Below are 55,631 nucleotides of genomic sequence, written 5' to 3' on the forward strand. Positions count from 1 at the left end.
GGTGGTGAACACATGAGGAAAATCGACAGCGTGGCGGCAGCGTTCGCCGAGCTGAACCACAAAATCGTCACCGATATTCTCGCGCGGGGCTATTCGCCCAGCGACGCGGAAACCCTGGCCACGGTCCGCGAGAACCTCAAAGTCCTAAAGGATTTTGCCATTGACGAGCCGGCAGCTCCGGCCGCTGCCTCAGCGAAAACCAAGGCTGGTGGCTAATCATGGCTACGGCTCTCTCGCTTGAAGACGTGAAGCTCTACCTTCGGGTCGACAGCGACGACGAAGACGCACTGCTCCAGGACCTTATGGACGGTGCAATCGGTTATATGCAGCGCATGACCGGCAAGGTCTACGACCCGGCGGACGGCGTGTGGAAGATGGCGGTCAAGTACCTCTGTTCGCATTGGTATGAAAACCGGGACAGCGCGGCTGCCGGCCGCGACGCCAGGGTGGACCACACCATCGACGCACTCATTAGCCATATTTCCCTTTGCAAGGATTACGCGGACCTTCCGCCGGTGTCGCCATGATCGCCGGCCGGATGAGCTGGCGGATCACCCTACTGCGGCCGGTTAAAACCCCCGACGGCATGGGCGGCGCAAAGTCCAGCTATCAGGCCGCCGGCAAGGTCTGGGCGGAATTCCGGAATCCGAACGCAAAGGAACTGACGGCCGCCGGCACGGTGATCAGCGACCTGGTCCGGCTGGTATCCATCCGGCGCCGCAGAGATATCCGTCGCGGCTGGCGGGTGCAGCACGACGGCCGGAGCTTCGACGTGCTGCACACCTACGACATCGACCGCGAAACAACAATGCTCGTATGCCGGGAGGTGGTGACTTAGATGGCTTCTTTCACGGTGAATCTGGGCATCAACGATCTCCAGCGCACCCTCGGCGCCTTCAAATCCTACGACGCCAAAACCCAGGAAAGGCTGCGGGCAACGGTTCAATCGTCGACCTCGGCCATCATGCTGGGGGCAAAACGGCGGGCGCGGGTCAGGTCCGGTGGGCTGGTCAAAAACATTTCCATGACCTACGACGGTACCAGAAACATCGGTACCGTCCGGGCGAAGTCGCCGCACGCCCACCTAATGGAGTACGGTGCGCGGGCCGCGAAAGTGCGTCCGGACCGGAAGAAAGCCCTCCATAGCAGCGCCCTGACCGGCAGCGGCTTTGCGGCCTCGGCCAACATCCCGGCCCGTAAGGCCTACCCCTTCATGCGGCCGGCGTTCGAGGACGAAAAGCCGAACCTGGTCAGGTCGGCCGCGGCGGTGGTCAAGCCATGATCATAATGCGGCGCATACCCATGACAGCCCTGCAGACAGGGCTGTTTAATTTATTGTCTGCCGGCCAGACGACGCCGGTTTATGACGATGTCCCGGAAGACGCCGTTTTCCCCTATATAACGATCGGCGCCTTTACCTGCAAGCGGGTCGCCGACAAAACGTCGGATATCTGGGACGCATCTATCCAGATCCATATCTGGTCGGAGTATAACGGCAAGGCGGAGATCAACGCAGTTGCCAACGACATCGCCACGGTGGTTTCGTCGGCCGCGATCGAGGCGCCCGGCTTTTTTGTCATCAGCCAAGACGTGGACTTTTTCGAGGCGTTTGCCGAGGACGAGTTCGGGTATCACGGCGTTCTCACCCTCGTCGTCACCATTCAAAACACAGGAGGCTGATAAGTATGGCCGTTAATCTTCCCAGCAATCCGTCGCCGGCCCAGGCCACGGTCGGCAAAGATTATTTGCTCTACATCAACACCGGGACCGCTGCTGTTCCGGTCTGGACATTAATCGGCGGCCAGCGGGCGGGCACCCTGACCCGCAAGGGCGACACCATCGACGCCAGCGACAAAACCACCGGCGGCTGGAAGGCTTCGCTGGTCGGGCTGCTCAGTTGGGCGATCTCCCTGGACGGGCTGGTGCTTCTCCAGGACGCGGGCCTCACCGCCCTGGAAACCGCGTTCAACGCCGGCCAGCAGGTCAACATCCAGTTCGTCTATCCGGACGGCAAATTCCGCACCGGCTGGGGTTCCATTTCCGAATTGACCATCGACAACCAATACAACCAGGCCGCCACGCTGAAAGGCACCATCGACGGCGTCGGCCCGCTCTCCGATCTCACCGATCCCGAAGCCTAAGACTGAATAAAAAAGGGTCGGGCGGGTCCGCTTTACGCGGGCCTGCCGGCCTAAAGTCAAGGAGGAAATTATGAAAAAGACGATACCCTTTGAACTCTTTGGGGCCGGGCAGACCATTTACTTCGACATCCTTCGTCTTGCCGAGCTGGAAAAGGTGCTGGGCGATTCAATCATAAACGTGGTGCGGCGTCAGGACGCCGGTATTAATTTCTGCATCGCGGGCCTCTTGGTCGGCCTGAAGCACCACTACAACCGGCCGACGGCGGCTCTCATGGCCGAGAAGATCGAGGAATACCTCGACAAGGGCGGCAACCTGGACGAATTGGCGCTGCCGATTGTGCAGGCGATTCTCGAAACCGGCATATTCGGCAAGGTGGACCCGGAAAGAAAAAACCCGACGCCGGCGGCAGAGTAACCTTTGGGTCTTTTGCAGAGTGGGCGGATTGGGCGGAGCCTCTGGCCTACGGCCAGCTGGCGCTTAAGCCTTGGGAGTTTGGGCGGCTGCAGCCGCACGAATTCATCCTGCTTCTGCAGGGTTACTCCTGGCGCCAGACACAACAGGAGAACATGCTCGCGTATTTCGTCTGCCAGTTGATGAACATCGAGGGCAAGTGCCTGACGCAGCCAATCTGCGCCCAGGACCTGCTGGAGCCGATTCGCGGCGAGCGCAGGCAAAAACGGGACGACGATGAGGAATATCTGCGGGACCAGTTTAAGGACATCCTCGGAAAGGCGGGTGTGTAGGCTTGGCAACGATCGCTGAACTACTGATCAAAATCGGGGCTGATAATTCCGGGCTGAAGAAAACCCTCAGCGACAGTCAGTCCAGCGTACAGGCCGCCTTTTCCATGGTGCCCATAACGAGCTTCACCGGCGCGATCAGCGGAGCGACGGCCGGCCTCGGCAGCATGATCGGCAAGCTGTCCGGACTCGCGGCGCTGGCCGCCGGCGGTTTTGGCCTCGGCGCCATCGTCGAGGGTGCTGTAAACTCCGGCGAAGCGGTCCATGAACTTAGCGAACGGCTCGGTATCAGTACGACGGAGGCGGCGCGGCTATCCAAGGTGCTGAAGCTGACCGGCGGTGACGCTGAATCCTTCGCCGGCGCCATGATGCGCCTGGATAAAAACCTTTTTGCGTCAGGGGATGCGGGCGAGAAAGTCCGCGCCACCCTGGCGCTTTTTGGTGTTTCCCTTACCGACAGCACCGGAAAACTTCTGCCGCTGAACGAGCAGCTGGCGAATTTGAGTCGGGGATATAAACAGGCTCAGGCCGGCGGGCTGCAGCAAGAGTTCATCATGCAGACTTTGGGCGTTCGCGGCATGGCCCTGGTAAAAACACTCGAAGACTACCATGAGGCGTCCGAAAAAGCGGCCCTGGTGAAAGGGGTCGGGCTTGACCCCGAGCGGCTGCACGAACTGAAACTGGACATGGAAGTCGTGACCATGCAGGCGGGCCAGATCGGAATGGCGTTTACGTCGGCGCTCGCGCCGGTGGCGCAGCAGCTCTTTCCGCCGATCATGTCGGGCCTGCAAACGACAGCCGCCTTTCTGAGTGAAAACAGGACACAGGTTGTAGAGCTGACCAAGGACGCCCTCGGGCTGCTGGTGGCGTATAAAGGCATCCAGCTGCTGGCCAGCGCCGGCGGTGCCATCGGCTCCTTCTGGCAGGCCGCTGCGGCTGAGGCTGCCGCGTCCGCCGCCGTCCAAGCCGGGGCGGCCGTGGGGCTTTCCACAGCTCAGGAGCGGGCCATCGCCCGGGCGGTCGCCGCAAGCGACAAGATGTACGCGAAGATGCAGGCCGACGCGGTACGAACCGCGCAGGCGGCCGGGTTAAGCGCGGAGCAAACCGCTATCGTAATCGCGGAAAAGTGCGTCGAGATTGCCAACGCGAGCACGGCCGCAGCTGGGAGAATCCGGGCGGAAATGACGGCTGCCTTCCTGGCTCAGGCCGAGGCGGCCACGGTGGCTGCCGGCAAGACGGTCGCCGCCAACGAAATGGCAGCGGCTTCGGCAAGAGTGGCCGCGACGGCCGGGATGGAAATGGCTGCTGCGACGGCGGCCCAGGGAACGGCGGCCGTGGTCGCTGCCGAGAAGACGGTCGGCGCCATGGCGACGGCCAGGGTGGCGGCCGGGAACTTCCTGTCGGGCCTGTGGGCCTTGGCCGGCGGCTGGCTCGGCGTGGCGGTGGCCACCGGGTTCGCCATAAAGGCCCTAGTCGAGTATTTGGACGGGCTTCACAAAGTCCAGAGCTACGATCCCAAGGCTGAGGTCTGGGATGATCCCAGCCGGCCCGGCAAGCATCTGGTCGGCCGTACCGTCGCTGCCCAATGGGTGGAGGCGCCGGGCACCGAAATGGGCGGCTACTTTATGCCCGAACATACCGCGCGGGTCGCCATGACCGATGCGGAAGAAGAAGAGCATGCCGCCTGGAAGGCTTGGTCCGATAAACAAAAAAACCAGAAACCCTGGCTCCAGAATGGCGACGGCCTTGACCCTGATCTGGCCGCAAAGATGGCCGGAATCATGGCGGATAACGGCAAGGACTCCAAGGTCCACGACCGCATAGCTCGAATTCAGCGGGCTAACGCGCAGGCGGACCAGCTCATTGCCGATCTCAATAAAAGGATTGCTGCCAGCACCAGCATCGCCTACGAGGCTGGGATGGCCAACATCACGGACGAAGTCCAGCGGATGAACAACCAAGTTGCTGAAATCACCAAAAACGGCGGCGACGTTTCGGGCCTCGCGGATAAAATCGCGGAATACCAGAAGGTGGCGGCGGTCAAGGTTAAGGACGTTTGGCGCCAGGCGTGGCAGGATGTCAAAGACCAAGCGGCGCTCGTCAACGCGCAGCTGCTGCACGATAAAATGGCCGAAGCTGACGCCGAGTATCAAATTGCGCTCACCCGGATCGAGAAGGAACGCAAAGCGGAAATCGAGGCTATCGCCAAAAACGGCAACGACCGAGAAGCGATCAACCAGGCGAATGCGGACGCCGAGGCCAAGAAGAAGCTCGCGGCCCGAAAGCGCGATTACGCCAAGGGCGACGAGCTGCTTCAGCAAAATCAGCGTGCCCTGGAAAGCGCCTCCCTGCAAGTCGCCATCGCCAGCAAAACGCAGGCCGAGGTTGATGCCATAAGGGAAAAGGGCCTCAAAAAATATATCGAAGATCTGAACACCCAATACGCTGCTGCGGCTGGCGACGCCGAACGGCAGCTGGCGATCCAGCGCCAACTCGCCGACGCCGTCGCGCAGCAGAACCAGATCGCCGCCACGCAGGTGGAGACAGCGTGGGGCGTCGCCTTTAAGGAAATCCGGGATGAACAGACCAATTACGCCGACATTATCGTGGGCGCCTGGCACAACATCAGGAGTTCCGTCGAGGACACCTTCGACAAAATGGTGGACCAGGGCCTGTCGGCCACCGACGCCCTGCGGAATATCTTTCAATCCGTCGTGGCGGACATCGAGAAGATGTTCCTCAAAATGTGGGCGAACCAGTACATTATCGGTCCGCTGCAGCAATTGCTCGGCGGCCTGATCGGCGGCGCTGCCGGCGCCAGTACAACCGGCTCCGGCGCCAAGACAGCGGGCTTGACTTCTATCCCGAGCGCGGCCGAGGCCAACCCACTCCAGCATTTCGCCGCCGGCGGCACAGCCTCCGGCTGGTCCATCGTCGGCGAGGAAGGTCCGGAGCTGGCCTACTTCGGCAACACGGCCCACATCTACACGGCCGGCCAGTCGGCGGCCCTGCTGGGTTCGACCCGGAGCGCGCCGGCAAGTCCGAGCGTGAATGTGAATGTCGTTAACCGCAGCGGGCAGCAGCTCTCCGTTTCGCAACAGGCCCAATACGATCCTGCGACGCACACCATGCTGATGCAGATGTTCGTTGACGGCGTATCCAAAAACCTGGCCGGGTCACGCGACCTGCTGTTCGGGAGGGGGTAAACCATGAGCTATCCGGCGTTTCCGGCTATCGCGCCTCCGTCGCTGTCGCCTTCGGGACCGCAGGAGGATGTTTTCCAGGATAACAGAATCAGCTCACCTGTCGACGGCGGCTACACGGTTAGCCGCCCTCGCTATACCCGGAACAAGATGGGCAAGAACTACACCTGGACGGCCATGTCAAATGCGGACTATGCCCTGTTTAAGTCCTTCGTGTTGGCGAATTACGCCAACATTTTTGTTTGGGCCGACCAGGATACCGGCGAACCGGTGAATGTGCAGTTCGTTTCGCCGCCCAAGGCAGTAAAAACCCTGCTGGGCTATTGGCACGTGGAAATTTCGATCGTGGAGGCGTAGCCTATGCCCTTATCGTTTTCGAGCGCCGGCCTGATTGAGAAAAACAAACTGGCGAGCGACCACCCCTGGATCGTGCTGTTCGAGGTACAGTTGCCCGATGGGACAAGTGCCCACCTGGCGAAAAACAACGAGGTCGTCACCTGGCGGAACATTGCCTGGGAGCCGATCCCGGTGGTGCTGTCGGACAATACCCAGGACATGAAGTCGATGTCCACGTTCACCGTTCAAATCTCCAATGTTTCCGGTGTCATTCAGTCTTATCTGGAAGAGTACAACGGCCTGGTGGATTGCGCTATCATCATCCGGCTGGTCCACGCGGCGCATCTGGACAACACGACTCCGGAGATCGAGGAATCGTTCAACGTGCAAAGCGCGGCCTACGATGAGGAATGGGTGACGTTCACACTGGGTTCGGACTTCTGGATGTACTACCGGGCGCTCGCCGACCGCTATCTGCCGGATTTTTGCTGCTGGAAGTATGGCCAGATCAAGTGTGGCGTGTCCGCCTTGACGTTGGCCCAGTACCCCTCCTGCGGCCACACGCTGGCGGATTGCCGGAAGCGGAATAACACGCTGCGGTTTGGGGGCGCGCCGGGAATGGGGGGATTTTATGCGTCGAGTAGTTGACCTGGTTGGCAAGCCTTTCCAGGAGGGAGGGAAAGGCCCTGACGGCTATGATTGCTGGGGCTTGGCCGTCGAGGTTTTCCGCCGGCACGGCATCCTGGTGCCGGATTACCGGCTGACCTGCGAAACCGTCACCAGCGGGGTTACGAGCAAGAGCGACCAATGGGCGCGGTGCGTCGGCGAAGTGCCGGCGCCGGCGCTCATTGTGTTTACGACGGTGGGGATCGCCGACCATGTCGGCGTCTATCTGGGCGCCGGCAAATTCATCCACGCCCACAGATCGGCGGGCGTGGCAATAACCGGGGTCGACCACATCTTCTGGAAACGGCGCATTGAGGGCTATTACGCGCCGGGCTGGCTAACATGAAACTGATTTTTGTCCGGAATCCGGTTACCCCAGACCAGCGGGAAATACGACACGTGGACGCCGGGCCGACCGTCGCCGAACATATCGAGCCGATCACCCGGCTCTGGCCCGGCACAGAGTTTTCGGTCAGCATCAACGGCCACCAGCTGCTGAAGGAAGAATGGGACACCCTGGTCCCGGGCGACTACGACAGCGTCGTTGTGCATCCGGTGCTGGCCAGAGGCGTATCGAACTTCTTCCGGGCTGTGTTCAGTATCGCTGCCATATCGTTCATGGGCGGCCTGTTCGCTCCGCTGGGCGGGGCAAGTTCCTTTATGAAGACTGTATGGACGGCGGTCGGCAGCTATGTCGGCGGCCGGATCGCCAACGCTATCCTGCCGCCGCCGAAGCAAGAATACAACCCCCAGCAGCAATCCAACACCTACGGCTGGAACGGCCCGCAGCCGACCGCCGAGCCGGGCACGCCGGTGGCGAAAACCTACGGCACCGTCCGGATTGCGCCGGTGCTGCTGGCCCGGTTCGTCACCTCCGATGGAAGCAAGCAATACTTGAATCTCCTGTATTCCGGCGGTGAAGGCCCGGTCGATTCCATCGACAACATCCTCATCGACGGAAACCCGATAGGGAACTACGGCGCCAATGTCCAGGTCGATATCCGGTACGGCACCAATGACCAGGCGCCGATCGCCAATTTCAACGACACCGTCACTGATCGCCAACTGGGCTACGAACTGGACACCGCCGGCAATTGGTCGACCCATACCACCGTAGGAACGGCCGACCAGGGGCTGCAGATCACCCTGGAGTTTCCTTACGGTCTCGCCCACGTCAACGGCGACGGCAGTCTGGGCAACGCCTCGGTAACGATTGAAGCCCAGTATCAGCCTGTAGGCAACGGGTTCTGGTCCTCCTGGTATCTGCCGAACAGCGGAGTGGTGACCGGCGCGCAGAATTCGGCGCTGTGGAAGACCTTCCGGCTGGACCACCTGCCGCCCGGCCAGTATAACGTCCGCGTGCGATGCGCGAGTAAGTCCGGCACTACCGTGGCGGACTTGACCCGGGTGTACTGGGCCACGCTTTCTGAGATCATTTACGACGATTTCGCCTATCCGAACCGGGTCCTGGTCGGCATCAAAGCCCTGGCCACCAACCAGTTGAGTAGTTCTGATCCGAGCGTAACCTGGGAACAGACGCGCTCGAAGGTCTATGTCTGGAACCCGAACACCAATGAGTACGAGGAAAAGCGGGCCTCGAACCCCTACTGGGCCTGCTACGATCTGATCCATCAGGCAAAGTATTTAAAAAATATCAACACCGGCCAGTACGAGTATTGGGTGGACGGCAATCCGGCACACCGGATCGACTACAACGCCTTCGCCGCCGCTGCGGCCTATTCCGATGAGCAGTTGAACGGCGACAACCGCTTCAATCTAAACATTTACCTTTCGGAAAACCTGAGCTTCTGGGATGCGCTGGCCCGATTCGCTCTGGTCGGGCGCGGCACGGTCATTCCCAAGGGTACCCAGTACAGCTGTATCTGCGATCGGCCGGGCGAGCCGGTCCAGCTGTTCACGGTCGGCAATATCGCCGCGAAGTCCTTCAAAGGCGAGTTTCAAAGCACCAAGGACCGGGCCTCCAGCGTCGAGGTCACTTTCTACAACAAGGCCAAAGATTATGCCTCCGACCAGGCGGTTTATTACAGCCCGGGCTTCGAGTCCTCGGCCGTGGTCGCCAATCCGGTGCAGACCACCTATTACGGGATCACCGATTACCGGCACGCCTACGCCGAGGCCGCCTACCTGGCGCGCTGCAACCAATACCTTGTTCGCACCGAGAACTGGGAGGCCGACATTGACGCCATCGCCTGCACGCTGGGCGACGTCGTTTCCGTGCAGCACGACATTCCGAAGTGGGGTCTGGCCGGCGGCCGGATTGTTGCCGCGACGGAAACCACGGTCACGCTGGACAAAGAGGTCACGCTGCTCGCCAACCAGCCTTATGCGCTCAAAATCCGGCTATACACGGACGAGATTATCGCGGCGCCGGTCGTTATCTACGGCGGGGACCGGACCACAGACACACTTTCGGTGGTCACACCGTTCGAGACAGTCCCGCAGCAGTATGATATCTACGCTTTCGGTCCGGTCGGCAAAGAAACAAAACCGTTTAAAATTACTTCGATCGCCAAAAGCGGCGACCAGAAAGTCAAAATCACCGGCGTGGAGTACGTCGAGGCAGTATATGACGAAGCCCAGGCGCCGGTTGTTAACTACAGCCTGCTCGACAATGCCGTGGTCGAAGTCTCCGGGCTGAACGTCGGCCAGGAAACCTACCGGCAAAAGGATGGCACGATCATCTCCGCGCTAAACATCTCCTGGGCCGTGCCTAAGAGCCTGGTGGCCGGCTACAACGTCTGGTACAGTAGCGATGACGGCCAGACCTGGCTGCTGTGGGTGGCAGGCACCCAGACGGCCAATGCGACGGTAACCGGCGTCAAGGCCCTGGCGACCTACCTTGTAAAGGTTTGCACCGTCAGCGGCGCGGGAGTTGCGTCCACCGGCGTAATTTCTGCGCCTGTTCTTGTCACCGGCAAGATTTTACCGCCCGACCAGGTCCAGGGGCTGTCATGCCAGGAAGTAACCGGCGGGTTCTTGCTCAAATGGCAGGCGAATAACGAGCCGGATATTGTGGGCTATAACGTCTACCAGGGCGCCAACAACGCCTCCCTGGTTTCCAGCGTGCTGATCGCCCAGACGATTATGACCACCAGCCTGTTAGTCCCTGAACAACAGGCCGGGGCGTATGCCTTCCATGTCGTCGCGGTGGACACCAGCGGCAACTTGTCGCCGGTGCCGGCCACCATCCTGGCCACGTTCACCGTACCGGCCGATGTTACCGGGTTCGACGTGGTCCGAGATGGCGACAACCTGTCATTTATGTGGCAGCCAGTCCCGGGCGCGGTGGTCTACGAGATTCGCCGCGGGAGCTGGACCGGCGGCCAGCGCATCGGCCGGACAACCAGCCCGCATTACAGCTGCCTGTTCGCGGCGCCGGGCGGCCATGATTTTTATATCAAGGCTATCGACGCCTACGGCAACTACAGCGTAAATGCCCAGAAAGCCAGCGTGGTTATCGTCGATGCCGGCGGCCGAAACGCGGTAATCTCCGTCGACCAAGTCGCTAATTGTTGGCCCGGGACGTCGCTGAACGCCTACGTGAATAGCGGCGGCCTGCAACTGGCCGACGGAGCGACGCGTGGGCTGCATATCGTGAATGTCGATCTCGGAAAGTCGTTTACCGCCCGGAATACGATCCTGGCGAACATGATAGGCGTGAGTGATTCCGGAATTACCTGGGGTGATGCGGACTTCACCTGGGCGGACATCGAGGCCCAGGCCCCTTGGCAGCCGGACGGCGACATTACCGGGATTACGCTGAATAACCAGATTTCAGTCTTTACCGGCATTCCGGCTGATGTGATCGAATCCATGCCGCTGGCCGGCACGGTTGACGGAGAGAAGGGCACCCCGGCCGGGGAGGCGGTCGGAGTGACGTACAGAAACGGTCGCTTTATGGAGGGGGCGTTCGTCCATGATCTGACGCGGCTATCGTGGGACGTGAGCGTCCCGGCTATATTTAACACCGTTTTTAATGTGACCGTAACCCAGCCGGTCGTCGACAATCTTGTTTTCTTAACGCTGACAGGCGACGTCGGCTATCTCATGGCGGGGTATGACGCCAATGCGGGCGCGTTTTATCTACAGGACCACCTCGGCAACAAGAACCTGGTGACGGTCGAATTCAAAAATACAGATTGGTTGTCGCTGGGTATCGCACAGAACGCGACTACGCGGAAGTTATTCGTTTTCTCTTTCAGCACCGGAGCGGCTCAAAGCTCCGAGAAGGCTTTCGGGCCTATCGGAAGTTTCACAGCCGCTTTTCTTTATCCAAAATTATTTTAATTCAAGGAGGCAAAACCATGGAACTTCGAGATCTGCATCTGAAAGGCACCCTCACGCTCACTCTCCGGAAGGACGACGGCTCTGTTGAGGTCCGAAAAAAAGACAACATAATCGTTAATTCAGGCTTTGATTTCATCTGCGCCCAGGTTGCCGGCACGCCCGGCCCAGTCATGCAGGCAATCGCCCTCGGCACCGGCTCCACTACGCCGGTGGCCACCCAGACGGCGCTGACGGCCGAGCTGGCCCGCCAGGCTGCCACCTACGCCCATTCGGCCGGAACGCAAACCTTTACCCTCAGTTCCACTTTTAATCCCGGCGTAGCCACCGGCGCCATCACCGAGGCCGGCGTCTTCAACAACATCGCCGCCAGCAGCGGCGTCATGCTCGACCGCGTCACCTTTTCGGTCATTAACAAAGGCGTGAACGACACCCTGACGGCACAATTCCAGTTCACTTTGAGCTAATAGGCCCAGAAGGGGGGAGTAATCCATGGAGTTTCCGACTACCGTCACCATAACCCCCACCAATGGGAGCTACTATACTTGGGGCAGCGCGGATTTTCCGTGGGCTGCCCCAGATGCTACCCGGACATGGGACACAGCCTATCCGATTTCCTACGCGCTGAACGTGGAGGAGGGCTGGTCCGCCAGCGAGGATGTCGGCCAGCAGTACACCTTGACGCCACATGAAGGGTGGCGCACGGCGGAGCTGTGGTCCCAGGTCTTCGCGCAGATCATTAGCGAGTCCTGGATGACAAACGAATGCTGGACGGACATCTGGCAGCCAATGCTCCGGGTGTACGATAGCTGGATTATGTCCGATGGCCTGGCAAACTCGGCCACGATCCCCCAGGCCGCGGGCTGGCGCACAGAAGAATCTTCTTCGCGGGCACCGGTGGTTAACCCGCAGGAGGGTTGGCAAACCGCCGAGGATTGGCGGCAGCAGTACCAGCTCTCTCCGCAGGAGGGGTGGGTCATGGTCGAGCTGGCCGCTCGTGAGTTTAGCCGAACCCTCGAAGAATCGCTGAATGTCACCGATAGGCAGCCGGTATGGAACGCGATCCTGGCCGTGTGCGAGGCGTGGAACAACGGCGAAACCATGAACCACGTTTGGCTGGATTTTCTAAACTTTGTGGAGAGTTGGACGACCAGTGAAACGCCGCAGAACGAGGTAACAAAGCCGCTTTTCGATTCTTTGCGTACAGCTGACCGGATAACCAAGGCGACGCAGAAGGTAATCCTGGAGGCGTGCCATATCGCTGAAACGCTGAAAACCGAGAACACTTTTCAGCGGGCGTTCGCGGAGGCCCTGCGATTGGTTGAATCGCTTTCCCATGTACAGATTAAGGCTGTCCGGGAGGTTCTGAACTTGGACGATGCCTATCTCCGAAATGCCAACGCGGTAATAAGCGACCTTGCTTTTGCCTCCGGCGATCTTACGCTGGATAAGTTCGTGAGCGCGATCTCCGCCCCGGTCGGATATGGAGCTTTTACCGATTTCATACCCGGCGAACTGGAATACCAGAAGGCGTTGGTTGCCCTTGTTCTGGCAGGCCCGTTGACCACCGGCCGGCCGCAAGTTACCGAGTGGAAGCTCACGGTTGATGTACCGGACCGGACGGACAGCGGAACACGGAGCATCCCGGCCAGCACCACCTTCATTCTGTTTAAGGTTCGCTTTTTTGCTCCGCCGGAGGTTATCGTCCAGCTCCGGGGCGGAAGTACCGGCACGCCCGATATAACCGGCATCACAGATGCCGGTTTTTATCTGCAAATCTTGGGGGCGAACGGGCAGCCGGTCGCCGGCGACGTTGTCTGGTCCGCCGTTGGATATTGATTGACGGGAGGTAGATGACTTGCAAAATTTCGTTGATATACCGAGTACCCGAACCCTAACGAACAGCCGCGAGGAGCTGTTAAACAATGACAAGACGATCCTATCGTGCAGCTCGGGCACTTCTTTTCCGACCACAAATTTAGAGCAGGGGATGCTCTGCCTCAGAACGGACTTAAACCAACTGTTTCAGCTGATGGACATGACCCCTACCTGGAAGATGATTTTTGATCTTTCAAAAACGGCGGTCAGCAAGGAGTACGTCGACCAGCAGGACGCTACAAAAGTAAATGCCTCCAGCGTGGTTACTGTGGCGACGGCCAATAAAATTTTGCAGCTCGATACAAACGGAAATCTGCCGGCCAACATCACCGGCAACGCGGCCACTGCATCAGCCGTCGCATGGTCCAACGTGACGGGTAAACCCGCAAATTTAACCCCGCCTGTCGCGACATCTTCGATCCTTGGCGGCGTTATGATCGGCTCCGGCGTTTCGGTAGATGCAAATGGCGTAATATCCGTTGTTTCAAAAGACGTGGGCGTGCTGGCCGGAGTTATCTCCCATGGTGGGACTATTCCGCTTCCGACGGGCTTTACTCAGGCTCAATGCTGCTGGATAGTCTCGATGAACACCGACCATACCGACAGCTGGGACGTATATGAGGGCGGCCCCGCCTACATCCACTATCGCAGCGTGTGCGCCGCCGATGCCAACCGGGTGGTAACCGCCCAGACCTATATTTACGAACTGGGCGGCTGGCGGAACGGAACGGCCAACTATTTGATCATCGGGGTGAAATAATGAGATACTTCTTCGGCACTGACGGACGCTGCAAACACATTATCACGGAAAACCCGAGGAACTATGATATTTCCGAAGCCTCCGTAGGGTTGAACTACAAAAACGATGGCAACGTAGGGCGAGACCCCAATAACGCATTTCGGGATTCTCTGGGGATATTGAGGGGGCGAAACTCGGTATCGATTACGGCGCAATCCACTCCCGGCCCGAATACGATTCGATTTAGCGTATCTGCTACCTGGTATCCGGTTTACCTTTATCTGACCGGCTACAATTCCAGCTACAACCAGGTCACGAAGGCGCTGATATTCAGCGCGGCAGGAACCTATTCCGACGGCGGTTGGTATCAAAACGTCAACATAAGTGTCTACCCTAACTCAACCTGGGGTGACGGCAATACTGCGTCATGCTTCTCCTGCGAATGTAACTGCGCTTGCGATTGCTGATTTTATGGAGGTTTAAATGGATAGATTTAAGTGGCAATTTGGCAAGAATGGTGTCGTAATTGAAAACCGGTCTTTTATGAAATATGAAATTCTCCTTACCGATAACTGCAATTTAAGCTGTTCCTACTGTTATCAGCGATACAAGAACAATGGCAAGGTAATGAGCAGGGAAACTCTGCTAAAGACCCTGGACCGGCTGTTCCTCGATGCTATCCCAAACCAGAACAGGCAGGACGTCAAGCTGATCTTCTGCGGGGGCGAGGCATTGACACAGCCCGGCCTTATAGACCTGGCTATGACGTACATCGGGGAAAAGTATCTGCCCGCCCTGGATAGAAAAATCCGCATATCGGTGTTGACCAATGGCACGCTTCTAGGTTCACCCGAAGTCCAGAAGGTGCTCTTGAAGCACCCGAAACTGGACGTGTCGGTGTCTTTTGATGGTATTGAGGAAGCCCAGAATGCCTCGCGCGGGGAATTTGATCTTGTCTCTAAAAACATCAAGGAGATCACGCGTGTGCGCGGCAAAAAGCCCATGGTGCTCATGACTGTCGCGCCGGATGCGGCGAAGCACCTTGTGGAAAGTGTTAAGTATATCGTCAATGAGCTGGGGATTGAAGAAATCTGGATGAACGCGGTAGTCGACGATCTGCGGTGGATTGAGGACGATGAATACGCCAATAACCTCTATCAAGGGTTATGCGGCATTGCCGACTTTATGACCCTGCCGGGGAATGAGGAAGTTTGGTGCAACGCCTTTGACCCGACCCACTTCGTCCCGGTATCAGCGAATGCTCCGATTTGTGGCGCTCTTGGTGGGCAAATGATTTTTACCCCCGAAGGAGAGCTGTTCCCCTGCTACACCTGCCGCAACCCCCAGGTGATCGGGAAGGTTAATTACCGCATAGGCGACATTCGCAACTGGATAGACGTCGAAAAGTACGCCGAAGTCAGGACTTGCACCCTGGGGACGACAAAAGGACTGGAGGATTGTGTAAACTGTGACATTGGTTCAGGTTGCAGACGTTGCTTCTCCTGGTTTGCCGGCCTATACGGAAATATGCGCGAGGGCAATACGGCTTTTTGCAAAGTACATCATGCCAAGTATTGGGCCTTTCAATATCTCTACAAGAAACGGAGTGAAAGAGTATGATCGAGCAACGGTGCTGGTATATCGTCGGCGCAGGCGGCAAAGTCGTAAGCGTTGCCAATTCCCCGGTAAATTCCGCAGATATGAATGAACGTGGGTTTACGGTGGTAGAGAGCCGGTTTTATGAGCCTGACCTTAACATCATACAAAAAATTGAGAACGGTATTCCGGCGCTCAAACCGGTAGTGACAATCAAGGCCACAAAGGTATCCGAGAATGTCGCCAATCTGTCAGCGAACAGTGATACCTATACCGGCCATATGGATATCGAGGTGTACGGAATGGCAATTACCTTGCGGATGGGCGAGATTGTTGAGATGGAGTATGTCGAAGGTTACCCCCTTGGACTGACCTTTTTGGCCGAAGATATCCACATCCGCTATGAAATGGAGGGGTTTTGATTGCCGAAGGCAGTTATGAAAAACGGCAGAATTATTATCGCCAAAACTGACGCTGATATAGAACGGGAGTATAATGACCGTTTGGACATGGCGGCGCGAAAGTACCTTGAAACTCTGGTAATCCATGAGGACAGTGACCCGGACAAGGTCAGGGCCGCAAAGGACGAGTATAAAAAACTTGCTCAAGAAAAAAATGCGGAAATAGCAAGGAATTGGAAAATACTGACTGGCGAGTAAAGTGCCGACCTTTGTTCTACCTAGTCGTTAAAGTGATTCGGGCGGCCGGCGGAATTATTCTGCCGGATTTACCGGATAGTTATTTCACGCCGCAAGGACTCTATGCTGCCGCCAAACTGGCGGGGAAAAGGGCGGTTTGGTAAACAGGGGGTTCATATTTGAGGGAGGGGGGCGGAGTTATGTCGCACGATTTCCAGAATGAGTTTCAACGAGAAGTGGTGGACAGGTTGGCCCGGCTCGAAACCATGTTGAGTGTCGTGACCCGGGATTGCCCGCTTTGTCAGTCGCGGATAGGTGCCCTAGAAATACAGGCGGCCAAGGCGGCGGCAAGCACGGCGAGTGCTCACCACCGCATTGATGGACTGATTTCTACGGCCCTGTGGGCGGCTGGTGCTGTTGGTGGCATAACCGCTGTTCTCATCCAGGTTGGGCTGTATATATTTAAAGCTATGAGGGGGTAACAATGGTAAAACGCTGGTTTTCGTTCCTACATGATAACTGGGTGGGCGTCATCTTAACGATGACGCTCATCCTATTTTTCGTCTACCTTTACGCCTTCTTCCGGAACGGCCATTATGGCGAGCATTACGACCTGGCGTCCTGCTGGGCTGGCGTGGGTGCGATCGCGGCGGCTGCCGCCACCGGGTGGGGGAAATGGATCGTCGACAGCAAGTTAAACAGCGTTGATGGGCAAATGCCGGCCAAACAAGGAGGGAAGGATTGATGCTCGATAAAACGCTTCTTGGCTATCTTAGCATCTTGGGGGAAGTCGGCCCGGGTGCTGATCCGGGCACGATCAGCCAGGACCCGCGTGATTCTGGTGGGTGGTCCTACGGCCTCTACCAGCTGGCCAGCCGGCCAGGGTCGGTCCAGGCGTTCGTGGATTGGCTGCAACAGCAGCCGGTACCCTGGCAGAACTACGGCGTGGTCCTGGCCGCTGCCGGCGATCCGTGCGGCTCCGACGACTTTGTTAATACATGGAAAAATCTCGCCGCGGTCGATCCGGGAGGATTCGCCCAACTGCAAGATGACTATGTCGCCGGCCGGTACTTCGCGCCGGCGTCTGACAATCTGCTGGGTCGTTACGGTTTCGATATCGTCCCGCGCTCGCTGCCGCTGAAGCAGGTCCTGTTCGCCAATTCGGTCCAGCACGGTCCGCGCTACGGAGCGGCGGCGTTCAAGGAAGGCGCGGATAACGTCGGGCGCCAGCTCGGCGACATGGCGGACGCGGATATCATCACGGCGCTTTATAACAACAAAATAAACGATCCGGCCTGGTCGAGCGGGGCGCCCGCCCTCCGGCCGGGCCTGTTCGCCCGCTGGGCGAGAGAACGGGACACTGCCCTGGCGCTGTTAGGCTAATAAATAAATGGGAGGTATTCTTTTGTGGTAAACAACAATTCTCCCTGCTCGCCTGTTTGGAGTGATCTAAATGATGGCCATTAAATGGGTTATGGCCAACAAGAAGACCGTCTTCGGGGTCCTGAGTGCGCTGCTGATCCTCCTGGTCCTGTACTCCACCTGGGCACGGTTTCATCCGGCTCAGGTGGTCACATTCGAGAGTCAGCAGCAGGCATCCACCCCAACCGGAGTCCAACAGGCCGCCGCCTCCGCCCAAGTGCCCTTTTCTGCCTCTCAAGCGGAGAGGGTAGTACTATCTATTCAGGCGTCGGCTAAAGAACCACCTGTGACCTCTGTGACGACGACCGGTGCCAAAGTGAAGGAAACCGTCGCGGCCGAACTAAAAAAGTCCGGCGGCCAGGTGGCGATTGTTACCGATCCGGCGCATCCGGCCGCCACACCTGTTGTCACTTCCACACCGGGTACAACCGCGCCGGCATCTGCCAGCATCGTGGTTATCCCGCCCACGACCACCGTCACGCTCAACCAATACAACATTAAAGCCTACCCGGATCGGCTGATTCAAGTAGGGGGGAGTTACCAAGAGGTCTTTGTAGCATATAGTTGGCGAGTTTCGGTTCCTAAGATTCCGCTGCTGGCCCCACACGGCGCCGTAGGCTACTTGGGTACTTATGCTCATACTAATTTCGACGAACCGGCCAATTCTCGCGTCGGTATTCTGCTAACGATACCGCAATAGCCCGGTCCTCCTTGGGTTGCCGCTCATCCTCCGGGATGAGCGGCTTTTTTTATTTTCCCTACAAACGACAAAAGGCCCGACTTATTTCTAAGTCAGACCTTGGGCGGCCTTGCTCGGTACGGTGCCCGGCTATGCTCGCTCTGTGGCCTTTCGGCTCAGGCGGCTTGCTCGATGCGCTGTCCGGCTATTCGCTCGCTCCCGATGCCGATAGTATATCCTTTTTTTCGGGGTGAATCAATGTTATTTGTTTCTAGTACGCCGGGGCGGCGCCTCATCAATCTCTTTTAATCCTAGCCCTGACGCCGGCCATGGGCATGTCCCGCCGGGAGGTGAAGTAGTATTTTCCATCTTTGGCTTCGATCCCGGTATATATCCATGTCATGTTCTCGCCCGCTTCGTCCCAATCCCGGTAAGGAACATAAATCTCGCAGGCCGACCCACAGGTAAAATAGATCGACGTGCCCTCGATGCCAAAGCGCCCATCTGGTCGCTCCACCAGCACGCCCTCGGTGCCCGCCGGGCTGAACATATAGCGAAGCCGCCAGGGCGCATAGTCCAACTCCCGGGCCTTCACGGAAAGTAGGTGGTCGGCATAATACCGCTGTTCTTCGGTCATGTCCTCGGCCGCCTGAGTGCTTTCGATCCATTCGATGTCCTCGACCAGCTGCCGCAGCACCGGCAGGTCCTTCTTCACTCGCTCGATGATCTCCGGCCTCCACGGCGGCGCCTGATACTCCCCGACCAACTGGCCCATTGCTTCTCTCACTTTCCGAATCCCCCCTTTAGCTAGTGGTATTTACCAACTAAAGGGTTCTTAAACCAGATATGTATTCTAATCTCCATATCGGTCATAATTGCGGCCTATTTACGCACTTAATAACAGTTAAGCATCTGTTAATTTTCCAGAAATTTTGCTATACCTATAGAAATCATCCCATCCAGTAACCGTTGGCATTTTTCTTCGGTGGTCCCGGTACCCACGTCGATCCCCTTGCCGGTGAACTTGAACACGTTCTGCGCGGCGTGGGCGATGTAGTCGTCTATAGTTGGCAACTGATCCCGATGGAAGTTCTCGTCCCACAGAACGCTAACGATTTCCACCGGCGTCCCGGTATACTCTTTTAGATCAATCATTATTTTCATGTCGATTCCTTCTTTCGCCACTCTATCTCGTAATCCAGGACGGTAGCCATCCGGAGGACTTTCCAGAAGGGAATGGTGCCTTTTTTCAGCTGCCGGGTCACGGCCTGCGGCGTGTCGGCAGTACCGTATTTTTCGTTCAATTGGCGGACTGTGTCGGTCACATTGGAGCCGGCAGCGGCCAGGTATTTTTTTAGTAAAAACTCGATCTCCCGGGCCTCGTCGGACGGGATTCCCTCTGTTCTTGGCATATATATCATCTCCTTTGACTTTATTTTAACAGAGGTAATCTTCTTTGTAAATAAGTAAGCAAAGATGTTGATAATAAGTTGACTTTCTAGCACACTTAGTTTATGCTTAAACCAAGATGATAAGCGAAGGGGCTGCTGAAAATGAAAAACCAACACTTCGGGATTGAAATAGAAATGACCGGCCTGACCCGCGAAGCCGCCGCCAACGTGATAGCGAAATACTTCGGAACCCACGCCCGCTACGTTGGTGGTTGCTACAAAGAGTACCATGTTGCCGATGCGGCCGGCCGGACCTGGAAAGTTGTTTACGACAGCAGCATCCGGGCTGAAAAGAAAGTCTCCGGCGGCACAGCAACAGCCGGCGACGACCACAAAGTCGAAATGGTATCACCGAAATGCAACTACGCCGACATCAACGATATCCAAGAGCTGGTCCGGCTGATCCGGAAGGCGGGCGGAATCGTAAACAGCAGTTGCGGAATCCACGTCCACGTTGACGCCGCCAACCACAACGCCAAATCCCTCCGGAACCTGGTCAACATCATGGCCAGCAAGGACGAGCTGATCTACAAGGCGCTGGAAGTCGATTCAGCCCGCGAGTCCCGATTCTGCAAGAAGGTTGATGGTCGCCTGGTAGCCGCTCTCAAAGCCAAAAAGCCCGCCACCATGGACGCGGTAAAAAACATCTGGTACGCTCCCTACGGAGGAGACGGCAGCTACCAGCACTACCATAGCAGCCGCTACCACGGCCTCAACCTCCACAGCGTTTTCCAAAAAGGCACCGTCGAGTTCAGGCTGTTCAACTCCACGCTCCACGCCGGCAAAATCAAAGCGTACATACAGTTCTGCCTGGCTGTGAGCCACCAAGCTATCGCTCAAAAAAGCGCCTCGGCCACCCCCACCGTAACCTACAACCCCGCATACACCTTCCGCTGCTGGCTGCTCCGACTCGGAATGATCGGCGACGAATTCAAAACCGCCCGGCTCCACCTGATGGCGAAAATGGAAGGTAATAGCGCCTGGCGGAATGCGAACCACCGTTAAAGGCAGGGCGGACAATAGGCCACTTTCCTGATAAAAAAATCCAGTCTTTGACTGAACAACAAGGAGGAAAAAATGGATGAATGGCATGAATTGGCTGAAGAAGTGAAAAGCGGTAGGCAACCAAAAGTAGCAGAATTAATTGAGGGGATAGCGGAGAAAAAAATCGGTTCCTTGTCGATCGATGAAATTGCCGAGATTATCAATGGAAATGCCGGGCAGATAATGTTTTGTTGGGAGTAACCGCAATTATCTTTATGAATTCTACATTTAAAGCGGGAGAACTAAAAATTCTGGAGGGGTTACAATGAAAAAACTTTACCTAGCCTATGGAAGCAACATGAATCTAGAACAAATGGCATATCGCTGCCCGACCGCTCGGCTCCAGGGGTCGGCCACCTTAGAAGGCTTTAAGCTCACTTTCCGTGGGCCGCATGGCGGCGCCGTTGCCAACATCGAGGCCGATCCGGCTGGCAACGTGCCTGTCCTGCTGTGGGAGATACAGGCCGCCGACGAGGCAGCCCTGGACCGCTACGAAGGGTTTCCAATTCTCTACCGGAAACAGACGGTGTCGGTAGAGTTCAACGGCCAGTGTCGGAAAGTGATGGCGTATGTTATGACGCCTGGACGTAGGATTGGCGTGCCATCTACCTACTATTTTAACATCATCCGGGATGGCTACCGAAGTGCCGGTTTTAAGTCTGACACGCTGACCTTTGCTGCTTACGGTTCTACGGTAGTCGAGTAATAAAAGCCGAGCCGGGCGGCTAATCCCGGTGCGGCTGCAGGCGCAAAAAGGCGCCGGGCAATGGAGGAACTAAAAATGCCAAAAAATGTATGTCTGAGCGAGCAAGATTTCGAGAGTTTCCTGTATTCTGCGATCGAGCTGTTCGGCTGGAACGGCGACCCGGAAATCGGAGTCTTGACCCGTAACGGCAATGCGCTCCGCACCTTCGCGGACGCCGGCGTGATGACCGGCAACAAGGGCCTAGTGGTCCGGATGGACGACGGAAGCGAGTTTCAAATCACAATCGTGAAAAGCCGATAGCACAATTTGGAGGTTGGATAAATGTATTCTGTTGAAGTATCGCATCGGGTTACTATGCCGATTGGCCACCCGAACGCCTACACAAATTATGAACAGACGCGTGCTTTTCGATGGTTCGAGTCCTACACCGGCGAGTTTAGCGCCCACCGGGCGGTCGTTGAAGAGGCGGTCGGGGAAGCGATCACGGCAGGAGAAAGCGTTGAGTCGCTGGCCGCAATCATTGAGGGGCTGGCGACCTTCCCACGGGACGATGTTGAAGCGGTTAAAATTAAGGTATGGTTACAGATTCCGGTGGAGGGCACGAAGCGGTCGGTTCAAGTCGAATTGTCGTATATGGCGGAACGCTCCGATACGACCTTGTAATGTAAAAGGTACTATTTATTTGACTTCATCCTCTCATTACTTTATAATAATAAGTAAGGAAAAACGAATGGAGGTAATGGTTGTGCCAACACCTGAATATGAGAATTGGGCCACGGTCACGGAAAAGGGACAGGTCACTATTCCTAAGCCCATCCGCGATGAATTAGGCGTTCCGAGCGGCGGAAAAATCCGCTTTAGGAGAAGATATGACGGCGTTATCGTCATAGAAAAGCCAACGACAGCGTCGCAAGTTATAGGCAGCCTAAAAAGGTATGCTTCCCCTGACAACCCGGTCGACGCCTATAAAATGAGGGAGCAAATGGAACATGACAGAGCCAAAGAGCTTGGTTATTGATGCTAATATTATTCTGCGGGCCATGCTTGAGGACGTGCCTGAGCAGGCGGCCAAGGTCCGTAATTTACTGGGCAAAGCCGAGGTGGGGGAACTGTTGCTGCTAATACCCGAACCCGTCTTGTCTGATGTGGTGTACGTCCTGGACGGAATGAAAATACCAAAGGAAGAAATTGCCCAGGCGGTAAGAGGATGGTTAAACCTCCCTGGCATTGCCCCTCTTGGTATTGATATAGGTGTGGTGCACACTTCTCTGGACCTGTTCGTGGAAAAAAACATAAAGTGGTCAGACGCTTTGATCGCCGCCCGCATGATTGAGTGGGGCCACACCGAAATATGCACATTTGACCGCCATTTCGATCGGATACCAAAAATAAACCGTGTGGAACCGAACTAGGCGGACTGATGTGGCTCTGACAACAGATCGGCATCCTGCTCTCCAAAGCCGGACGGCAGCGCAAGTTCGACCGGATGATGACTCCCTGCCTGGTGCCGATCCTGGCGCTGTTCGGGCTACTGCACTTTTGAGATAAACAAGGATTTGTTCTTCTAAAAATAGGCAATATATGCTAGTCTAATCCTAGCACAATCTCATTAGAGGTCTGTTCTTAAATGGGGAAGTCGTAATACCTATGGCTTGGGTTAGCGACTTCCTTTATTATTTTCCTTAAGGATAAAGCAATGGGAAAAACCCCGGCGAGGCCGAGGTTTCATTTTTTTAATGCCCTATTAACTCTTTTTTTCAGATGTGGACCGCTTATATCAATCGGAGTGAACAATGCTGCAATATCAATATCTAGGAGAGTGTTTCGAAACCCCTGTATACTGTGGCCATTGAGTACCCATCATGGTTAAAAAGGCGGCCCGTCACCTCAATTTAGGGATATGCCGGAAAGAATAACGTTTGATTCTATCCCCTATGGCCCTTACTGACCCACCAGGACCGCTGGGAGCCCGACCGATGGGCAGACTTGGTCCCGGGTAAGTGTATAGAGCCGTTTGATATTCACCACTGCTGCGGTAAACGCGACCTGAAGGAGCGTTTTGGTTCTGCCTATATATCTGGCTTGACGCATTCCTTTGCGAATCAGGTGCGCCACTTTTCGCTCCACCTTGGCCCGCTTCACGTACAGCGTTCGGAATTCTTCTGTGGCCATCTCGGCCAGAATCTCCCGCCGCCGCTCTTCCTGCGAATGCAGCTCAATCGTCTTTCCCTTGCCGTGACGGGTGCACTGGTCCCGGAACTTACAACGGTTGCAGGTCGCTTTGGGGAAAACAAACACATCAATGCCGCCCTTGCGATGCCGGACCGTGGCCGTGATTTCTCCCGCCGGACACCAGCAGATTCCTTGCCCAAAATCGATGGTAAAGTCCTGTTTGCCAAACCGTTTCTTCGGGGCGTGAGCCCCTGGCAGCGGCGCCACCGGCGTTACTTGATGTTTAGCCATCTGATCGCGGGCTTCGAGTGTGCCGTACGCGGTATCCCCGAGCAGCTTGCCAGGCTTGACGAGGGTTCCCGCCAACAAGGGATCGACCGACTCGCCATCCGGCCGGTTTCCGGCAGTGATATCGATGCCGGTAATAAGTTCACTGGCTTCGTCCATGAGAATCTGGCTCTTATGGCCGTTGAACCTGCCGCTTGAGGTTTTGTGTCCGTGCCTCATGTCCGGGTCCGTTACCGAAAGAATGCGGTCAGGAGCCACGCCCTGTTTGAGATGGATACCGGTGTCATCGGTGACAATATCCTGCTCGGTGACATTACCCAGGAGTTCCATGGCCGTCTTTTCGTCCGCCGTCAATTCGGCCCCCTTGAGCGCATCCAAGATGGCGCGACCGTCGCCGACCAACTGGCGGAGGAGCTGGGTTCTGGCTTCAGCATCATCCCACCGGATCTTCTCCTTGCCGTTTTGGCTGTAATCCAAGGACAAAGAAAGGGCGTTCAACCGGTCCCGTGCCGTACCGCCGGCATGACTGCTTACGGCGAACATCTTCTGGATGGCCTTTTTAATTAAGGTGTAGGTGTCCTGGAGAGCGCCCGCTCCCAGCACCTGGGTGGAGTCAAGAATCTGCAGTCCCCGGTCCTTCAAGATCCCCGTTTCTTTGGCGAGGCGGACAAATCGTTCAAAAACCAGCTTCTGTTGCTTATTGAGCAGCAGCCGGGTACGAAACCGGCACAGGGCCGTATGGTCGAAGCCCGTTTCGTTCAGGCCCAGACCCAGCGCTTTTTTCCAGCGCAGGTCATAGCGGGCGCGCTGTTCCGCTTCCCGATCCGAAACGTTGTCATGATACATCAACAACAGCACTTTCGACAGCAGAGCCGGAGAAACCGAAGGCCGGCCAACGGCACTGTACAGGTCGGCAAAGTCTTCTTCCCGGATGAGGCGCTCGCCCCACCGGGCAAACAGTCCGTAAATGCTATCGGGATCGACCAGCGGACCATCCAGCCACGCTTCTAAATCCAATAAGCTGGTCTGTTTATCTTGGCTTCCTAACACGGCGTTCACCTCTACAGGTAAATTCGCCGTCAGGCCTTGATTTCCCTGGTTTCAAGGGAATCTCCGGTTTGATTTCAATGGGTTTTGCAACACACTCCTAGACCTTCGGCAATTAACAGGAGTACATCAAGCGAAAAACTTATATTTGTATTTGGTGCCTCAATTTTCGCTAAATGGCCTGTACTAATATCAATCTTTGCCGCGAGTTCTTCCTGTGATAATCCCCGAAGATTGCGATAAAACGATATTTTTCTTCCGATTTCTTTATATGTTGGGAAAAATTTATCCTTATCTTTTTTTCGCACTAGGTACACTCTCCTATGATTTGGTACTATGTTAATTATAGGAGAGCTACCAGAGCATATGCACTTCTGGTAAGTGTAATATATCCTTATATTATTTATAAAGTAACATTATAATATATATAATTTTATGGGATAATATGGTTATAGTTTGAAGGGTTTTAGGAGCTTTTGGCGAAGACTATATCGGACTGATATGGAAATAACTTGAAGGCAACTTACATTTTATGGCATACTATTATAGCATGGGTAGCGCAAGATAGAGTGGGTGAAAATGCAGGTTTTTTGTCGTTACGCTCCTTTGATACTCGTAGTATTGGGAACGATGGTAGGTTTAACTGGATATTACCTGGATATGGTCTTGCGTGTTAGTTTTGAAAGGCTATTATGGCTGGGGGCTACCCTTCTTCTGGCATTAGCCGGATTAATTACTGGCAGGATGATTCAGAGGCTCAATTTAAGTTCGCTCACTGATTTTACGACAGGCTTATGGAACAGGAGATACTTTTACCTGCGGTTAGATGAAGAAGAAGCACGGGCAACAAAAAAGAAAGCTCCGTTGTGTGTAGCCATGATAGATGTGGATGGCTTTAAAGCAGTTAACGACACTTACGGTCATGCCGCAGGGGACTTGTTACTGTCTGACCTTGCTGCTATTTTCAAGAAAAATACTAGAGCTACGGATGTTGTTGCTCGTTGGGGTGGCGACGAGTTTGCCATAATTTTCTCCGAAACTTCTATAAAAGATGCTCATGAAGTCATAGAGAGGATACGACAGAAGGTCGAGGCGAAATTTAGTTCTTCATACGATCTTACTATAAGCGCGGGAGTTATTTCGCTAGAACCAAATCAGGACATAAGAGACTTACTTATTAAAGCTGACAAGGCACTATACAAAGCAAAGGAGCAAAAAAATTCGGTTATTACGATAACTGAATTTATAAGATAAATGATCCATAAATCGAAGGAATACATAAAAAGAGAAACCGAAATATGCGACAATATTGAAAAAGCCCTCAATGAGATTAACCGGCTTAATAAAGATGGACAAGACTCAACTTACTCTTTCCGAAGACTTGAAGCAGCGTTGAGGGAACTTGAATTATTAAAGTTTGGGGAAGTGATAACCCCATGCTGTCGTCACCAGAATTGGTTGAACTACAAAGGCAGTTAACCGCGCTCCGCTTTGAACAGTGGCGTCATGAATCTCTATTTTCACTTCAATGGTGGTTCTTACTGTTCTTGCTTATTGCTCCTTGGCTTATCTGGGTTAAGCTGGTTGAAAGGAGACGGGTGCTGGAAATCAGCCTATTTGGGGCGTTGACAATTGGCTTGATAACCTTAATGGACGCTATGGGCATGGAGTTGGGTCTGTGGGGATATAGGTATAAACTTACCCCGCTTCTTCCCATGCTTCTACCAATGGATTTTTCTGTTTTAGCTGTTATACATATGCTGATTTACCAATATTTCAGGCCGTGGAAAGCGTTTATAACGGCCCTTACTGTCGCGGGCTGTGTGTTTGCCTTTATTGGGGAACCGTTTATGGAATACATTGGTATATATCAAAGGTATGGATGGCTCTATATATACTCTTTGCCGATATATGTTGGTAAAGCTGTGGCTTGCAGGCTGATAGTCGCAACGCTTATGAAATTAAACCAGGCAAGATAAAGCGGGCACTAATATTAGAGGATCGTGACGTGCTGAAACGATGCGTCTGGAAACAGTTGCCAGGGTGCGCGAGATAGCTAGGGTTCTGCAGGATTTTGACGGGTATCCGGGAATTTGACGAGGAGTTGTTCGGGATGATAGTTGAGCGTATTCTGGTAAAAAATCTGGTACAAGTGGAGTTTGTGCTACGGTCGGGGGTTGGGATAACTGAGGTATTATAAAAACTTAAGGTCTTTTATGGAGAAGATGCGTTTCGCGCCGTTTTTCGGCGCATTATGATTAGATTGTGGGTTGGTGGGGAAATGAGCCTGCGAAAGATAGCAGGAAATTTACGATTTTTTAAAGAATAATATAAAGCATTTGTCCTACCAAATACCTTTTAGCTGGGGGATTGCATGAGAAAGAAGAGGCTTATCACCTGGGCTTTTACGATAACCTTCTCCGTAAGTATTGCTCTGGGTCCAACGCTAGTCGTCATGGCCGATGAGGTCGAGCAGATGCAAACTGAACTTAACTCGATTACGCAGCAGATACAGGACCAACTGGGAAAGGTCAACAAAATCAAACAGGAAGTCAACACTGTGGCCGGGCAGTTGGAAGAGGTAGAGACAGAATTGGACCAACGCCAGGGAGAGCTTCGTTCTGTCGAGGGTCGGCTTCTGGCTACGCAGCGTCAGATCGAAGAAAACACCAAGCTCCTGGAGAAAACCGAGAAGAGTTTGGCCAGCCGTACCCAGATACTGAATAAAAGAATCCGCGACATTTACATGTACGGCCAGGTAAGCTATATTGACGTCCTTGTCGGCGCGTCGGATTTTACCGATTTCACTACTCGCTACGACCTGCTCCGGCGCATCCTTAAAGCCGACGCCGAGCTTATCGCCAAAGCAAAGGCGGAACGGGAGCTTATCGCCCAGAAGAAAAAAGAGCTGGAACGGGATGTCGCGGCTATACAGGAACTGAAAAAGATAGCGGTTGAAAAACGGACGCTGGTGGCCTCCCGCTACCAGGCCAAGCGCTCGATTCTCGACAACCTGGAATCGCAGAAGGATGAGGCCGAGCGGGCTTATAACGAACTGCAGCGGTCTTCCAACCGCATCGAGCAGATGATCCGCGCCCGCAAAGGCGGCGGTGCGCCCTCCGGCGCTATCGTTACCGGAAGCTATATGTGGCCTACCAACGGCGTAATCACCTCCAATTTCGGCTGGCGCACCCATCCGGTGTTCGGGAATCAACGCCTGCATGCCGGCATGGACATCGGCAACGACCACGGGGAGCCGATCTATGCAGCCGACGGCGGCGTCGTCATCAGCGCGGGCTGGATAAGCGGTTACGGAAAGACGGTAATCATCGAGCACAACAGCACCTATTCCACCCTGTATGCCCATGCATCCGAGATTCTGGTCGGCGAAGGCCAGGTTGTTCGCAAGGGTCAAGTTATCGCCAGGGTGGGCGAGACCGGCTATACCACCGGTCCAAACCTCCACTTCGAGGTCCGTGTCAACGGCTCTCCGACCGACCCGCGGGGATATCTGCCCTAACGATGTTAGGGCAGTAATACTACTAATACTTGGAGATTTCGATGACGAGAAAGATTCTTGGGACGATATTACTGTCAGGGATAATTGTATTGCTCACCCTATCAGGCTGTTCAAGTCGTCAGCCGGGTAACCCTGCAGCGGTTGTTAATCCCCCCGCTGCAACTCCAGTAAATCAACCCGCGCTATCCTTCCCCACCGGGGTGCCTGTGCTGATGTACCACAGCATAAGTGAAGAGAAGGGCAACGACGCGGTAATTTCGCCGGCCCTTTTCGCCGAACAGATGGCTTACCTTCACAGTCAGGGATACAACCCGGTAACTCTTGACCAGCTATACGACTACCTCACCGGGCAAAAGGGACTGCCCCCTAAACCGGTGGCGATTACTTTCGATGATGGCTACCGCGACACGTATGAGATTGCACTGCCCATCCTTAAACGGTATGGTTTCAAGAGCACTCTTTTCGTGTTGACCGCCGATTCGGAGCGACGGCTGACCTGGCAAGAACTGCGGGAGATGAAGGCAGCCGGGATGGAGATAGCCTCCCACAGCTACACGCACCGCAATTTGGCCGGTATGACGGCTACGGCCCAGGCTGATGAGATTACTCGGTCCAAGGAACTGCTGGACAGAAACCTCAACCAGGATACCCGTTTCTTCTGCTACCCAACAGCAGCTTCAGCAAGGAGACGATAAAAATACTGCGGGAAAAGGGTTTCAAGCTGGCCGTGACCACCGATCCTGGATGGGCTAAACAGGGTGACGACCAATTTGCCTTACGTCGGGTATGGATCGGAAACGGCGTAGATATCAATCGTTTCAAAGAGCGTCTGACCCGGGCGGATTACCCAGTAATATAGCACAAAAGCAAAGAGCAAATATGCCGGCATATTTGCTCTTTCAATTATATAGCGAGAATATATAGCGTAAATAGGCCTCTCCAACCGATTGGCGAGGATAATTGCCAATGGGTTTAGCAAAGGATATTGCCTCATCGATTGAAAAGCAGTGACTCCGCTGTGTGAAGACCAGCGGGGTTATCTTTTACACTATCAGCGGTATTGCAATTTGACTGCTTCATACTCTTTTTATGGTGACCTACGCGTTTTCACCAGTTTCCTTTTTTTCTTCACGTTCATGTTCGACCATTTCATGTACTGCATGGTCTGCCATCAGAATAGCTGCGGGATTGTTGCCCGCCATCTCGAATTTTTCAAATACCCGCCTGGCCTGAGCTTCGCTCTCGGTTCGCTCTTGCAGGAGAGATTGGAGAAATATCTGTGTCCGGTAGTCATTCTCACACAACGATTTGTCATATGCCATATTGTATAAGGCAGTCATATTGATCTCATGCTCGACTATTTCCGCCAGAAGCTGTGCTGGTGATCCAAAACAAGAAGGTGGGGCGTCCAGTTCTCTCCAGAGGACGGTGTTCCCGCGTTTCACTATATAGTCTACTATGTTTAAGGTATCCTTGAACCTTTCCTGGTACTGGATTTTAAGCCAGTTTGCCGTTCCTTCCAGTTCAACGGCTTCCGCATAAACGGAAGCGGCCAGGTAAAAATATGCGGACTCTAAACCATTCTTAATCAGGTAAACCAATACCCTTGCCATTTTATCCGAAAGCATTTTAAAACCCCTCCGTTGACATAGTCGGATTACAGTACATTATATGTAAGTAGGGTTATGATGTTGACGTTTTCAGCCTGTCGAGAAAGGGGACGGGACGATCAATAACCCCAAAAACGCAACAGGCAACCGGTAAACACCAGTTGCCTGTTACTTTTTTTATATATTCTCGGCGCTTTGCTCCGGGATATTATCGGTGCAGAATTTCTTCGACTGTCACAAATCGAAACCCTTGCTGACGCAAGTTTTTTATTATGATCTCCGTTGCGGCCAGGGTTTGGCTGCGATCCCCGCCTATTACTCCATCACCGTCATGCAGAAGCACTATCGATCCGTTGCGCACTTTACCTAGGAGTGTGTTGCAAAACCCATTGAAATCAAACCGGAGATTCCCTTGAAACCAGGGAAATCAAGGCCTGACGGCGAATTTACCTGTAGAGGTGAACGCCGTGTTAGGAAGCCAAGATAAACAGACCAGCTTATTGGATTTAGAAGCGTGGCTGGATGGTCCGCTGGTCGATCCCGATAGCATTTACGGACTGTTTGCCCGGTGGGGCGAGCGCCTCATCCGGGAAGAAGACTTTGCCGACCTGTACAGTGCCGTTGGCCGGCCTTCGGTTTCTCCGGCTCTGCTGTCGAAAGTGCTGTTGTTGATGTATCATGACAACGTTTCGGATCGGGAAGCGGAACAGCGCGCCCGCTATGACCTGCGCTGGAAAAAAGCGCTGGGTCTGGGCCTGAACGAAACGGGCTTCGACCATACGGCCCTGTGCCGGTTTCGTACCCGGCTGCTGCTCAATAAGCAACAGAAGCTGGTTTTTGAACGATTTGTCCGCCTCGCCAAAGAAACGGGGATCTTGAAGGACCGGGGACTGCAGATTCTTGACTCCACCCAGGTGCTGGGAGCGGGCGCTCTCCAGGACACCTACACCTTAATTAAAAAGGCCATCCAGAAGATGTTCGCCGTAAGCAGTCATGCCGGCGGTACGGCACGGGACCGGTTGAACGCCCTTTCTTTGTCCTTGGATTACAGCCAAAACGGCAAGGAGAAGATCCGGTGGGATGATGCTGAAGCCAGAACCCAGCTCCTCCGCCAGTTGGTCGGCGACGGTCGCGCCATCTTGGATGCGCTCAAGGGGGCCGAATTGACGGCGGACGAAAAGACGGCCATGGAACTCCTGGGTAATGTCACCGAGCAGGATATTGTCACCGATGACACCGGTATCCATCTCAAACAGGGCGTGGCTCCTGACCGCATTCTTTCGGTAACGGACCCGGACATGAGGCACGGACACAAAACCTCAAGCGGCAGGTTCAACGGCCATAAGAGCCAGATTCTCATGGACGAAGCCAGTGAACTTATTACCGGCATCGATATCACTGCCGGAAACCGGCCGGATGGCGAGTCGGTCGATCCCTTGTTGGCGGGAACCCTCGTCAAGCCTGGCAAGCTGCTCGGGGATACCGCGTACGGCACACTCGAAGCCCGCGATCAGATGGCTAAACATCAAGTAACGCCGGTGGCGCCGCTGCCAGGGGCTCACGCCCCGAAGAAACGGTTTGGCAAACAGGACTTTACCATCGATTTTGGGCAAGGAATCTGCTGGTGTCCGGCGGGAGAAATCACGGCCACGGTCCGGCATCGCAAGGGCGGCATTGATGTGTTTGTTTTCCCCAAAGCGACCTGCAACCGTTGTAAGTTCCGGGACCAGTGCACCCGTCACGGCAAGGGAAAGACGATTGAGCTGCATTCGCAGGAAGAGCGGCGGCGGGAGATTCTGGCCGAGATGGCCACAGAAGAATTCCGAACGCTGTACGTGAAGCGGGCCAAGGTGGAGCGAAAAGTGGCGCACCTGATTCGCAAAGGAATGCGTCAAGCCAGATATATAGGCAGAACCAAAACGCTCCTTCAGGTCGCGTTTACCGCAGCAGTGGTGAATATCAAACGGCTCTATACACTTACCCGGGACCAAGTCTGCCCATCGGTCGGGCTCCCAGCGGTCCTGGTGGGTCAGTAAGGGCCATAGGGGATAGAATCAAACGTTATTCTTTCCGGCATATCCCTAAATTGAGGTGACGGGCCGCCTTTTTAACCATGATGGGTACTCAATGGCCACAGTATACAGGGGTTTCGAAACACTCTCCTAGAATGCGGTCGGCGATGACTTCGGTGCCGGGTTTTTTCCAGTCCTCGGCCATAACCGACCACTGTACGATAGCCAGTTTTTGCTCTTTGGCGAGCTGCAGGACCAGTGGATCACGAAAGCCGTGCGGTGGTCGTAAAAGCTTAGGGCGCGTCCCGGTTGCATTTCCGATGACTTCCACGCTTTTGGCCATCTCCGCCGCGATCTGGGCTTCATCCAGCTTGAGGAGGTCAGAGTGGGTATAAGTATGGCTGCCTATCAAATGCCCTTTTTGGGCTATCGCTTTGGCTGCTTCAGGGTAATTTTCTGCATTTTGTCCGATAAAGAAGAAGGTCGCCTTCACGTCATATTTAGCGAGGATATCCAGCAATTGCAAAGTATAAGGCGGATTGGGGCCGTCGTCAAAGGTTAAGGCTACTACTTTATCGGACTGTGAGCCCTGATAGATAACCGGACCGTAAAAAGAACTCGTGGGCAAAACGGCGTTTAGGGTAAGGTAAGTACCTACGAGGATGGTCGCTATAGCCAAAGCCAGAGCCGGCCGCCAAGGCCGCCGGAGAATGTGCAAATAGTCCAAAAGCAGAGCGATGAGGACCAGAACGGTGGCTATTGCCAGCAAAGTGGTTAATCGCATAGGCGTATCCAGCATGGTAATCTATCCAGTCCTTATATTAAAACCTTCGTTGTCAACGTCTTAAGAAATGGTGTCGAATGACCGCCAAGTTCTGAAATACTCTAATCCCAAAGGCCAACAGGGCTACATAGTACAAATCAATGCCAATCCGTTCCCCGATATAGACAAGGCCGGCAGCCAAGAGCGCATTGGTGAAAAAACCGGTCATAAAAACCAGATTATCAAATTTCCCTTCCAACCCCGCTCGTAAGCCGCCAAATACCGTGTCCAGCGAAGCCAGCAAAGCCACGGACAAATATTTCGCATACTCCATTGGCATACTCACGGGCAAAAAGGTGCCAATTAAAAGCCCGATAATGAGTCCAACGACAGGTAAAATCATCTATTTCCCTCCGTCCTGAACAGGCTGGGCGTAATTGAAGCGAAAAGTGCCCTTAAAGGCGGGAATTTGCACGTTGGCAGACTGCTTTACTTCAATCCGGATACCCCAGAACTGCAGCGTTTCTATTACTCCGCCGCGAAGTTTCAGCGCATTTTCCAACGTCACCGGATCGCCGATAGCTTTGATTTCAAACGGCGCGGCAAAATTCGTATTGTTAATGGATATATAAGGCCCGGCGGAGCGGACTTCCGAAGAAGCTATGAGGCGCTGCCCGTTGATGGATATGGCCTCTGCGCCGGCTGCCCGCAGTTCGTTGAGAACTTTTAAGAGGTCTTCATCTTTTATCAGGTATAAATTGGGGTTATTGCTTCGGGGCGGCGCGGCTGGCTTGGTGTCGTCTACCGTGACAATGACGCCGGCGCCTCGCAGCGGTACAAGCCCGGCTCCCATCCTGACAGATTCCAGTTCCGCAGACGCCGCACCCCCAGCATTGGATTGACGCAGGTCGCGTATCTGGTCTAGTAGAGCGTTGCGCTCTTTTTCCATCTGAATTACCCGTTGCGTAAGATCCTCAACCCGCTGGTACTTTGGGGAGGAACGGATGTCCTGAGTGGCGCGGAACTGTACGGCCAGCATAATTCCTAAAACAACACAGACTAAGGCGATAGAGAAGTGTCCCTGTTTTTGCAATATATCACTCCTAAATATAAGGACATAATTTGGGGTGGGATCAAGAGACTTGACAGGAGCGCTTGCCACCCATTACTATTATACATATGAACATATAATCACACAAGATGATGTTTTGCTTTTTCTCTGGTAATTACATGAGGAAAAAGTGGGATATCACTTGTGGGTTGGAGGTAGTAAATTCAATTATGGGGCAGGCCGGTTTCAAGTTTTGCCCCTCCTGCGGATCGAGCCTTGAACCGGCGGCATGTAAAGGCTGCGGCGCGAAGCTGCCGCCGGCGGCCGCTTTCTGCCCGGGCTGCGGAACAAAGGTTTAAGGGGTAACTCTAATTTGAGGTGACGTATGAAAGATTTGCTATGTGACATGTGCGTGGAGCATTGCGAGCATCCCGAGACGGTCTGCCGCGCAAAAGCGGAACTGCTGCCGGAAAATACGGTGCAGCAGTTGGCTGAAACGTTTAAGATTTTGGGGGATGCCACCCGGATTAAAATACTGTGCGTGTTAGCCAGACGGGAAATGTGCGTGTGCGATATTGCCGAGACGCTCTCAATGGGCCAGTCGGCCATTTCCCACCAGCTCCGGGTGTTGCGCGGCGCACGGTTGGTAAAATTCCGGCGTGACGGCAAAGAAGCCTGGTACTCCCTGGATGATGACCATGTTGTGGACTTGATGCGCCAGGGCCTGGAGCATATTACCCACACGTAATGGCAAAGGCTGGGATTGTTGACGTGGCGCTTCTTGGCGATTTTAAATGCCGGCCGGGTATTACGGTAGAAATTATACAAAATAGCAGGAACAGATACTATTTTGAGAAAAGGAGATGAAGCCTTATGGGAGCAAAACAGGAAGTCTGTAACTGTGGCTGTTGCCAAAGTTCCGCGTATGAGGTAGTCGCTTCGATAGCTGAGGCTGCCGCCGCTGTGGATAGCGCCAATTTGATGAATGGTACTTTCAGCATTGACGGGCTGGACTGCGCCGACTGCGCGGCAAAACTGGAAAAAGGCATCAAGAAACTGCCGGGCGTGCGGGAGGCTCAGGTAAATTTTGCAGCAGCGAAGCTGAAGGTTGTGTATGACAAGACGCTGCTGGAGGTGCCCCAGATTACCAAAACAGTAAGCGGCTTTGGCTATAGCGCGGCGATGATTCAGGCTGCCCAGAACGCGCCCGGCTATCATACGTCGGTATTCCGGATCGAGGGGATGGACTGTGCCGACTGCGCCGCCAAACTGGAGAAAAAGATTACTGCTTTGGCGGGAGTGCGGTCGGCAACGGTGAACTTCGGCGCCGGCAAGCTGACGGTCGAGCATGCTCTGACTGATAGTGATATTGTCAAGGCCGTACAACAGGCTGGCTATCAAGCCGTCCGGGACGGCCAAACAGCCCGGCCCGGCGCTCAGCCGGCCGGCGCCTGGTGGCGTAAACCCAGAACGTTGGCGACCATTGTTTCTGGTGTGTTTTTGCTGGCGGCCATCGTGCTGGATTCGGCCGGGGTGAGTGAGAATATCCTCATTCCGCTCTATTTAGCGGCTATGGTTGTCGGAGGATACCATGTAGCCAAAAGCGGGCTGTACGGTCTAAAAAGTCTAACGCTGGACACCAATTTCCTCATGACGATTGCAGCCGTCGGTGCCGTTGCTATTGGGGAATGGAGCGAGGGCGCGACCGTTGTGTTCCTGTTTTCGTTAGGCAATGCCCTGCAGTCCTATACGCTGGATAAAACGCGGGAATCGATCCGTGCCCTGATGGAACTGGCGCCGCGGGAAGCCCTGGTACAGCGGGACGGCAAGGAAGTTCGCCTGCCGGTGGAGCAAATCGTGGTAGGCGACATGATCATCGTCAAGCCGGGTGAGCGCATCGCCATGGACGGTAATGTGGTGAGCGGTGTTTCCACGGTCAACCAGGCGCCGATTACCGGTGAGTCCATGCCGGTGGAAAAACAGGCCGGTGACCTTGTTTATGCCGGGACGGTCAATGAACAGGGGGCTCTGGAAATCGCTGTAACCAAACTGGCGGCCGATTCCACTCTGGCCAAAATTATGCATATGGTGGAAGAGGTGCAGGCGGAAAAGGCACCCATGCAGCAATTTGTGGACGTTTTCGCCAAATATTACACACCTGCCGTTATTCTGGCGGCTCTAGGCTTGATGTTCATTCCTTCACTGGCTTTCAATCAGCCCTTTGATGTTTGGTTTTACCGGGCGTTAGTACTGCTGGTTATATCTTGTCCTTGCGCTCTGGTCATTTCGACGCCGGTATCCATCGTGTCGGCTATCGGCAATGCCTCCCGGCGCGGGGTGCTGATTAAAGGCGGGGCTCACCTGGAGCAGATGGGACGAATCCAAGCGGTGGCCTTTGACAAAACCGGAACGCTGACTGTCGGCAAACCGATGGTGACCGATGTGGTGCCGCTAAACGGCATAGTCAAACAAGAGTTGTTACTGTTGGCGGCCGCGGTGGAAAAATGGTCGGAACATCCCCTGGCGCAGGCCATTGTTGCCAAAGCTGCTAATGCGTCCTTAAAGCCTGTAAGCAAATTTAAGGCGTTAATCGGCCGGGGAGCGCAGGCCGACATAGACGGCCAGACGGTGTATGTAGGCAACCGGCGCCTGTTTGAAGAAGTCGGGCATGCCTTGGCCGGGTATGAAGCGCAACTTACCCAACTGGAACAGCAGGGCAAGACGGTGATGTTGGTTGGTACCGAACAGCAAGTGATGGGTGCCATTGCCGTTGCCGACACGCTGCGGGAAAACAGCACTGAGGCGCTGACGGCGCTGCGGGCGGCCGGTGTGCGGACCATGGCTATGCTGACCGGCGACAACAAGCGGGTGGCGGCGGCTATTGCCGAAAAGCTGAATATTGACGCTTTCTACAGTGAACTGCTGCCGGAAGACAAGGTATCGGCACTGAAACAGCTTGCCCGCGAATACGGCAGTGTGGCCATGGTGGGCGACGGCGTCAATGACGCGCCCGCTCTGGCGACAGCCAATGTGGGCATCGCCATGGGGGTGGCGGGGTCGGACACGGCGCTCGAAACGGCCGATATTGCCCTCATGTCGGATGATCTGAGCAAACTGGCCTATGTTATGAAGCTCAGCCGTAAGACGCTAGCAATTATCAAACAAAATGTCACCTTCTCCTTAGTAGTAAAATTGTTATTCGTTGTAGGTACTTTCTTCGGCTTCGTCAATCTGTGGCTGGCAGTATTAGCCGACACCGGGGCTTCGCTATTGGTCACTCTGAATGGTATGCGCCTGGCGCGGGAGATAAAATAACTGAACAGGGGTAGACGGGTTGTCTACCCCTGTTTTAAAAGTAACAACAGTAACTACGATTTGCAAGGGGGAATGGAGAATGCAGTTTGAGATTACGCCGGCAGCGCGGGAATATATTCGTAACAAGGGCGGTGTGATAACCGTTAAGCTGGAAAAAAGGCAGACCGGCTGCGGCTGCTGCGGGGCCACGGAGGTGGAGAGCCCGTCCGTACGGTTGGGAGCGCCGCAGGCGGAAATCGATCATTATCAGAAAGTGACTTCAAGCGATGCTGCTATATATGTTCACTCTTCGCTGCAAAACACGTCAGAGCTGACATCGCCGAAGATAGACGTGGAGAGGACGCTTTTTGGCCGCAAGCTTGTCCTGTATGGCCTGACCCAGGAATAAGGTTAGCTGAGATTAGATTGCGCCAAAGTTGAAACTGGGTGAAAATATCAACGTTAGGTGTTCCAAGAATTATAATTGATTCTGCTTATATTGATGGAATACTTTCTATATAATCAGCAATAGAATATCAAAGAGTTTCTTTTCTCCTTGCGGAGAGAAAAATATCCGAAGAAAAATTGAGTTGCGGAGGGTGATGACATGTTCCGGTTCATCAGGTATAGTGTGTTGGGGCTTGTGTTGGCGTTATCGTTGACAATCACCGGGGTATCTTATGCTGATGATGGTACGTGGAGCTTGACTGACAATGGCTACAAAATTTGGAACCCTTGTCCCCAGCCCAATGAGACTGTAACCTGGTCTAGTGGCGCTGATGAAGAAAAATATGCCACCGGTAAAGGAGTAATCCAGTGGTTCGAAGACGGAAAGCCGGTAATGGGCTACGAAGGGGATGTGGTAAAAGGTAAGGCGAATGGTAAAGGGATTGCGACCTGGCCTGACGGAGACCGTTACGAAGGTGACTTTGTAGACGGCAATATGACCGGCAAAGGGGTTGCCACCTGTGTCAGCGGCGACCGTTACGAAGGTAACTTTATTAATGGCAAAATGAATGGTTATGGTACTTACTATCATTCCGATGGTACAATCCAGCAAGGCCAGTGGGAGAATGATGAATTTGTTGGATAAAACAGTTAAAGTATCCGATTAGCTATTGGGAAAGAAATCCTAAGTTTAAAGGACTCGTCAATTTGAGGACGCGACGTTTTGGTAGTATTACGGTAGGTTTAGGGAGTAAGTGTAATGAATGGAGAACTCGTGCGCCGATTCGGCGCCGCTTTTTTGGGGGAGAGGAGGACAAACTGTGCCGGTAATGGTATTAGCTATTGTCGTTGCCGTTGTCGATCAAGGAATAAAAAACTATGTTCAGGCGCATATGACGCTGGGCATGTCCATACCGGTCATCAACGGAGTGTTTCATATCACGTATATACTGAACCCAGGAGCTGCTTTCGGCCTGCTTGAATATCAGACCAAATTATTTGTGGCTGTAGCTGTCATCATGCTTGCCGCACTGGTGTATTTTTACTGCCATATAGCGGCGGGGCACTGGCTTCTTCGTTTTGGCGCCGGCCTGTTGGCTGGCGGCGCGACCGGCAATGTCATTGACAGGGTGACAACAGGCTATGTGGTGGACTTCCTTGATTTTCGTATCTGGCCGGTTTTTAACTCGGCGGATATTGCCATTGTGACCGGAGTGGGCTGCCTTGTTTACATCATGCTATTCTTGCCCGAAATGCTGCCTGAGAGCCCGGGAAGGCCGGAGAAAGAAGGTTAACCATGAGCATTGTACCGCAGAAAAAAGCGCTGTTACAAATAGCTATGCTATTGTTGGTTCTCATGGCGATTACCGGCTTTGAGTATTGGCGGGATTACCGTGTGCCGGTCAGCGCTGGTGAAGGCAAGACTCTAACGGTTACGGTGAAGCCGGAAATGACAGTGAAAGATATCGGTGATGAGTTGTTCCAAAACGGGATCATTCACAATGCTACGCTTTTTCGCATTATCGCCAAAGTCCAGGGGGTGGAAAAATCGCTCCAGGCCGGTGATTATGCCCTAAGTCCCAACATGAGCATCACAGGAATAATCGACAAGATGGTTAAGGGAGATATCGTTTATCGTCTGTTTACCATTCCGGAAGGTTACAATGTGGAGCAAATCGCTAAGCTGCTTGCTGAACAAGGATTGGGCGACGGCGCCAAGTTTAAGGAACTGGCCCGAAAGTACACGCCTTTCCCATATATGGAGCAACAGCCGGAGATCATCTATTCATCCGAAGGATATATCTTTCCGGACACGTACCGGATAACCGGAGGCATGACGGAAGCAGCGCTCCTGGAAATGATGGTTGCCAACTTTGATAAAAAAATTACGCCGGAAATGAGGGAGCGGGCCAAAACGCTGGGGCTGTCCCTGCATCAGGTGATGACGCTGGCATCGCTGGTGGAAAAGGAAGCAAAGCTGGCTAAAGAGCGGCCTGTCATTGCGGGGGTATTTTTCAACCGGCTGAAACAAGGTATGCCGCTCCAGTCTTGTCCGACCGTGCAGTATATTTTAGGCTATCCGAAGACTGAGCTTACTATCGCGGACACCCAAATTGCGTCGCCCTATAACACGTACCAGAACCCCGGACTACCGCCAGGCCCGATAGCCAGTCCCGGCATGGCCGCTCTCCGGGCGGTGCTGTATCCGGCAGATACGCCTTATCTTTATTTTGTGGCCGCCAAGGACGGCTCCCACCGCTTCAGCAGAACATATGAAGAGCATTTGGCTGCTGTCGATGAGATAGCTGGTCAGGTGAATGGAAAACTTTGATTATTCTCCCATCAGGGTAGGCGGTTAATTTGCATAGTTTGGTAGGTTGCCGCTATAAAACAGGCAGGAGGTTTTAACCAAAAAATAAAAAATATGAGCGCCGAATCCTGTAGGAGACAGGTACGGAGGACCCAAATTTGGGGGTGAAGCGACATTGTACGCGGGGCTGCAGCCTTGGCCCTAACCCGTCAGCTAACTTCGGAGGCGCGGAAAAGGCGGATTGCGTTGAAAAAATCAAAGTGTTTCAAATGGACTGTAATCGGACTATTAGGTGTGTCCCTTATTTGGGGGAGTCCGGCAGGGGCCTCCGCGGCTAGCCAGTTAGGAGACAGTGGTGACGAAGTTATAATTATCCAAGAACGGCTATTAAATCTGGGGTATAATGCAGGGATACAGGATGGGTTGTTCGGCTATCAGACCCAAGCTGCGGTTGAAGCTTTTCAGGCGGATTACGGATTGGCTGTGGACGGGATTGTGGGCGAGGATACCTGGCGGGTGCTCCGGACTACTGTTCCCCAAGTGAGCCGGGGCACAGCGGCCACTGCCCGGATTGTGCTTACTGCCCAGCGCTATCTGGGAGTCCCTTATGTATGGGGTGGTGCAAGTCCTGGAGGGTTTGACTGTTCGGGATTTACTCAGTACGTGTTTGCATTAAACGGAGTAAGTCTGCCGCGTACAGCAGATATGCAGTTTGGCGTCGGGATTCCGGTGCGTTATGACCAGCTACAGCCTGGCGACTTGGTGTATTTTTCCACCTATGAGCCCGGTCCGTCCCACAATGGGATTTATATCGGAGGCGGAAGATTTATCAGTGCAACTTCCAGCCGTGGCGTGGTCATAGACCGTTTGGATAGTGCTTACTGGGATGCACGGTATGTGGGCGCCCGGCGCGTTATCAGGTAGCTGACAATATCGATAAATAGCGGCAAAAACTTAATTTTTTGCCGCTATTTATTTTATACCACATTTGCTCTTCATACAATTTACACAATGTTTTGTTATGATATAGATATTCGAAAAAAAAAACATAGGACAGATGTTACAAGAGGAGGTAGGGGGCTGCTTGACTGGAATTCGTAACAGCGAAAATATGGAGCGCTTGATACTGGAAGCGTATAATAAAGCCAACTCAACAGATTTTTTTGCCATTACCACCGTACTGGAGCGAATAGTGAACCGGCGGTACGCATATAGCGATCCTCGGGCGGCCATTACAACAGGGCAGGTGCGGCAGGTTTTGGAACGTAGGGGAATGACGTATACCCTGGGCAGGATTACCCAAGAGACGTGATAATGTCAGTTGTATGCTGTAGGGGGATGAAATCCTATCCGAGTAAATCGAAAAAGATTAATAGACCCGTGAGTGCCAGAATGATGCCGGCGACGCGCGGCAAAAGATACAGCCGGCTGGAGAATGGACGTATTCTGATCAGGTATCGCTGCAGCGTAACCGTCAGCAGCGCAAACGGGATACAAAAGCCCAAGGCATAAATGAAAAAGACGGCGATTCCTTTTAACAGCGACGATGATGTGCCGGCATAAACAAGCACAGGAGCAAGCAGGGGGCCATTGCACGGGCTCCAGGCGGCGGTGGAAGCTATACCCAAGAGAAAAATTCCTATAGGACCAGTACCGGTAGGGAAACGAGGCCGAAACCCATGACGCAGCCGGCTTAAAGGAAATAGAGCACTAATACCCATTAGTATCATGAATACTGCCCCGGTTTTACGGATGAGGTGCTGATAATCATGCAGAATTTGACCAAGGAAGGATGCGCCGGCGCCGACAACGAGAAAAACGATGATGAACCCGCTTAAAAAGATGCAAGTATTAAGCCACAACCGCCTTATCCCTGGATAGCTTACGGCTGAACTTGTGCCGCTCGTTGCAAGAAACGCCGTGTACGTTGGTAAAGCAGCCAATACACACGGTGACAGAAATGATATTACTCCGGCGGTAAAAGCCGTCAACAATGCAAAATGTCCAAACTCCATTTTGCCTCCTTCGTAGTTTTGAGTATTTAAAACTCCATAATACTACGCTGGCGAATGAATGTCTTATGTATTCCTTTATTTGGGAGATACAACAACAGGCAACTGGTATATCCATAATGGGCGTACCGATTGCCTCTGTCGTTTGCTATAAGTTAAAAAGCCGGCAATAAAAGCAAAGTATTAATCAATACTACATTAGGAGTAGCGATGATAAATACCGACAAGAAAATTATGGTCAGCGCTCGGGTCAACGCCGAGGCCGTCAGCTTCCTGAAAAACATGGAAGTGCCCCTGTCGGATGTCATTGAGGCAGGCATCATGTGTTTTTTGTTGTTGGACGATTTTGACAAGGTCAAGTTCCTAATCCAAAATAACGAAGAAGTAGCCCTGAAGAAGGTTGTGCAAAGCAGCCGGGGAGCCAACACGAAAATTTGGCCGGAGATGGTGAAGGAGCTGCTGGGACTGAAGAGTGTCACAGAGGTAAAACCGGCCGTGCGAGAGTTGATATCGGTGGCCAAGAACCTCGAAGATCGTGGCGAAGAAGTGTTTTTCAAAAAACGTATCGCCGGCCTGGACGCGACAGCCCTGCTGCAGGAGGCCAACCTGCTGATGCTGAGGAGCGATTTCGCCGGCGCCCTGATGATTTACGAAAGCGCTCTGCGGCTGTTTGAAGTGGAACCTGATTGGCCGGAAGCCGCCAAGACCCAGGTAATGGTCGGCAAGTGCCACCAGTATCTAAAATATTATTCTTGCTCCTTGCACGCCTATGAAGAGGCGCGGCGGGTCTTTAAGCAATTGGATATGTGGTACGAATTGGCCGGAGTATTGTTTGACCGGGGGACTTGCTACCAGATGACCGGAAGGTATGAAGAGGCGTATGACGCCTTCAACGAATCGCGTCTGCTTTTTGAAGGGCTAGGAAACTCGGAAGCGGTATTTAGAGCCTTTTCCCATATGGAAGCCTGTCTGAGTTGCGTGGGGGATAAGAAACGGATGCTGGAACTGTATGATCTGCTTTTTGATAGAATTGAGAACTTGAGAAAACAGCTATTACCCATATATTAAGTCGCTTTGATGGGTCACTTAATAAGCTGAACAAATGCCAAGGAGGATAAAGGGATGCGCTTCGCGATAACGTCTGCCGCCCGCCAGTACATAACCGCCAACGGCGGTTCCGTCACCATAAAGGTTGAGAAAAAGCCCACAGTTTTCGGCTGTTGTGGTCCGGATGAAATCCCATACCCGTCCATGCGATTGGGAAAACCGGCCGAGAACGAACTTGCGGGATATCTGCGGTTCGTGGTTGAAGAATTCGAAGTTTACTGCGACAAGGCGCTTGAGGATATGGCTGAATCCGGCGAACTGACCATTGAACTGGAACGGACCTTTTTTAGCAAAAAACTGGTGCTCTACGGCATAAAAATGGAAAGCCACTGATTACGGATACTGCCTGCTTACAATAATAATACCCGTTCTAGCCGAGTTACAGACACGCACGAAGCCGGATAACCCGGCTTCTCGTTTTTCTTTTATCATATTATTGGGCAGGCTGTCTCGGAACAAATCCTTTGGTAAAAATCCTCTGTCTCGACCTGAATCGTGGTATGGTGAATTTTATACTTCTCGGCAATCTGCTTAATCGCCTCCTGCAGGATTTGCTGAGGGTCTATACCGTGGTCTATGAGCAAATGACAGGTCAGGGTGTCGACCCCGGAGGTAAGCGACCAAATATGAAGATCATGGACGTCCTTGATGCCGGGAATCTTTGACAGCGTGTCCTTGACATCTGCCCAATCTATCGTCGGAGGCGTTCCTTCCATAAGGATGCGGAGGGCCTCGTCGATTACATGCCATGCGCTCCGCAGAATAAGCAGGCCGACGATGACGCTGACTGCCGGATCGGCCCAGTACCACCGGAAAAAGTAAATAAGCACCCCGGCGGTTATCGCTCCCACCGAGCCCAGAGCGTCACCCAGAATGTGCAGGTAAGCGCTACGGACGTTTACGTTGGCGGTATCGCCGTGATGGGTGAGAGCCCAGGCGCTAGCCAAGTTTGTCAATAGGCCGATAGCGGCTATGATAATCATTGTCCCGCTCTGGACCGCGGGTGGCTGCCATATCCGATGATAAGCCTCCCACATGATAATGCCGGCGATAAGAAACAGGGTGGCCCCGTTTAGCAATGCCGCCAGAATTTCAAATCGGTAAAACCCGAAAGTCTTATTCGAACTCGGCGGCTTTGCCGCGTACCAGACTGCCAAGAGACTTAGCAGCAGCGAGCCGGCGTCGCTCAGCATATGGCCTGCGTCTGAAATAAGGGCCAAGCTGTTGGTAATGACGCCGCCGACAAACTCCACGACCATTATCGTTGCGGTCAAAGTGAATGATATCAGCAATCCCTTTTTATTCTGTTTCTCAGTATGACCGTGGTGTTGATGCATTATCTCACCCCTCTTCTTAGTATCTCTCACAAGCCGGGGCAAATGACTTTAGATAACTGGAAAAGACAACCGCATCGGGCAATCGTGAAGGCAAGTGAAAAGTTTTTGCTAAGATTCGCCTGATGGGGAAAAAGTATTTTCAGGCGGGCATGACAGCCGAGTGAGGACAATACCACCGGGAATGCCACAGGGGTAAAGCATAGTCAACTAGGAGGAATGCTCAATGGTCTTCTCACGCGGGCGAACAAAATATTTCGTTTTGGCCGCAGTCGTTCTTATACTAATCGGATTGGCTATCGGCTACTACGTCTCCTCCCTGACGCCGGAACGCAAGCCTTTAGAGATTGAAGAAAAGCCATACGAATACTATATCATCATCGACGAGGCCAGCGGCAAAACCCTCGCCTTCGTTGCGACTGTCGTCGTGAGCCCGGGAGACGAATATCTAAATGAAGACGGCCAGTGGTACGAGGTAGTCCGTGTGGAGGAAAACCGGGCCTACGCCCGACAATTTGAGAAAAAGCAATAGAAAGTCATTGACCAATTCTCTAGGGTTATCATATAATCTATAAATGAACAGTTATTCATATATTGGTGGTGATTGGATGAGAGAACAAGAATGCGATGTGTGCGAACAATTGTGTGAGCATCCCCAGAACATCTGCCTGGCCAAAGCTGAAATGCTTACGAATGATGCGGTTCATCAACTGGCCGAGATATTCAAGATACTCGGTGATGCCACCCGGATAAAAATTCTGCATGCGCTGTCCAAACGGGAGCTTTGCGTGTGCGATATCGCCGCCGTGGTCCAAATGGGCCAATCGGCGGTCTCGCATCAGCTCCGGCTTTTGCGCGGCTCACGGTTGGTAAAACATCGCAAGGAAGGAAAAATGGTCTGGTACTCGCTCGACGATGAGCACATTTCATTGCTGTTATCGCAAGGTATCGAACACATAGCACATAGGTAAGGGAGGGAATGTAGTGGAATTCAAAAAAGTTAACGCCCGGAAAACAACGGAAAAATGCGGTGATGGCTGCTGCTGTTCTTCTAACACCAATACTTCAAAGGCAGCACCGGCGGAAAACGGCTGCGGCTGTGAATCTGAAACGGTTGGGGTATGTTCAGACAATGGTGCCATTGCGCTGAAAGAAAAGCAGGAAAAGAACGGCAGTCCGAATATAGCCTCAGCTAGTGTCTTTCAGGTTAGTGGCATCACCTGCATGGACTGCGCTCAGAAGTTTGAAAGAGCGGTGAATGGACTGCCAGGGGTTGTAAAAGCCTTGCTTAATACCGTGACAGGCAAACTCGTCGTAGAAGGCCAAGCCGACCTTGAGGCTATCCGTAAGCTGGGTAAGGAGGAAGACTATTCGGTAGAGCCGGTTCAGCAAGCCGCAGCGCCAGCCGCAGCAGTATATCAGGTTGACGGCATCTGTTGCATGGATTGTGCTGCCAAGTTCGAGAAAGCAGTATCCGCATTGCCGGGAGTAACGAGCGTTACGCTCAATAAAGTAACTGGCAAACTTACTGTGGAAGGCCAGGCCGATTTAGAGACGATTCGCCGGCTCGGCGCTGAAGAGAACTATACCATAAACCCGGTGCGGGAAGTTAGTGTTGGTCGGTCGCACGTCTTCCAGGTTGATGGCATCTGCTGCATGGACTGCGCTGCCAAGTTTGAGAAAGGCGTGGCGGCTTTGCCCGGTGTAAACAAGGCATCGCTTAATACAGTCACCGGCAAGCTGACCGTGGAAGGTGAAGCTGATCTTGAGGCCATCCGCCGCTTAGGCGCCGAGGAAAATTACACGATTACGCCTCTTGCGGACCAGCCGCTATCCGCACCCAAGGCGGCTGTGACAAAACCGAAATGGGAACTCAGGCGGGCTATCCTATCTGGCGTTGCGCTGGCTGTCGCTTACGGAGTGGAAAAGTTCGGCGGACCATCAATGGTTTTCCTCCCGCTCTATATCGTTGCCATGGTCCTGGGCGGCTGGGGTAACTTCAAGAAAGCGGCCCGTGCCCTGCCCCGTTTCAACTTTAACATGAGCGTGCTAATGAGCATCGCTGTGGTCGGTGCGCTGGCCATCGGCCAGTACGAAGAAGGCGCTTCCGTCGCGTTCCTCTATGCGATTTCCGAAATGCTCGAAGCATGGACGATGGATAAGGCCCGCCGCTCCATCCGGCAGCTCATGGATATAGCGCCCAACACCGCCCGCATTCGACGGAACGGCAGTGAGTTGGAAGTTCCGGTAGAACAGATCGCCGTTGGCGATGTGATGATTATCCGGCCGGGCGAAAAACTCGCTATGGACGGCGTCATTATAAAAGGCGAGTCGGCCATCAACCAGGCGGCTATCACCGGCGAGTCGATCCCGGTGGAAAAAGGCCCTGGGGCGGAAGTTTATGCGGGTACTTTAAACACCCATGGATCGCTCGAAGTGGAAGTAACCAAGCTCGTTCAAGATACAACCATTGCCAAGATCATCCACCTGGTGGAAGAGGCGCAGGGCCAGCGGGCGCCGTCCCAGGCCTTTGTGGAGCGGTTCGCGGCTGTCTACACCCCGGTAGTTATGGCTCTCGCCGTCGGTATGATATTTGTACCGCCGCTGCTGCTCGGGTATGAATGGGCGCCGTGGATTTACCGCGGGCTGGCGCTTTTGGTTGTCTCCTGCCCGTGCGCACTGGTGGTGTCGACACCTGTGGCCATTGTCAGCGCCATCAGCAACGCCGCCAAGAACGGCGTTCTCATCAAGGGCGGCATTTACCTGGAGGAATTCGGCTCCCTCAATGCTATCGCGTTTGACAAGACCGGTACGCTGACGAAAGGCGAGCCGGCCGTGACCGACGTTATTCCGATGGGTAATCTCTCCGAAATGAAGCTGCTGGAGACAGCGGCCAGCCTTGAAGCAAGATCCGAGCATCCGCTGGCGACGGCCATTGTAAAAGCTGCCGAAGCGAAAGGGTTGTCAATAGTGCCGGCCGAAGACTTTGCCGCCATAACCGGGCGCGGCGCTCAGGGGACTATCGACGGTCAAACCGTATACATCGGCAACCCACGGCTGTTTAACGAACTAGGCGTTTCCTTAAGCCCGGTTGAAAAAGAGGTCGAACGCCTGCAGAGCGAAGGCAAAACGGCCATGATTGTCGGCACTAGTGACAATTACCAGGGTATAATCGCTGTGGCCGACGAGGTGCGGGAAGCCAGCGAAGCCGCTATCGCCGGTCTGAAAAAGCAAGGCATCACCCACACCATTATGCTCACCGGCGATAACGCCGCGACTGCTAAGGCCATGGCCGCACGGGTGGGGGTGGATGAATTCCGCGCCGAGCTGTTGCCCCAGGATAAAGTTACCGCCATAAAAGAGCTGCTGGAGAAGTACGGCAAAGTCGCCATGATCGGAGACGGCATCAACGACGCGCCGGCGCTGGCCCTGTCGAGCGTTGGCATAGCGATGGGCGGTGCGGGTACGGATACGGCCCTGGAAACGGCCGATATCGCCCTCATGGCCGATGACCTCCGCATGCTGCCGTTCACCGTCCAGCTTAGCCGCAAAGCGCTTAAAATAATCCGGCAGAACATCGGTTTTTCGCTGGTTATCAAGGCGGTAGCCGTATTTGCGGTATTCCCCGGCTGGCTTACCCTGTGGCTGGCGATACTTGCCGACATGGGGGCATCCATCATTGTTACGCTGAACAGCCTGCGGCTGCTGCAGGTAAAACCTAAAGAGTAAAATCCTGTACTGTCCGGAGAGCAGGGTTTTTCACTCCCCGCGTGAGGGCGGCGCGGTTGTCGCCCTCTTTTTTCTCGAATATTATCTTTGGGGTGTTTATATGGAAATTTATATTGAACCTGCTGCCAGGGAATATATTAGCGGTAAAGACGGGGCCATCGTGATTGAAGTCAGACAACGCCCCGGCGGCTGCTGAGGGGGCGGCTGCGTGGCCGATGGCCGCTACCCGTCCGTGCGACTGGGCAAAGCTGATCCCGGCAAGATGCATAGCTACAATAAAACTTCGGTGGACGGCATCGAGGTATATTACATCGACCGGCTGCCCGAGTTTTTCACTACAATTACGGTAAAGGTCGAAAAATTGTTCTTTTTTAAAAAGCTGGTGGCAAAAGGCAAGACATTTTAAGAATCCGAAACGGGAGGCAGGCTGGTAAAAGCCTGCCTTTTTCAGTAGGGGTTAACATCTGGGCGGTTAGGAATCTCTTGACAATCCGGGACAAGCCGAAATATGATTGAGCCAACAAGTATTCATATATTGGAGGCTCTATGAAACAACCGGAATGTGAAATTGACGTATGCGAAGAGCTTTGCGAGCATCCCCAGGCAATCTGCCTGGCCAAATCTGAGATGATTACCGATGAAGACGCCTACCGGATGGCCGATCTATATAAGCTTCTGGGGGATGCCACCAGGATAAAAATATTGCATGTACTCTCCAAAAGAGAGCTGTGTGTTTGCGATATTGCCGCGGTCATTTCCATGGGACAGTCGGCGGTTTCCCATCAATTGCGCCTGCTGCGCAACGCTAGGCTCGTCAAATTCCGCAAGGAAGGTCAGATGGCCTGGTATTCCCTTAATGACGACCATGTTGCGAAACTGCTGTCCCAGGGGATCGAACATATTACCCATGAGTAGCCGTCCGTATATAAATTGATAACAGATCAGGACTGTATAGTTCTAAACATGGCGAGCAAAGGCTCGCTTTTTTGTCTCCCCAAAGTGATCTGTAAAAACAGCTTGACAGGGAAAGAGAAGAAACAATATAATTTATATGAATACATATTCATATAAATTATATTAAAAAATCGGAATTGGTTCTTGTAAAAGGAGGCTGAAAGCAAATAGATTCGTTTAGCGGTTTCAAATAGAGAAGCATATCTCTATTTTTAAAAAACATTTCAATTGAGAAAGAATATCAATTTCAAATTGTAGGGGAGGAGTTCTTATGATTGAATCATTGGTCGTAACGCTACGGGAGGGTATCGAAGCCGCACTAATCATCGGCATTATATTGGCCTATCTGAAGCGGACCGGCAAAACCCAGTTGAACAGGTACGTGTACATCGGTTTAGGATTGGCCGTTGTAGCCAGCATTCTCGGCGCAGTCCTGTTTACGGCCCTGGATTTTGACCCGGAGAACGAAGTTCTGGAAGGTACGATGCTGTTGATCGGCGGCATCTTCGTCGGTAGCATGGTCCTCTGGATGCAGAAGACGGCCAAGAACATTAAACAGACAATGGAGAACAAACTGGGCCGCATCGTCGAATCCGGCGCTGACCTGAAAAAACAGGGCTGGGGGCTGCTCGCCTTTGCCTTCTTCATGGTCTTCCGCGAAGGAATCGAGACGGTACTCTTCCTGAGCGCCCTGAGCCTGGGCGAAGCCCCGGTGATGGGGTGGGTTGGAGGATTGCTCGGTATTGCCATGTCGGTACTGTTCGCCTACTTCTTTATCAACGGCAGCCTCAAAATTAACCTGGCGAAGTTTTTCAACGTAACCAGCCTGATCCTCATGATTCTGGTTCTCCGCCTTTTCGCCGGCAGCGCCCACGAGTTCGCTGAAGTGGGCTTAATTCCGATGACTCCTGCCATCATGTATATCCTTGGCCTCATAGTCCGGGACAACTCCACGGCGATTATCTCCATGATCATGCTGACCTTGCCAATAGTGATGATCTTGCTGGATAACACCAATAAGCCGCAGACGGATGTCGCCGCCATCAAAGACCCAATTGCAAGGCGCCAGGCTCTGGCGAAGCTGCAGCAGGAGAAGAACTGGAAATACGCCGTTGTCGGCGCCGCTCTCGCCATCAACTTGGTTTTAGGCTGGGACCTCGTGGAAGCGATGACCAAACCGACTGTGGACCCCATGCCGGTAACGGTGACCGCTCAGGATGGGAAAATCATTGTGCCCATCGATAAACTGGATGACGGCCTGATCCACAAATACGCATACCGGGCCAACGGGACGGACGTGAAATTCCTGCTGATCAAGCGGGAGGACGGCAGTATCGGCAGCGGCCTGGACGCCTGCGAGATTTGCGGTCCGCAGGGATATTACCAGGAGGAAGACAACAAGACCAACGTCATCTGCAGAAACTGCAACGCGCCCATCCCCATTCCCACCATCGGTTTCCCCGGCGGCTGCAATCCGGTGGCCGTTGAAGCCCAGGTGGACGGCGACAATGTGGTGATTGCCGCTTCCCACCTTGCGGACAAAGGCGTTCCCGTATACAACAAAAAAGCCAATTAACACAAAAAGACTAGCCATAAGGTTAGGCTGCCCCCCTTTAGGGGGCGTCCAGGAGGTTTACTATGTTATTTCGCATTATCTGGCAATCGCTGAAAGTCCGCTATAAACGTATCCTGCTGGCGGTAATCGCTGTACTGATGGGGGCCTCGGTCGCCGCCGCCCTGCTGAACGTCTATTATAGCCTTAACGACAAGGTGGGGCGCGAACTGAAAAACTACGGGGCGAATATCATCGTCACCCCCAAAGCCGACGCGCTGCAGCTTGAAATCGACGGCGTAAACTATACACCGGTGACGGAACGGCAGTATCTGGACGAGACGGAGATTTACAAGATCAAAAAGATTTTCTGGAAGTACAACATCGTCGGGTTCAACCCGTACCTCGATACCGTCGTCCAGGTCCAGGGGCAGAATGTCACTTTGACCGGCACCTGGTTTGACAGGGAAATCGCCGTGCCGAAGGAGGCATTCAAAACGGTGGAGGCCGGGATCAAAACCGTCGCGCCCTGGTGGCAGGTCGAAGGGAATTCCATTGCCGCCGACGACCGCCAGCACGTCATCGTAGGGGCGGCCCTGGCCGAGAAGTTCGGCTTAAAGCCCGGTGACAATGTGGAGTTTACCTACAATCAGCAGCGCCGCAGCATGCAAGTGTCGGGCATTGTCAATACCGGCGGGCCGGAAGACAACCAGATCTATGCAAATCTGGCCGTGGTACAGGAATTGCTGGGGCTGCCGAACAAATACAGCCAGCTAAAAGTCAGCGCCCTGATCACGCCGGATGACGGACTGGCCAGGAAAAATCCCGACGCCATGACCCAGAAAGAATATATCCGCTGGTACTGTACGCCGTATATCGACGCCATCACTTTCCAGATCGACGAAGTGCTGAAAAATGGCCAGGCCAAACCCATTCAGCAAATTGCCCAGGCCGAAAATAAATTTCTGAGCAAAATGAATCTGCTCATGCTGCTGGTAACAATTATGGCACTCATGGCGGCGGCCCTCGGCGTGATGACTACGATGACGACAACCGTGCTGGAACGGCGCAAGGAGATCGGCATTCTTAAAGCCATCGGCGTGGAGATTCCCCAAGTGGCATTGCTGTTCCTGAGTGAGGCCGCCGCCGTCGGCCTGGTCGGCGGCGTTGCGGGTTACGCCGCCGGAATCGGCCTGGCCAAATTTATCGGCCAGAGTGTTTTTAACGCCCAGATTACTCCCGACATCCAGGTATTGCCGCTTACCATCGGCATCGCTCTTGCCGTGGCCCTGACTGGCAGTTCGCTGCCGGTCTGGCGGGCGACGCGCATCGAACCGGTTGTGGTGCTCCGGGGTGAATAGAAAGGGGGATTCAGATAAATGTTTATGCGTATTTTGTTGCGCTCCTTGCAAAACCGCAAAGGGCGGGTTGCCGTAGCCATCATGGCTGTAGCCATGGGGGCGGCCATGGTGTTCGCCTTGGGCAGCCTTTCCCTGGATATCAATGACAAGATCAGCCGGGAATTGCGCGACTACGGGGCAAACATAGTAATGGTGCCGCCGGTCAATGGCGCCGGAGCTTCGGGCGAACCCTTTCTGCCGGAAAGCACGGTAAATGCCCTAAAAAACAGTGAAGCGGCCCCGTACATCTTGGGCGCCGTTCCGTACCTGTACGGAATCGTGGAAGTGGGAAGCCAGAAGGCGGTAGTGGCAGGCACTGATTTTGAGCAGGTCAAGAAGATAAGCCCCTGGTGGAAAATGCAGGGCGGATGGCCTGTACCCGGCACCAACGGATCGGTTATCGGCGTAAAGGCGGCCGCGGCGCTCAATCTTGGCGTCGGCGCGTCCTATACCGTCCGACAGAAAGACAAAGCGGAGGCCTTTACCGTTACCGGCATCGTGACCACCGGGGGAACGGAAGACAGCCAGGTGTTCGTCAACCTGCCGCTGGCGCAATCCCTGCTGGGGCGGCTAGGTCAGGTGAGCCAGGTGCAAGTAAGCGCCCAGTCGGGCAAGCAGCCGGTCGCTGCGATAGCCACGGCCATCGAACAAAGCGTCCCCGCCGCCAAAGTCAAAGTGGTCAAGCAAATCGCCCAGGCGGAAGGACAGACCCTGGGCAAAATCGAATGGCTGATGATTCTGGTGACCGTTATTATTTTAGGGGCGTCGGCCATCGCCGTCATGAGTACCATGACCACCACCGTACTGGAGCGGACCAAAGAGATCGGCCTGATGAAGGCCATCGGGGCTGAGACCCACAGCATCGGCAAACTGTTCTGGACAGAAGCGGTGTGTATCGCGCTGCTGGGCGGCCTGGTCGGGAGCGTCATCGGTTTCGGGGTCGCCCAACTGATCGGGAAAACGGTGTTTCAGACGGCGATTTCTTTCCGGCCTTTCGTGCTGCCTGTCGCGCTTTGCATTTCCGCCGCGGTGACGCTGCTCGCCAGTTTTGTTCCCGTCCGGGCGGCCACCGGCGTCGTCCCGGCGATTACCTTGAGGGGGGAGTAACATCATGCAAGAAATCATTGTCGCCAAAGATTTGATCAAGTCCTACGACGGCACGCAAAACGTGCTGGATGGCCTGGATTTCGCCATCCGTCCCGGCGAGTGGACCAACATTATGGGGCCGTCAGGCTCAGGAAAGACGACCCTGCTAAATATCGTGAGCGGTCTCGATAAACCCACCAGCGGCTCGATCAGCATCAACGGCGTGGACATCAGCCGCCATTCCGAAAACGAGCTGGCCCGTTTCCGCCGGGAAAACCTGGGGCTGGTGTTCCAGCAGTATCATCTGATGACTTTTTTGACTGCCCTGGAAAACGTGATGCTGGCCCAGCACTTCCACAGCGTGGTTGACGAAACGGAAGCCAAAGATGTTCTTGCCAAAGTCGGCCTTGGGCACCGCCTGCACCACCGCCCCGCCCATATGTCCGGCGGCGAGCAGCAGCGGGTCTGCATCGCCAGGGCGCTGGTCAACCGCCCGAAACTGCTGCTGGCTGACGAACCAACGGGCAACCTGGACCAGAAAAACAGTAAGATAGTGTTGGACATTTTTAAGGAACTGCATGCCGAAGGGCATACCATCGTCATGGTTACCCACGCCGAAGAGATCGGCAAGATGGGCGACCGTCTCCTGCGCCTTCTGGACGGCAGGATTATCGCCGATATCTGCAACAGCGACAGGGGAAGCGGGGAACAACACTACTGTAAGGCGGTGAATGCCTGATGTCAAAAAAAACCAAGATTACTCTTGGCATTGTCGCCGGGGTATTCGCCATAGGCCTTATCGCGTTCTTGCCGTTTGCCAAGGTCTTCCTGGGTGATACCGCCTCTACAGCCACTATACCGCGCGGCGGTCCCAATCCCGCCTGGCAGGACGGCATATATATAGGCCGCGCCGTAAACCAGCGCGGGCCGGTGGAACTGGAAGTCATGTTCGAGAACGGCAAGTTTCACCACATAAAGGCCCTTAGCCATAACGACACGTCGCTCATTTTTGACCGGGTGCTGCGCAAGCTCACGCGGGTGATGCTGATCAAGAACTCCACCGATGTGGACGGCATTTCCGGCGCCACCGTCAGCAGCAGAGGCATCATTGATGCGGTAAATAACGCCGTGCAGCAGGCGACGAAGACAACGAATGTGCCGGCATCTACAAACGTAACTGAGGGCAGCTAAGAACATCAGTAATTGGTGAATGGTAAAATTCCTATGCGGTTGTGTTTCCCTTACTGGCTGCTTTCAATTTGTTTACTAAAGAGGATAGAAATTATGGCACTGCAACAAGCGGAAATTGTTTTACAAGATTTTTTGAATACGAGAGAGCTGAAACTTACAGAACAACGAAAGCTGATCTTGGACGTACTTTTGAAGTCAAGGTTACATCTGACCATTGAAGAGATTTACAGCAAATCCAAGGAAAGAAACCCGAAGATCGGCTTGGCCACCGTGTACAGGACGGTTAAAATACTCTGCGAATGTGGTTTGGTCAGTGGCTTCAAGCATACTGACGGAACATTTCGGTATGAACTCGGTCATGACTACCATGAGCATCTAATATGTACTAAATGTGGGCGGGTTATTGAGGTTATGGACCAAAACACAGAAGTATTACGGGCCAAAGTTCTCTCCATAAATAACTTTAAAGTTTTACATTCGCGTTTAGAGCTGTACGGGATATGCCATAAGTGTTCTTGATATGCAGGAAGCGCAGCATATAAAATAGTCAACAATAAAACCCGGTGGCGCCGGGTTTTATTGTTGACTTCATTTCGGTGCAAAGGTATGGCAATTAGTCTGATCGCTCGCGTGAGCGTTCGAGCTGCCACCGTCAACGTTGACCTCAATGGCCGAAGCGTTGCAGCGTTCACCCTGCTGCCAGAACTTACAGTTGGACACCGTACATTTTACGCCTGGCAATGTCATGATCTCACCTCCTTGGTGTAGTATGATTGGCCTTTATCCATTTTCCCAAGCAGCGGTTAACTGTGTCAGCGGTGGCCCTCCTGCCAGCCGGACACTTCTACGGCCGGGAGGGCCATTTCAGGCATGATGTCATTCCATAATATGGGCACGCTAGTCTTGGCGGCTTCATGATCAATAATCGGGACAGAATGGCAATGACGAAGGTTTTCATCATACATTCTTCACATTTATAAATTATATTAAAATGCAGAAGCTTATAGTTAGCGAGAGGGAGGAGGAGTACAAATGGGGTGCGACTTTGGTTTATCAGCAGGTTGGTTTGGAATGGGGTTTGGGTTAATTGCTAATATAGCTTTTGCCATTTTGGCGGTAGTTGGCATTGTTTGGGCGTTCAAGCATTTGTCCGGGAAGAGAGAAGGATTTAGTGGCAATAGTTCCAACGCCCTCGCGATTTTACAA

General features: G+C 53.8%; 67 protein-coding genes, 2 pseudogenes and 1 riboswitch (1 of these 70 running past the window's edge). Of the genes and pseudogenes, 56 read left to right on the forward strand and 13 right to left on the reverse strand.

All coding sequences use genetic code 11. From position 1 onward, the window contains the following. Window positions 1–12 precede the first annotated feature (12 nt). The 23 genes from Q4T40_02295 to Q4T40_02405 all read left to right on the forward strand — a co-directional run bounded on the left by Q4T40_02295 (window position 13) and on the right by Q4T40_02405 (window position 18,365). Window positions 13–216 (forward strand): hypothetical protein, encoded by a 204-nt coding sequence (locus tag Q4T40_02295; GenBank protein ID MDT8900066.1) that lies wholly within the window; start codon window positions 13–15, stop codon window positions 214–216. A 2-nt stretch (window positions 217–218) separates the two neighbouring features. Next, window positions 219–527, forward strand: a complete 309-nt coding sequence (locus Q4T40_02300) for a head-tail connector protein (GenBank protein MDT8900067.1) — start codon at window positions 219–221, stop codon at window positions 525–527. Then, a complete protein-coding gene (locus Q4T40_02305) occupies window positions 524–838 on the forward strand; it encodes a phage head closure protein (protein ID MDT8900068.1) in 315 nt (104 codons plus the stop codon). The genes Q4T40_02300 and Q4T40_02305 overlap by 4 nt, the downstream gene beginning before the upstream one ends. Next, a complete protein-coding gene (locus Q4T40_02310) occupies window positions 839–1,282 on the forward strand; it encodes a hypothetical protein (GenBank protein MDT8900069.1) in 444 nt (147 codons plus the stop codon). It abuts the gene before it with no gap. After that, window positions 1,279–1,680 (forward strand): DUF3168 domain-containing protein, encoded by a 402-nt coding sequence (locus Q4T40_02315; protein MDT8900070.1) that lies wholly within the window; start codon window positions 1,279–1,281, stop codon window positions 1,678–1,680. The genes Q4T40_02310 and Q4T40_02315 overlap by 4 nt, the downstream gene beginning before the upstream one ends. A 5-nt stretch (window positions 1,681–1,685) precedes the next feature. Continuing rightward, a complete protein-coding gene (locus Q4T40_02320) occupies window positions 1,686–2,141 on the forward strand; it encodes a phage tail tube protein (protein MDT8900071.1) in 456 nt (151 codons plus the stop codon). Window positions 2,142–2,211: 70 nt separating this feature from the next. Then, window positions 2,212–2,556 carry a hypothetical protein gene (locus tag Q4T40_02325; protein ID MDT8900072.1) on the forward strand — a complete coding sequence of 115 codons (345 nt, stop codon included), beginning with the start codon at window positions 2,212–2,214 and terminating at the stop codon, window positions 2,554–2,556. Window positions 2,557–2,708: 152 nt separating this feature from the next. Further along, complete coding sequence (locus tag Q4T40_02330) at window positions 2,709–2,885, forward strand: hypothetical protein (protein MDT8900073.1); 177 nt, start codon at window positions 2,709–2,711, stop codon at window positions 2,883–2,885. A 2-nt stretch (window positions 2,886–2,887) separates the two neighbouring features. After that, window positions 2,888–6,088, forward strand: coding sequence for a hypothetical protein (locus Q4T40_02335; protein ID MDT8900074.1), 3,201 nt, complete (start codon window positions 2,888–2,890; stop codon window positions 6,086–6,088). A gap of 3 nt (window positions 6,089–6,091) precedes the next feature. Then, complete coding sequence (locus Q4T40_02340) at window positions 6,092–6,442, forward strand: hypothetical protein (GenBank protein ID MDT8900075.1); 351 nt, start codon at window positions 6,092–6,094, stop codon at window positions 6,440–6,442. 3 nt (window positions 6,443–6,445) lie between these two features. Continuing rightward, entirely contained in the window at window positions 6,446–7,069 is a 624-nt protein-coding gene (locus Q4T40_02345; GenBank protein ID MDT8900076.1) for a hypothetical protein, read from the forward strand. Next, window positions 7,053–7,433: an NlpC/P60 family protein gene (locus Q4T40_02350; GenBank protein ID MDT8900077.1), complete on the forward strand. Its 381-nt coding sequence runs from the start codon at window positions 7,053–7,055 to the stop codon at window positions 7,431–7,433. Before Q4T40_02345 ends, Q4T40_02350 begins: the two co-directional genes overlap by 17 nt. Beyond that, on the forward strand, window positions 7,430–11,395 hold the full coding sequence (locus Q4T40_02355) for a host specificity factor TipJ family phage tail protein (GenBank protein ID MDT8900078.1): 3,966 nt from the start codon (window positions 7,430–7,432) through the stop codon (window positions 11,393–11,395). Before Q4T40_02350 ends, Q4T40_02355 begins: the two co-directional genes overlap by 4 nt. Window positions 11,396–11,412: 17 nt before the next feature. Continuing rightward, entirely contained in the window at window positions 11,413–11,859 is a 447-nt protein-coding gene (locus Q4T40_02360; protein MDT8900079.1) for a hypothetical protein, read from the forward strand. Window positions 11,860–11,884: 25 nt separating this feature from the next. Then, a complete protein-coding gene (locus tag Q4T40_02365; protein ID MDT8900080.1) occupies window positions 11,885–13,231 on the forward strand; it encodes a hypothetical protein in 1,347 nt (448 codons plus the stop codon). A 19-nt stretch (window positions 13,232–13,250) separates the two neighbouring features. Beyond that, window positions 13,251–14,030 (forward strand): hypothetical protein, encoded by a 780-nt coding sequence (locus tag Q4T40_02370; GenBank protein ID MDT8900081.1) that lies wholly within the window; start codon window positions 13,251–13,253, stop codon window positions 14,028–14,030. Window positions 14,031–14,492: 462 nt separating this feature from the next. Then, the gene (locus Q4T40_02375) at window positions 14,493–15,629 is read left to right on the forward strand and encodes a radical SAM protein (protein ID MDT8900082.1); all 1,137 of its coding nucleotides are present in this window, start codon (window positions 14,493–14,495) and stop codon (window positions 15,627–15,629) included. Beyond that, complete coding sequence (locus tag Q4T40_02380) at window positions 15,626–16,027, forward strand: hypothetical protein (protein ID MDT8900083.1); 402 nt, start codon at window positions 15,626–15,628, stop codon at window positions 16,025–16,027. Before Q4T40_02375 ends, Q4T40_02380 begins: the two co-directional genes overlap by 4 nt. Further along, the gene (locus Q4T40_02385; protein MDT8900084.1) at window positions 16,028–16,264 is read left to right on the forward strand and encodes a hypothetical protein; all 237 of its coding nucleotides are present in this window, start codon (window positions 16,028–16,030) and stop codon (window positions 16,262–16,264) included. Between the two features lie 179 nt (window positions 16,265–16,443). Continuing rightward, on the forward strand, window positions 16,444–16,725 hold the full coding sequence (locus Q4T40_02390) for a hypothetical protein (protein MDT8900085.1): 282 nt from the start codon (window positions 16,444–16,446) through the stop codon (window positions 16,723–16,725). Window positions 16,726–16,727: 2 nt separating this feature from the next. Beyond that, window positions 16,728–16,988 (forward strand): hypothetical protein, encoded by a 261-nt coding sequence (locus tag Q4T40_02395; GenBank protein MDT8900086.1) that lies wholly within the window; start codon window positions 16,728–16,730, stop codon window positions 16,986–16,988. Beyond that, window positions 16,988–17,626: a hypothetical protein gene (locus tag Q4T40_02400; protein MDT8900087.1), complete on the forward strand. Its 639-nt coding sequence runs from the start codon at window positions 16,988–16,990 to the stop codon at window positions 17,624–17,626. The genes Q4T40_02395 and Q4T40_02400 overlap by 1 nt, the downstream gene beginning before the upstream one ends. A 70-nt stretch (window positions 17,627–17,696) precedes the next feature. Further along, complete coding sequence (locus tag Q4T40_02405) at window positions 17,697–18,365, forward strand: hypothetical protein (GenBank protein MDT8900088.1); 669 nt, start codon at window positions 17,697–17,699, stop codon at window positions 18,363–18,365. A 274-nt stretch (window positions 18,366–18,639) separates the two neighbouring features. On the opposite strand, the gene Q4T40_02410 is transcribed toward Q4T40_02405, so the two are convergent. From Q4T40_02410 to Q4T40_02420, 3 genes are all read right to left on the reverse strand, one after another. After that, window positions 18,640–19,131, reverse strand: a complete 492-nt coding sequence (locus Q4T40_02410; GenBank protein MDT8900089.1) for a DUF5348 domain-containing protein — start codon at window positions 19,129–19,131, stop codon at window positions 18,640–18,642. A 128-nt stretch (window positions 19,132–19,259) separates the two neighbouring features. Next, window positions 19,260–19,508 carry a hypothetical protein gene (locus tag Q4T40_02415; protein MDT8900090.1) on the reverse strand — a complete coding sequence of 83 codons (249 nt, stop codon included), beginning with the start codon at window positions 19,506–19,508 and terminating at the stop codon, window positions 19,260–19,262. After that, window positions 19,505–19,756, reverse strand: a complete 252-nt coding sequence (locus tag Q4T40_02420; protein ID MDT8900091.1) for a hypothetical protein — start codon at window positions 19,754–19,756, stop codon at window positions 19,505–19,507. Before Q4T40_02420 ends, Q4T40_02415 begins: the two co-directional genes overlap by 4 nt. Window positions 19,757–19,897: 141 nt before the next feature. On the opposite strand from Q4T40_02420, the gene Q4T40_02425 reads away from it, so the two are divergent. From Q4T40_02425 to Q4T40_02455, 7 genes are all read left to right on the forward strand, one after another. Continuing rightward, window positions 19,898–20,800 carry an amidoligase family protein gene (locus tag Q4T40_02425; protein MDT8900092.1) on the forward strand — a complete coding sequence of 301 codons (903 nt, stop codon included), beginning with the start codon at window positions 19,898–19,900 and terminating at the stop codon, window positions 20,798–20,800. 72 nt (window positions 20,801–20,872) lie between these two features. Continuing rightward, window positions 20,873–21,040 (forward strand): hypothetical protein, encoded by a 168-nt coding sequence (locus Q4T40_02430; protein MDT8900093.1) that lies wholly within the window; start codon window positions 20,873–20,875, stop codon window positions 21,038–21,040. 64 nt (window positions 21,041–21,104) lie between these two features. After that, entirely contained in the window at window positions 21,105–21,545 is a 441-nt protein-coding gene (locus tag Q4T40_02435) for a gamma-glutamylcyclotransferase family protein (protein MDT8900094.1), read from the forward strand. A 75-nt stretch (window positions 21,546–21,620) separates the two neighbouring features. Further along, complete coding sequence (locus Q4T40_02440; protein ID MDT8900095.1) at window positions 21,621–21,845, forward strand: hypothetical protein; 225 nt, start codon at window positions 21,621–21,623, stop codon at window positions 21,843–21,845. Between the two features lie 21 nt (window positions 21,846–21,866). Beyond that, complete coding sequence (locus Q4T40_02445) at window positions 21,867–22,208, forward strand: hypothetical protein (GenBank protein ID MDT8900096.1); 342 nt, start codon at window positions 21,867–21,869, stop codon at window positions 22,206–22,208. 67 nt (window positions 22,209–22,275) lie between these two features. Then, window positions 22,276–22,563 (forward strand): AbrB/MazE/SpoVT family DNA-binding domain-containing protein, encoded by a 288-nt coding sequence (locus Q4T40_02450; protein ID MDT8900097.1) that lies wholly within the window; start codon window positions 22,276–22,278, stop codon window positions 22,561–22,563. Continuing rightward, window positions 22,535–22,957, forward strand: a complete 423-nt coding sequence (locus tag Q4T40_02455; GenBank protein MDT8900098.1) for a PIN domain-containing protein — start codon at window positions 22,535–22,537, stop codon at window positions 22,955–22,957. Before Q4T40_02450 ends, Q4T40_02455 begins: the two co-directional genes overlap by 29 nt. A 529-nt stretch (window positions 22,958–23,486) precedes the next feature. On the opposite strand, the gene Q4T40_02460 is transcribed toward Q4T40_02455, so the two are convergent. Together Q4T40_02460 and Q4T40_02465 are read right to left on the reverse strand one after the other, a co-directional pair. Continuing rightward, window positions 23,487–25,055, reverse strand: coding sequence for an IS1182 family transposase (locus Q4T40_02460; GenBank protein MDT8900099.1), 1,569 nt, complete (start codon window positions 25,053–25,055; stop codon window positions 23,487–23,489). Window positions 25,056–25,129: 74 nt separating this feature from the next. Next, window positions 25,130–25,360: a helix-turn-helix transcriptional regulator gene (locus Q4T40_02465; GenBank protein ID MDT8900100.1), complete on the reverse strand. Its 231-nt coding sequence runs from the start codon at window positions 25,358–25,360 to the stop codon at window positions 25,130–25,132. Window positions 25,361–25,631: 271 nt separating this feature from the next. Here Q4T40_02465 and Q4T40_02470 point away from each other — a divergent pair, with 271 nt between their 5' ends. From Q4T40_02470 to Q4T40_02485, 4 genes are all read left to right on the forward strand, one after another. Continuing rightward, window positions 25,632–26,306 (forward strand): GGDEF domain-containing protein, encoded by a 675-nt coding sequence (locus tag Q4T40_02470; protein MDT8900101.1) that lies wholly within the window; start codon window positions 25,632–25,634, stop codon window positions 26,304–26,306. 182 nt (window positions 26,307–26,488) lie between these two features. Then, entirely contained in the window at window positions 26,489–27,031 is a 543-nt protein-coding gene (locus Q4T40_02475; protein MDT8900102.1) for a CBO0543 family protein, read from the forward strand. Window positions 27,032–27,426: 395 nt separating this feature from the next. Then, on the forward strand, window positions 27,427–28,572 hold the full coding sequence (locus tag Q4T40_02480; protein ID MDT8900103.1) for a peptidoglycan DD-metalloendopeptidase family protein: 1,146 nt from the start codon (window positions 27,427–27,429) through the stop codon (window positions 28,570–28,572). A gap of 212 nt (window positions 28,573–28,784) precedes the next feature. After that, complete coding sequence (locus tag Q4T40_02485) at window positions 28,785–29,267, forward strand: polysaccharide deacetylase family protein (protein MDT8900104.1); 483 nt, start codon at window positions 28,785–28,787, stop codon at window positions 29,265–29,267. Between the two features lie 402 nt (window positions 29,268–29,669). On the opposite strand, the gene Q4T40_02490 is transcribed toward Q4T40_02485, so the two are convergent. Next, entirely contained in the window at window positions 29,670–30,200 is a 531-nt protein-coding gene (locus Q4T40_02490; protein MDT8900105.1) for a ferritin, read from the reverse strand. 190 nt (window positions 30,201–30,390) lie between these two features. Next, window positions 30,391–30,540 (reverse strand): annotated as a pseudogene (locus tag Q4T40_02495) (polysaccharide deacetylase family protein). Between the two features lie 109 nt (window positions 30,541–30,649). Between Q4T40_02495 and Q4T40_02500 the strand changes: the two are divergent. Next, entirely contained in the window at window positions 30,650–32,218 is a 1,569-nt protein-coding gene (locus tag Q4T40_02500; protein ID MDT8900106.1) for an IS1182 family transposase, read from the forward strand. Between the two features lie 88 nt (window positions 32,219–32,306). Here the strand turns inward: Q4T40_02500 and Q4T40_02505 are convergent, their stop codons facing one another. The 3 genes from Q4T40_02505 to Q4T40_02515 are packed head-to-tail and all read right to left on the reverse strand — an operon-like array spanning window position 32,307 to window position 34,053. Further along, window positions 32,307–32,993, reverse strand: a complete 687-nt coding sequence (locus tag Q4T40_02505; GenBank protein ID MDT8900107.1) for a polysaccharide deacetylase family protein — start codon at window positions 32,991–32,993, stop codon at window positions 32,307–32,309. Window positions 32,994–33,030: 37 nt separating this feature from the next. Beyond that, window positions 33,031–33,360: a small basic family protein gene (locus Q4T40_02510; protein ID MDT8900108.1), complete on the reverse strand. Its 330-nt coding sequence runs from the start codon at window positions 33,358–33,360 to the stop codon at window positions 33,031–33,033. Then, on the reverse strand, window positions 33,361–34,053 hold the full coding sequence (locus tag Q4T40_02515; GenBank protein MDT8900109.1) for a DUF881 domain-containing protein: 693 nt from the start codon (window positions 34,051–34,053) through the stop codon (window positions 33,361–33,363). Window positions 34,054–34,393: 340 nt separating this feature from the next. Here Q4T40_02515 and Q4T40_02520 point away from each other — a divergent pair, with 340 nt between their 5' ends. The 7 genes and pseudogenes from Q4T40_02520 (at window position 34,394) to Q4T40_02550 (ending at window position 40,984) form a co-directional block, all read left to right on the forward strand. After that, window positions 34,394–34,756, forward strand: coding sequence for a metalloregulator ArsR/SmtB family transcription factor (locus Q4T40_02520; protein MDT8900110.1), 363 nt, complete (start codon window positions 34,394–34,396; stop codon window positions 34,754–34,756). 203 nt (window positions 34,757–34,959) lie between these two features. Then, window positions 34,960–37,323: pseudogene (locus tag Q4T40_02525) on the forward strand (heavy metal translocating P-type ATPase). Between the two features lie 79 nt (window positions 37,324–37,402). Next, on the forward strand, window positions 37,403–37,711 hold the full coding sequence (locus Q4T40_02530; protein MDT8900111.1) for a CC/Se motif family (seleno)protein: 309 nt from the start codon (window positions 37,403–37,405) through the stop codon (window positions 37,709–37,711). Window positions 37,712–37,909: 198 nt separating this feature from the next. Further along, complete coding sequence (locus Q4T40_02535) at window positions 37,910–38,395, forward strand: hypothetical protein (GenBank protein MDT8900112.1); 486 nt, start codon at window positions 37,910–37,912, stop codon at window positions 38,393–38,395. Window positions 38,396–38,570: 175 nt separating this feature from the next. Next, window positions 38,571–39,044, forward strand: coding sequence for a signal peptidase II (gene lspA / locus Q4T40_02540; protein ID MDT8900113.1), 474 nt, complete (start codon window positions 38,571–38,573; stop codon window positions 39,042–39,044). Between the two features lie 2 nt (window positions 39,045–39,046). Next, window positions 39,047–40,081, forward strand: a complete 1,035-nt coding sequence (gene mltG / locus Q4T40_02545; protein ID MDT8900114.1) for an endolytic transglycosylase MltG — start codon at window positions 39,047–39,049, stop codon at window positions 40,079–40,081. A gap of 88 nt (window positions 40,082–40,169) precedes the next feature. Continuing rightward, a riboswitch (cyclic di-AMP (ydaO/yuaA leader) is annotated at window positions 40,170–40,304 on the forward strand. A 2-nt stretch (window positions 40,305–40,306) separates the two neighbouring features. Then, window positions 40,307–40,984 (forward strand): NlpC/P60 family protein, encoded by a 678-nt coding sequence (locus tag Q4T40_02550; GenBank protein MDT8900115.1) that lies wholly within the window; start codon window positions 40,307–40,309, stop codon window positions 40,982–40,984. A 422-nt stretch (window positions 40,985–41,406) separates the two neighbouring features. On the opposite strand, the gene Q4T40_02555 is transcribed toward Q4T40_02550, so the two are convergent. Beyond that, complete coding sequence (locus tag Q4T40_02555; protein ID MDT8900116.1) at window positions 41,407–42,075, reverse strand: cytochrome c biogenesis protein CcdA; 669 nt, start codon at window positions 42,073–42,075, stop codon at window positions 41,407–41,409. A 207-nt stretch (window positions 42,076–42,282) separates the two neighbouring features. Here Q4T40_02555 and Q4T40_02560 point away from each other — a divergent pair, with 207 nt between their 5' ends. Together Q4T40_02560 and Q4T40_02565 are read left to right on the forward strand one after the other, a co-directional pair. After that, window positions 42,283–43,140 carry a tetratricopeptide repeat protein gene (locus Q4T40_02560; GenBank protein ID MDT8900117.1) on the forward strand — a complete coding sequence of 286 codons (858 nt, stop codon included), beginning with the start codon at window positions 42,283–42,285 and terminating at the stop codon, window positions 43,138–43,140. Between the two features lie 54 nt (window positions 43,141–43,194). Next, window positions 43,195–43,512, forward strand: a complete 318-nt coding sequence (locus tag Q4T40_02565) for a CC/Se motif family (seleno)protein (GenBank protein MDT8900118.1) — start codon at window positions 43,195–43,197, stop codon at window positions 43,510–43,512. 95 nt (window positions 43,513–43,607) lie between these two features. On the opposite strand, the gene Q4T40_02570 is transcribed toward Q4T40_02565, so the two are convergent. After that, on the reverse strand, window positions 43,608–44,471 hold the full coding sequence (locus Q4T40_02570; GenBank protein ID MDT8900119.1) for a cation diffusion facilitator family transporter: 864 nt from the start codon (window positions 44,469–44,471) through the stop codon (window positions 43,608–43,610). Between the two features lie 268 nt (window positions 44,472–44,739). Between Q4T40_02570 and Q4T40_02575 the strand changes: the two genes are divergently transcribed. From Q4T40_02575 to Q4T40_02625, 11 genes are all read left to right on the forward strand, one after another. Next, a complete protein-coding gene (locus Q4T40_02575; protein ID MDT8900120.1) occupies window positions 44,740–45,045 on the forward strand; it encodes a stage II sporulation protein P in 306 nt (101 codons plus the stop codon). A 76-nt stretch (window positions 45,046–45,121) separates the two neighbouring features. Continuing rightward, the gene (locus Q4T40_02580) at window positions 45,122–45,484 is read left to right on the forward strand and encodes a metalloregulator ArsR/SmtB family transcription factor (protein ID MDT8900121.1); all 363 of its coding nucleotides are present in this window, start codon (window positions 45,122–45,124) and stop codon (window positions 45,482–45,484) included. A gap of 13 nt (window positions 45,485–45,497) precedes the next feature. Continuing rightward, window positions 45,498–48,242, forward strand: coding sequence for a heavy metal translocating P-type ATPase (locus tag Q4T40_02585; GenBank protein ID MDT8900122.1), 2,745 nt, complete (start codon window positions 45,498–45,500; stop codon window positions 48,240–48,242). Between the two features lie 208 nt (window positions 48,243–48,450). Continuing rightward, window positions 48,451–48,648 (forward strand): hypothetical protein, encoded by a 198-nt coding sequence (locus Q4T40_02590; protein ID MDT8900123.1) that lies wholly within the window; start codon window positions 48,451–48,453, stop codon window positions 48,646–48,648. 140 nt (window positions 48,649–48,788) lie between these two features. Then, window positions 48,789–49,157, forward strand: coding sequence for a metalloregulator ArsR/SmtB family transcription factor (locus tag Q4T40_02595; GenBank protein ID MDT8900124.1), 369 nt, complete (start codon window positions 48,789–48,791; stop codon window positions 49,155–49,157). A gap of 310 nt (window positions 49,158–49,467) precedes the next feature. Next, window positions 49,468–50,772: a Fe-S-containing protein gene (locus tag Q4T40_02600; GenBank protein ID MDT8900125.1), complete on the forward strand. Its 1,305-nt coding sequence runs from the start codon at window positions 49,468–49,470 to the stop codon at window positions 50,770–50,772. Window positions 50,773–50,834: 62 nt separating this feature from the next. Continuing rightward, on the forward strand, window positions 50,835–52,109 hold the full coding sequence (locus Q4T40_02605; GenBank protein MDT8900126.1) for an FtsX-like permease family protein: 1,275 nt from the start codon (window positions 50,835–50,837) through the stop codon (window positions 52,107–52,109). Window positions 52,110–52,127: 18 nt separating this feature from the next. After that, a complete protein-coding gene (locus tag Q4T40_02610) occupies window positions 52,128–53,255 on the forward strand; it encodes an ABC transporter permease (protein ID MDT8900127.1) in 1,128 nt (375 codons plus the stop codon). A gap of 4 nt (window positions 53,256–53,259) precedes the next feature. Then, window positions 53,260–53,973: an ABC transporter ATP-binding protein gene (locus Q4T40_02615; GenBank protein MDT8900128.1), complete on the forward strand. Its 714-nt coding sequence runs from the start codon at window positions 53,260–53,262 to the stop codon at window positions 53,971–53,973. Further along, window positions 53,973–54,425 (forward strand): FMN-binding protein, encoded by a 453-nt coding sequence (locus Q4T40_02620; protein MDT8900129.1) that lies wholly within the window; start codon window positions 53,973–53,975, stop codon window positions 54,423–54,425. Before Q4T40_02615 ends, Q4T40_02620 begins: the two co-directional genes overlap by 1 nt. 93 nt (window positions 54,426–54,518) lie before the next feature. Continuing rightward, a complete protein-coding gene (locus tag Q4T40_02625) occupies window positions 54,519–54,944 on the forward strand; it encodes a transcriptional repressor (GenBank protein MDT8900130.1) in 426 nt (141 codons plus the stop codon). A gap of 69 nt (window positions 54,945–55,013) precedes the next feature. Here Q4T40_02625 and Q4T40_02630 read toward each other — a convergent pair whose 3' ends face one another. Next, a complete protein-coding gene (locus Q4T40_02630; protein ID MDT8900131.1) occupies window positions 55,014–55,172 on the reverse strand; it encodes a DUF1540 domain-containing protein in 159 nt (52 codons plus the stop codon). A 285-nt stretch (window positions 55,173–55,457) separates the two neighbouring features. Here Q4T40_02630 and Q4T40_02635 point away from each other — a divergent pair, with 285 nt between their 5' ends. Then, on the forward strand, window positions 55,458–55,631 hold the 5' portion of the coding sequence (locus tag Q4T40_02635) for an SHOCT domain-containing protein (GenBank protein ID MDT8900132.1). The gene runs 66 nt beyond the window's last position; only the first 174 of its 240 coding nucleotides appear in the window; its start codon is at window positions 55,458–55,460; its stop codon lies beyond the right edge, outside the window.

It is taken from the genome of Selenomonadales bacterium 4137-cl (assembly GCA_032334055.1).
GTDB classification, from domain to species: Bacteria; Bacillota; Negativicutes; order Sporomusales; family UBA7701; genus Anaeroselena; species Anaeroselena agilis.

Coding starts and splice junctions, on each gene's coding strand:
- Q4T40_02560 (MDT8900117.1), top strand. CDS start 42,283: ATGATAAATACCGACAAGAAAATTATGGTCAGCGCTCGGGTCAACGCC.
- Q4T40_02595 (MDT8900124.1), top strand. CDS start 48,789: ATGAAACAACCGGAATGTGAAATTGACGTATGCGAAGAGCTTTGCGAG.
- Q4T40_02455 (MDT8900098.1), top strand. CDS start 22,535: ATGACAGAGCCAAAGAGCTTGGTTATTGATGCTAATATTATTCTGCGG.
- Q4T40_02430 (MDT8900093.1), top strand. CDS start 20,873: ATGGATGAATGGCATGAATTGGCTGAAGAAGTGAAAAGCGGTAGGCAA.
- Q4T40_02615 (MDT8900128.1), top strand. CDS start 53,260: ATGCAAGAAATCATTGTCGCCAAAGATTTGATCAAGTCCTACGACGGC.
- Q4T40_02305 (MDT8900068.1), top strand. CDS start 524: ATGATCGCCGGCCGGATGAGCTGGCGGATCACCCTACTGCGGCCGGTT.
- Q4T40_02530 (MDT8900111.1), top strand. CDS start 37,403: ATGCAGTTTGAGATTACGCCGGCAGCGCGGGAATATATTCGTAACAAG.
- Q4T40_02480 (MDT8900103.1), top strand. CDS start 27,427: ATGAGAAAGAAGAGGCTTATCACCTGGGCTTTTACGATAACCTTCTCC.
- Q4T40_02300 (MDT8900067.1), top strand. CDS start 219: ATGGCTACGGCTCTCTCGCTTGAAGACGTGAAGCTCTACCTTCGGGTC.
- Q4T40_02520 (MDT8900110.1), top strand. CDS start 34,394: ATGAAAGATTTGCTATGTGACATGTGCGTGGAGCATTGCGAGCATCCC.
- Q4T40_02405 (MDT8900088.1), top strand. CDS start 17,697: ATGATGGCCATTAAATGGGTTATGGCCAACAAGAAGACCGTCTTCGGG.
- Q4T40_02625 (MDT8900130.1), top strand. CDS start 54,519: ATGGCACTGCAACAAGCGGAAATTGTTTTACAAGATTTTTTGAATACG.
- Q4T40_02485 (MDT8900104.1), top strand. CDS start 28,785: ATGTACCACAGCATAAGTGAAGAGAAGGGCAACGACGCGGTAATTTCG.
- Q4T40_02425 (MDT8900092.1), top strand. CDS start 19,898: ATGAAAAACCAACACTTCGGGATTGAAATAGAAATGACCGGCCTGACC.
- Q4T40_02510 (MDT8900108.1), bottom strand. CDS start 33,360: ATGATTTTACCTGTCGTTGGACTCATTATCGGGCTTTTAATTGGCACC.
- Q4T40_02440 (MDT8900095.1), top strand. CDS start 21,621: ATGCCAAAAAATGTATGTCTGAGCGAGCAAGATTTCGAGAGTTTCCTG.
- Q4T40_02415 (MDT8900090.1), bottom strand. CDS start 19,508: ATGAAAATAATGATTGATCTAAAAGAGTATACCGGGACGCCGGTGGAA.
- Q4T40_02340 (MDT8900075.1), top strand. CDS start 6,092: ATGAGCTATCCGGCGTTTCCGGCTATCGCGCCTCCGTCGCTGTCGCCT.
- Q4T40_02580 (MDT8900121.1), top strand. CDS start 45,122: ATGAGAGAACAAGAATGCGATGTGTGCGAACAATTGTGTGAGCATCCC.
- Q4T40_02605 (MDT8900126.1), top strand. CDS start 50,835: ATGTTATTTCGCATTATCTGGCAATCGCTGAAAGTCCGCTATAAACGT.
- Q4T40_02345 (MDT8900076.1), top strand. CDS start 6,446: ATGCCCTTATCGTTTTCGAGCGCCGGCCTGATTGAGAAAAACAAACTG.
- Q4T40_02320 (MDT8900071.1), top strand. CDS start 1,686: ATGGCCGTTAATCTTCCCAGCAATCCGTCGCCGGCCCAGGCCACGGTC.
- Q4T40_02315 (MDT8900070.1), top strand. CDS start 1,279: ATGATCATAATGCGGCGCATACCCATGACAGCCCTGCAGACAGGGCTG.
- Q4T40_02620 (MDT8900129.1), top strand. CDS start 53,973: ATGTCAAAAAAAACCAAGATTACTCTTGGCATTGTCGCCGGGGTATTC.
- Q4T40_02295 (MDT8900066.1), top strand. CDS start 13: ATGAGGAAAATCGACAGCGTGGCGGCAGCGTTCGCCGAGCTGAACCAC.
- Q4T40_02350 (MDT8900077.1), top strand. CDS start 7,053: ATGCGTCGAGTAGTTGACCTGGTTGGCAAGCCTTTCCAGGAGGGAGGG.
- Q4T40_02435 (MDT8900094.1), top strand. CDS start 21,105: ATGAAAAAACTTTACCTAGCCTATGGAAGCAACATGAATCTAGAACAA.
- Q4T40_02325 (MDT8900072.1), top strand. CDS start 2,212: ATGAAAAAGACGATACCCTTTGAACTCTTTGGGGCCGGGCAGACCATT.
- Q4T40_02330 (MDT8900073.1), top strand. CDS start 2,709: ATGCTCGCGTATTTCGTCTGCCAGTTGATGAACATCGAGGGCAAGTGC.
- Q4T40_02475 (MDT8900102.1), top strand. CDS start 26,489: ATGCTGTCGTCACCAGAATTGGTTGAACTACAAAGGCAGTTAACCGCG.
- Q4T40_02505 (MDT8900107.1), bottom strand. CDS start 32,993: ATGCTGGATACGCCTATGCGATTAACCACTTTGCTGGCAATAGCCACC.
- Q4T40_02365 (MDT8900080.1), top strand. CDS start 11,885: ATGGAGTTTCCGACTACCGTCACCATAACCCCCACCAATGGGAGCTAC.
- Q4T40_02420 (MDT8900091.1), bottom strand. CDS start 19,756: ATGCCAAGAACAGAGGGAATCCCGTCCGACGAGGCCCGGGAGATCGAG.
- mltG (MDT8900114.1), top strand. CDS start 39,047: ATGAGCATTGTACCGCAGAAAAAAGCGCTGTTACAAATAGCTATGCTA.
- Q4T40_02490 (MDT8900105.1), bottom strand. CDS start 30,200: ATGCTTTCGGATAAAATGGCAAGGGTATTGGTTTACCTGATTAAGAAT.
- Q4T40_02390 (MDT8900085.1), top strand. CDS start 16,444: ATGTCGCACGATTTCCAGAATGAGTTTCAACGAGAAGTGGTGGACAGG.
- Q4T40_02310 (MDT8900069.1), top strand. CDS start 839: ATGGCTTCTTTCACGGTGAATCTGGGCATCAACGATCTCCAGCGCACC.
- Q4T40_02470 (MDT8900101.1), top strand. CDS start 25,632: ATGCAGGTTTTTTGTCGTTACGCTCCTTTGATACTCGTAGTATTGGGA.
- Q4T40_02445 (MDT8900096.1), top strand. CDS start 21,867: ATGTATTCTGTTGAAGTATCGCATCGGGTTACTATGCCGATTGGCCAC.
- Q4T40_02380 (MDT8900083.1), top strand. CDS start 15,626: ATGATCGAGCAACGGTGCTGGTATATCGTCGGCGCAGGCGGCAAAGTC.
- Q4T40_02565 (MDT8900118.1), top strand. CDS start 43,195: ATGCGCTTCGCGATAACGTCTGCCGCCCGCCAGTACATAACCGCCAAC.
- Q4T40_02610 (MDT8900127.1), top strand. CDS start 52,128: ATGTTTATGCGTATTTTGTTGCGCTCCTTGCAAAACCGCAAAGGGCGG.
- Q4T40_02375 (MDT8900082.1), top strand. CDS start 14,493: ATGGATAGATTTAAGTGGCAATTTGGCAAGAATGGTGTCGTAATTGAA.
- Q4T40_02450 (MDT8900097.1), top strand. CDS start 22,276: ATGGAGGTAATGGTTGTGCCAACACCTGAATATGAGAATTGGGCCACG.
- Q4T40_02575 (MDT8900120.1), top strand. CDS start 44,740: ATGGTCTTCTCACGCGGGCGAACAAAATATTTCGTTTTGGCCGCAGTC.
- Q4T40_02395 (MDT8900086.1), top strand. CDS start 16,728: ATGGTAAAACGCTGGTTTTCGTTCCTACATGATAACTGGGTGGGCGTC.
- Q4T40_02535 (MDT8900112.1), top strand. CDS start 37,910: ATGTTCCGGTTCATCAGGTATAGTGTGTTGGGGCTTGTGTTGGCGTTA.
- Q4T40_02555 (MDT8900116.1), bottom strand. CDS start 42,075: ATGGAGTTTGGACATTTTGCATTGTTGACGGCTTTTACCGCCGGAGTA.
- Q4T40_02630 (MDT8900131.1), bottom strand. CDS start 55,172: ATGACATTGCCAGGCGTAAAATGTACGGTGTCCAACTGTAAGTTCTGG.
- Q4T40_02360 (MDT8900079.1), top strand. CDS start 11,413: ATGGAACTTCGAGATCTGCATCTGAAAGGCACCCTCACGCTCACTCTC.
- Q4T40_02600 (MDT8900125.1), top strand. CDS start 49,468: ATGATTGAATCATTGGTCGTAACGCTACGGGAGGGTATCGAAGCCGCA.
- Q4T40_02400 (MDT8900087.1), top strand. CDS start 16,988: ATGCTCGATAAAACGCTTCTTGGCTATCTTAGCATCTTGGGGGAAGTC.
- Q4T40_02355 (MDT8900078.1), top strand. CDS start 7,430: ATGAAACTGATTTTTGTCCGGAATCCGGTTACCCCAGACCAGCGGGAA.